The sequence below is a fragment of the Facklamia sp. P13055 genome, assembly GCF_050409445.1.
Taxonomy (GTDB): domain Bacteria; phylum Bacillota; class Bacilli; order Lactobacillales; family Aerococcaceae; genus Facklamia.
Genome location: NZ_JBNUPL010000001.1, coordinates 115343 through 173013, shown reverse-complemented (window position 1 = coordinate 173013; position 57671 = coordinate 115343). Strand labels below are relative to the sequence as shown.

Sequence of the window (57671 nt, the reverse complement as noted above, 5' to 3'; positions counted from 1 at the left end):
GTCATAAATTTTAATCGCCCCGTCTGATAATCTTGGACCATTTTTGTCCCTTCCATCAAATACAAGAGATGAAGCTTTAAGCCTTGAATATCAGATTCCTTAACAACTCGCTTCAAACTCTCCATCATCATGGCGTAGTCTTCACCAGGCAAGCCATTAATTAAATGGGTACACACAGGAATATGATGTTTTCTCAACTTGGCAACACCATCTAAGTAGCATTGGTAATCGTGTCCCCTATTTATATGGACGCTGGTCTGGTCATGAACAGTTTGCAGTCCTAATTCTACCCACATATAATACTTTTGATTCAATTCTGCCAAGTATTCAACCACATCATCAGGCAAGCAATCTGGACGCGTCGCTATCATTATGCCTACCACACCCTCTTCATGAATGACTTGTTCAAACCGCGCTTTTAAAACATGTAGGGGAGCATGCGTATTGGTAAAGTTTTGAAAATAAGCGATGTATTTTTGAACTTTAGGCCATTTTTTGTGCATTTGCTGGATCCCTTTTCCTAATTGAATAGGTAGCGGATCCAACCGACTTTGAGCAAAGTCGCCCGAACCAGATTCCGAACAAAAAGTACAACCGCCAAAGGCAACTGTACCATCACGATTAGGACAAGTAAAGCCACCGTCCAGTGAGACTTTAAAGACCTTTTCGCCAAAATGATCCTTTAAATGCTTATTCCACGTTTGATAACGTTTTTTATTTCCATTCATCTTTTTCATTCCTAACTTTTCATTTAAAAAAGACTGTCATGATGAATTCATGATCAGTCTAAGTATTTTATTTCGATTTGACATAAGTAATTCCGTTAGCTGCAGGCCCTCTGGACTGACCAACCACTCCGACCAGGACAATAATTGTCACTAAGTAAGGTGCAATCTGTAAGTAAACAGATGGAATACTCTCAATATAAGGAATACGTGACCCTAAAACTGCTAGGGATTGGGCAAAGCCGAAGAAAATAGCCGCTCCCATTGCGCCAAGCGGATTATATTTACCGAAAATCATGGCCGCCATCGCCATAAACCCTTGCCCGGCAACCGTCGAAAGTGAGAAGTTCAAGGTAATGGTATTCGCTAGAACACCCCCACCTAAACCACCAAAAAAGCCTGAAAGTAAAACTCCGGCATACTTCATGCCATAAACATTGACACCTAGTGTGTCCGCTGCTTGAGGGTGTTCGCCGACTGAGCGTAACCTTAAGCCAAAAGGTGTTTTGAATAAAACGAACCAAGCGATACCCGCTAGTAAAATACCAGCATAAGCGGGGGCTGAAGTAGCTTTAAAGAAAATCGGTCCAATAAAAGGAATATCCGATAAAATGGGGAAAGTCGCATAACCAAAGGACTCTCTAATGGAAGGTGTTTCACCTTTACCATCAAATAATACTCTAACTAGAAAGACACCCAAAGCTGGCGCGATCAAGTTGATAACGGTTCCTGAAATGATATGGTCAGATCTTAAATGGACAGTGGCCAATGCATGGATAGCTGAAAGGAGGATACCTGCCAGACCTCCTGCTATCAAGGCCAACCAAGGGGTCAGATCGCCAAATTGATCCGCAAAATTTAAGTTAAAAACAACTGAAGCTAAGGCACCAATAACCATGATTCCTTCTAGCCCCACGTTAACAACCCCAGAACGTTCTGAAAAAACACCACCAATGGCTGTAAAAATTAGAGGAGCTGAATAAACAAGGGTTGAAGAAACGATAAGTGTTAGCAGATTAACTGACATTAGACTTCGCCTCCTTCTGAATTAGCTTTAGTGGCTATACTTTGTTTTTGTGGGAATAATTTATCTTTAAAATAAGTAATAATAAAGTTCGCTCCAATAAAGAAGATGATAATACCCATGACAATATCTACGATTTCGGAAGGAATTTTAGCAAATAACGCCATGGTCGATGCCCCTGTTTCTAAAGCACCAAAGAGAATAGCTGAGAAGATAATACCGATTGGATTATTAATTCCTAGTAAAGCGACAGCCATTCCGTTAAAACCAATAGCCGGTGCCACACCATTTTGAAGGTTAATGAATCCAAATTCACCCAAGCCATTCATTACGCCCCCTAAACCAGCTAAGGCACCAGAGATGAGCATGGCAAGCACAATGTTTTTCTTGTCAGACATTCCGGCATATTTAGAAGCATAACGGTTGAGACCCACTGAGGTTAATTCAAAACCAGTCGTCGTGCGTGACATTAAGATGCCAATGATTACCGCAGCAATCACTGCTAGGAAAATCCCACCATGTAGGGTGGAGTTTTTAGTTAATTGACTGAGCCATTCCATTCTTAGGCTGGCATTTTGACCAATTGAAGGCGTTCTATCTGCTCGATCGGTTAAGACATAGCGAATTAAATAATCGACAAAATAAATAGAGATATAATTTAACATGATGGTTACGATGACTTCGCTGGTGCCAAAATAGGCTTTTAAAACGCCGGCGATAGCTGCCCACAAGGCTCCGGCTAATGCTCCAGCGATAATAGCCAAAGGAATGACTAGCCAAGCAGGTGATTCGGGCATCATCAAGGCCACCCCTACGGATACAAACCAACCCCATAGGGCTTGACCCGAAAGACCAATATTAAACGATCCAGCCGTATAAGCCACCGCAAAACCCAGTCCAGTAAAAATTAAAGGAGCTGCTGCTCGGAAGGTTTGACCGATGGAAAACGGATTACCAAAAGCTCCTGTAATTAAAAATTTGTAACCTGTCACTGGATCATAACCAAAGGCCAACATTAAAAGGGCTCCAAAAACCAAACCAATAATGACCGAGGCTACGGAAGTAAATATTTTAGTTAATCTTGACATTAGTTACCTTCACTCCCTTCTTTCTTATTACGATTAGCCATTACTTCTTCAAAAGGCGTCCCGGCCATTAATAACCCTAATTCTTCTTCATTAGTTTCAGCAGCCGGGATATCGGCTACAATCTTACCATCAAACATAACTAATATACGGTCAGATAAGTTCATTATTTCATCCAACTCAAAACTCATTAGCAGAACTGCCTTGTTTTTATCACGTTCATTGATTAATGCTTGGTGAACAAATTCAATAGCCCCTACATCCAACCCACGTGTAGGATTCGCTGCAATTAAAATATCGGGATGCATCTCCAATTCACGCGCAATAATCGCTTTTTGTTGATTTCCTCCTGAAAGCGAACGGGCATTGACCTTTTCGGAGACCGTTCGGACATCATATTTTTTAATTAGTTCTTTTGCCCGCTTTTCTATTTCTTTAAAGTTCAAGAAATTAGACTTTGAAAAGGGCGAATGATAATAATCTTTCAATACAATATTGTCTTCTAATTTTCGATCGAGAATTAAACCGTATTTGTGACGGTCTTCAGGAATATGAGCCAGACCTTTTTGCGCAATTTGACGCGTTGTATAGTGGGTAATATTCTCACCATTTAAGTAAATCTCACCTGAGTTAGGTGGGATTAAACCAGTGATGGACAGAACTAATTCAGATTGCCCATTACCATCTATCCCTGCAATCCCAACAATTTCACCGTGTTTCACTTCAAATGAGAGCTTGTCTACAGCTACGATGCCTCGATGATCTTCAATATGGATATTTTGAACTGACAAAGCTACATCGGTCGGGTGTGCTAATTTCTTTTCGGTTTTAAAGTTAACGTTTCTTCCTACCATCATATTCGCTAAATCCACCGTTGAAGTTTCAGCCACATCAACGGTTTGAATTGACTCTCCTCGGCGAATAACAGTACAACGGTCAGCCACTTGCTTAATCTCTTTTAACTTGTGCGTAATAATAATTATAGACTTGCCTTCATTAGACAATTTATGCATTGTTTCCATTAGCTCGTCAATCTCTTGCGGTGTTAAAGAAGCCGTCGGCTCATCAAAAATTAAAATATCTGCACCACGGTAAAGGGTCTTTAGAATTTCCACTCGTTGTTGCATACCCACTGAAATATCTTCAATCTTAGCATCAGGGTCTACTGACAAACCATATTTTTTAGAAAGCTCAACAATTTTTTCGCGTGCTTGAGCCTTATCCACCACCAGTCCCTTGGTCGGTTCTTCACCTAGAATAATGTTTTCAACTACGGTGAAGGCTTGAATCAACATAAAATGCTGGTGCACCATGCCGATTCCTAACTCGACTGCTCTTTTTGGAGATCCGATTGTCACAGCCTTACCGTTCATATAAATCTGACCGGAGCTAGGTTCTAGTAAACCGGATAAGATATTCATTAAAGTTGATTTACCTGCCCCGTTCTCACCAAGTAAGGCATGAATTTCTCCTTTTTTAAGTTCTAAATTAATCTTTTTATTTGCAAAAAAATTGCCAAACTTCTTGGAAATATCTCGCATTTCGATAACAGCATGATCCATGTTGATCGAAACTCCTTTCTCCATTGCTAATGTTCATAGTCCCTCATATTATATCGGATAATAGCATAAATTTCAGTAACAAATTTATTTTAATAGACCATGTTTTTTTAAAACTATTTTAATCATCCTTGGTCTAAAAATTAATCTTCATTTGATTCAATTAAGACTTGCCTTGGCTTACTCCCATCTTGTGCGGAAACTAAACCTTGTGCTTCTAGGTCATCAATCATACGGGCTGCACGATTATAACCAATTCTAAATTTGCGTTGGAGTTGTGAAATAGAGATAGTATCCTGTTCCTTAATCAACTCCACTGCTTCAAGATAATATTCATCATCAGAGGCTTCTGAGTTTAAGACACTCTCTTCACTGACGACAATATTTTCATCATAATCGGCTTGTCTTTGTTGCTTGATGAAGTCAGTAATGCGCTCTACCTCTTCATCAGATATATAAGCTCCTTGAACTCGGATCGGTTTGTTTTTGCCCATAGGTTGGAAGAGCATGTCACCACGACCCAGTAATTTCTCAGCACCGACCGAATCTAGAATTGTGCGTGAATCTGTTCCAGAAGAAACAGCAAAGGCTAAACGAGAAGGAATATTGGCCTTAATAATTCCAGTAATAACATCAACCGAAGGTCTTTGCGTCGCTATAATCATATGGATACCGGCTGCCCTCGCCATTTGAGCTAAACGGATAATGGCATTTTCAACATCATTAGAGGCCACCATCATGAGGTCTGCTAACTCATCAATGATAACGACTATCTTCGGTAATTTCTCGTAGCCAGTTCCTTCTTCTTTGTTCCAACTCTCCACTTGTTCGTTATAGCCATCAATATTTCTCACCCCGCTTGTAGCAAATAGTTCATAGCGTCTTTCCATTTCTTCTACCACATTATTTAAAGCTCTAGCTGCCTTGCGTGGATTGGTAACCACCGGTGATAACTGGTGGGGTAAGTCGTTGTAGAGGGTTAATTCGACCTTTTTCGGGTCAATCATTAAAAATTTAATGTCTTCAGGTTTTGCCTTCATTAAAATAGAACAAATAATTACATTCACACCAACCGACTTACCTGAACCTGTTGCTCCAGCAATTAATAAATGGGGCATCTTGGTTAAGTCAGCCAGACAAACTGAACCTGAAATATCTCGTCCTAAAGGCACTTCTAAGAGTTTATCAGATTCCAAGCCCGCATCGACAATTTCACTAAAGGCGACTGGGCTGACTTGGGTATTTGGAACTTCAATTCCTATTAGCGATTTGCCGGGTATAGGGGCTTCCATTCGAATATCACGTGCTGCTAGTGCCAAAGCAATGTCATCAGATAAGGACACAATCTTACTTACCTTAACTCCCACAGCAGGTTCAATTTCATATTTAGTGACTGAAGGACCCAAATTGGCCTTCACTATCTTGGCATCGACCCCAAAACTTTCAAAAGTCAATTCTAATTTTTTTATATTGTCATTAATACGTTGATATTCTTCCGACTGGTCGACTACTGGTAATTTTTTTAGTAGCTTTTTCCCAGGGAATTGATAGGTTTTAGATTTCTTTTGTTTGGTTTTGGTTTGCTTTTGTAGTTCTTCCTTACTTAAAACCTGATCTAAGTCATCGTCAGTTAGAGCTTGCCTTTGATTACTAGCGTCTTGCCAATGACTAGCAGTAGCTAAGACATCTGCTTTATTAGGCGTTTGTTTAGAAAGTGCCTCATCAGCCATTTCGTCTTGTGCTATGGCTGTTTCAATTTCTTCTAGGCTTTCTACTTCCTTCGTTGGTAAAGGATTCAGCTGCTCTTTTGTCATTGAATCAATCGATTGACTATCAGCTTGAGAATGCGCTATTTCTTGATCGTGCATCTGATCAAAGAAGTCTAAATCCAAGACACGTCCTTCTTCTTGGGATAAACGTTTGGAGTTTAAAGATTTTTGCTGATAATCTTCTTGACGATAAGGCTTAAATTCATATTCTGTGGTGGGGTTAAAAGCGGGTTGGTCTTCTCTTTCGAAGGTTGGCATATAAGCTGTTCGATTGTTAAATGAAACATCCTTTGGAGGAAGACTTTGTGTTTCTTCTGTTTTCATAAAGAAGGAATAGAAACGACTAAATAGTGTTGTAAATACATTTTGCTTTTCTTGCTTTGATTCATTAAGTTCGTTGCCTTCAATATTCATAACCTCATCAGGATTTTCTTCCAATGGACTAGCAGCGATGATGCTTCGTTCATCGTTAAGATCATCACCTTTATCTTGGTAAACCTCTTTAAGTTCTGAAAAATCAGGAAAAAGTTCTTTAAAAAGATTAGTCATTTGGCTAAATAATTGCTGAATGGCTTGCCAACCGTTAATTAAAGGGCGATCTAAAAGAAAAATTAAGCCGATAAAGAAACTAACAAAGAAGAAGAGATAAGATCCCCATTTACCAAATAAATATCCGATACTGACATAAAGACCTGCTCCGACCAATCCACCCCCTAAGCTAGAAATACTTTGTTGAGATAATAATTCCTTACGGTAGATTCGAAATGCATGCTCAAACGCCGACTGCTGAGTATTATTTTGTAAGTAATCGTAATACTCAATAAAGTGTAAAGACCCTGCTAATGCGATTATAATTAAAAAACCACCTAAGAGTGGTCTCAAAGGTACATTAATTACTCTTCCTTTTAGCATCATCATGGAACCTAAGAATAAACTGGTATATAAGAGAAGTCCGTAACTTTCACCTACCATTAAACGAAAACCATTAGTTAGCATTAAACCCATAATGCCCCAATTGAAAATAGCGACTAAACTTAAGAAAGTAATTAATATACCTAAAAATAAGTAGATTGATTGGTACTTCATTTGATTGGGTGATTGACTCTGACGCTTGGATTGTTTTTTCTTTTGAGCCATTCACATCACATCCTTTCAGAACTCTCGTGCATGGGTTATTATATCATTTATGATAAATGATATCGAACAAATTATCGTATTTCTAAGTTTATTAAAGGCTTATACCAATTAAAATTCAACTTCTAGAAATACTCTTTTATATGATTACTAACTTGATAAACCACAAATTTTAGCTTAGAATGTATCAAGTCATTGTATTTGTTGTAAAATAACACAAAATAATATATCGTTAATTATATCAATTAGATGGAGCGTGAAAAATGAAATTTATAAAAAAATATTGGAAGTTAATTTTTCTTATCTCGATGGTTTCATTGATAGCAACAGGCTGTATTCGCTATGATGCATCGGGTAACCCAACTGGACCTATCTATGAATATTTAGGAGTACCAACTGCTAACTTCTTAGACTTTTTAGCAGATATTTTTGGCGGTTCTTATGGGATTGCAATCATGATAGTTACCCTAATCACTCGTTTGTTTATGCTTCCATCGACTTATAAGATGACTAAATCATCAATGGAAAGCTCAGCTAAAATGAAATATGCCCAACCTGAAATTGCAGAAATTCAAGAAGAAATGAAAGGAACAGATAATCCACAAGAAAAAGCTGCTCTGCAACAAGAGTTAATGCAAGTTTACGGAAAATATGACATTAACATGTTATCGAACGTTTCTGGCTGTTTACCATTATTAATTCAAATGCCAATTATTTCAGCTGTTTATACAGCGGTTCGTACATCCGATAAAATTGCAGAGTCCTCTTTCTTAGGTATTCACTTGGGTGGAAAGAGTTTACTATTAGTTGGTTTAGTTGCAGCAACTACCTTCTTATCTAGTTGGTTAATGCAAAAAGGAACAGCTACACCCGTTTCCGATAATCCTCAAGCCAATCAAATGCAACAATCAATGATGTATATGAACCCAATTATGTTAGGTTATTTCACTTATATTTCTAACGCGGGAATCGGACTATATTTCTTCACTGGTTCTCTTTTCACTTTAGCTCAACAATTCTATATGAATCAGGTTGCACGACCAAAAATTCAAAAAGATATTGATGAAAAAGTCAAAAAGTATCAAAATATGCCGCGAGTAAAGCGACAGAAAAAAGCGAGACAAACGAAAAAACAATTAGAAAAAGTAAATGCTGACCGTATTGTGCCGGTTAAAAATCCAAAAGCTAGAAATGCTGGAAAGCAAAGAAAGAATAAATAAATCTACATAAAATGAGCCTCACCACATTATTGTGCTGAGGCTCGTTTTATTTTTCTTCTTTAGCAAGTTCTTTGGCAATCCTTTCACTTTTATAAATTAAGTGTTGGTCCGTTAAAATCGGAAACTCAACATAGAAGATCGATCCTCTTTGATAGACAGACTCCACCCGAATTTTTCCGTGGTAGCCTTCTACTAATTGTTTAGCGATACTTAACCCTAAGCCATTACCACCTTTGGCACGCGCTCGTGCTTTATCCACTCGGTAAAACCTTGAAAAAACACGCTCTTTATCTTCTGCTGTCATTCCTTCTCCAAAATCTTGGACAGCAATTTCAACCTTATTCATGGTTTGACTGACTGAAATATGTATCTCCGGACGATCTGTCGAATATTTCACAGCGTTATCAAGTAATATTACTAAGATCTGTTCAAAGTGATGATGATAAATATTGACATAAACTTTTTTACTTTTCTCATTATCTAAATAAAAATGAAAGTTTGGATATAAAATTTCAAAATTATGGTGGACTAGAGAAGCTGCGGTGGTGATTTCGGTTACTTCGTCTTTGTAATCCACGTCTACATGGTCTGCTCTTGAAAGGTCTAACATTTCTTGGACTAATTCCTTCATTCGTGTAATTTCTTGCAGCGAAGCAGAAATAGATTCATCTAAAACCTGCTGATCTTCTTTACCCCAGCGATTTAACATCTTTAAATGTCCTTCAACAATCGCTACCGGCGTTCTTAATTCGTGCGAAACATCTTCCACAAACTGTTTTTGACCCTTTACATAAAGCTCAATCTTATCGAGCAGTTTATTAACATGTAAACTTAAATCGCTCCACTCATCATTGGTTCGCGGTCGAACAACACGAACCTGAGAGAGAGTATCTCCTTCTAATAAATCTAAAGTGTTAATAACATAAGTTAAGGGCCTTAAAAAATAATGAGCGATTAAAAAGCCACATAATATTGAAATCAAAGTCGTTATTAGAAAACAACGAATCAAAAAATAATTTAACTTTTGAACATACGCTACTTTTGCCTCAGGTAGAACAATATATTGAACAATGCCTAATAATTCTTGATTAATACGACTCGAAATCCGACTAGAGCCGATTAGATAATTCTTTCCTTTTATATTTTGCCTTTCAAGCTCTTTACTAGATGATCCAATAGGATATTGAAAATGCTGACTTTCATTTAATAACTTTTGTTCGGGACTATATAGGCGAATGATAGTTTGGTCGTTAGAATAGTGATCTATTAAAAACTTAACTTTTGTCTCACTATCTTGTTCTTTTTGGTCAAGGAATTGTTGAGCTTGGAAAGGCTGATCTTGGTCGGATAGCCCCTTAATTAAAAATTCAAATTGCATCTGATGACTTTCCTTTGATTGTTCATCGTACATTTGAATCGTTAACTGGCGATAGATTAAAAGTGAAATAAATGACAGCATAATCATTGCTAAGGATAAGAAAATACCCCATTTCCATTTAAGCGAAAGGGGTTGGTCTTTCTTAAAAGTAAAGACAGAAGATGATTTAGTTTCTGATGACATAGCCTGTACCACGAACCGTTTGAATATAAGATTCTTCTCCTGGAATATCGATTTTATTTCTCAAATAACGGATATAAACATCCACCACATTAGTTTCAACCTCGGATTTATAGCCCCATACTTGTTCTAATAAGACATCTCGTGGCATAACCATATTGATATTTTCCATTAAAAAGACTAATAATTCGTATTCTCTTTTAGTTAAATCAATTAACTCACCTTGTCTTTTCACCATACGGCTTGATTTTTCAACCACTAAGTCCCTAAATTTTAGATAAGGTTGATTTTGAGTTCTTGATTCATCTTCAGTCTCGATTCGACGGAAAAGTGCTCTGAGTCTGGCTAATAATTCTTCAATGGCAAATGGTTTAACGATGTAGTCGTCTGCTCCTTGGTCAAGACCTGAAACACGATCAATAACAGAATCTCTAGCCGTCATAATAATAATAGGTACATCTTTAACTGGACGAATACGGCGTACAACTTCCAACCCATTTAATTCAGGTAACATTAGGTCAAGTAAAATAACATCCCACTTTTCTTCTAAGGCCTTTTCCAAACCACTGCGCCCATCATAACAGATAGCTGTTTCATAGCCTTCATGTTGAAGCTCAAGCTCAACAAAGCGAGCTAAGTTCTTCTCATCTTCAACAATTAAGACACGTTGATTTACATTTTTTACCATGCGAACTTCCTCCTATAGACTTAACTTACTAACCAATTAACGTTTATTAAGGTCTTAGACTATTGGTCTACTCTTTCTTCACGCGATTCATCCCAAATGAAATGGTAGCTGCCAACTTTATCCACACGTTCATAAGTATGCGCTCCGAAATAATCACGCTGTGCTTGAATTAAATTAGCTGGAAGTACTTCACTACGATACGAGTCATAATAAGCAATTGCGCTTGAAAATCCAGGAACAGCAACACCCGCTTGAACTGATAAAGAAACAATTTCGCGAACACTTGATTGATACTGATTAGTGATTTGAGTGAAGAAATTATCTAATAAAAGGTTATCTAATTCTCTATTACGATCAAAAGCATCAGAAATATCTTGCAAAAAGCGCGCACGAATAATACACCCTGCACGGAAGACACGGGCAATTTGGCTATAATTTAAATCCCATTGATATTCTTCGGAAGCGCTGCGATATTCTGCAAACCCTTGAGCATAGGACATAATTTTTGAAAAATAAAGTGCCTGACGAATTTTCTCTATCCACTGTTTACGATCCTTTTGGAAGCTAGAAGTATCATGCGAAGGTCCTTGAATAATTTGAGAAGCCTTAACACGTTCTTCTTTTAAAGCAGAGATAAAGCGCGCATAAACCGATTCTGTAATTGTAGGTAAGGGAACGCCTAAGTCTAAAGCTGATTGCGAGGTCCATTTTCCAGTCCCTTTATTACCAGCTTTATCAATAATCATTTCAACCATTGGTCGCTTGCTTTCAGGGTCTTTTTCCTTAAGAATCTTGGCGGTGATCTCGATTAGATAGGAATTTAATTCTCCTTGGTTCCATTCCTCAAAGACTTGAGCAATCTCATCTGCAGACATTCCTAATAATTTATCCATGATTGCATAGGATTCGGCAATTAATTGCATATCACCATACTCAATACCATTATGAACCATTTTAACATAATGACCGGCACCATTTGCTCCCATATAAGCTACACAGGGTTCTTGATCAGCTGGTGCTTTTGCCGCAATTTCTTTTAAGATAGGCTCAACTAATTCATAGGCTTCTTTTGGTCCACCAGGCATTAAGGCAGGACCATGTAAGGCACCTTCTTCCCCACCAGAAACTCCCATCCCAATAAAATGTATGCCAGAGTCAGCTAAAGTTTCTGCTCTTCTCATAGTATCTTTAAAGAAGGTATTCCCTCCATCGATTAAAATATCTCCTTGGTCTAAAAGAGGTAAAAGTGATTGGATTGTAGAATCAGTCGCTTGACCTGCTTTTACCATTAACAAGATACGACGAGGCTTTTCAATTGATTGAACAAAGGATTCCAAGTCATAGCTAGCTACTAAATTTTTATCTTTATTTTCGTTTATGGCTGCTTCTGTTTTAGACTGTGAGCGATTATAAATTGCTACACGATAACCTCTACTTTCAATATTTAACGCTAAATTCTTTCCCATTACAGCCATTCCAACTACACCAATTTGAGCTAATGTCATCTAATTATCTCCTTCACTTTCATGATTATCTCATTCTAACAAACTTTTAACTTGAATTAAAGTTAACTTAATAAAGACAAATTGCATTTTATAGGCGTTTGCGTTACACTATTTTTATCAATGGATAGGAGGTTCCAGCCAATGAAAGCCAACAAAAAAAAGAAAAGTAAATACGATCGACGTATAAAAATCTTTTCGATTATTATGGTGATTACCATGTTAGCTGGTGTCATTTTTAGTCTCGTAATTTCTTTTTTTCATTATAAAGGATAATAGGAATGAAGTGGATTCTGCCACTTCATTTTTTATTGATTCGATTTGGTTTTCCCAAACCATTTTTCCATTCCACCCTTTAGAATAAAGACTTGGTCATATCCATTCTTTCTTAATATATTAGCAGCTCTTGAACTTAAAAAATAATTATCATCCACTAAATAAACAGGAATATCTTTTCGAATTTCACTAAAACGCATTTTAAATTGCGACATTGGAATACTTCTAGCTCCTAAAATATGACGTGCATCAAATTCTCCCGCTTCACGAACATCAACCACTTGGACTTTGCGAATAATTTCATTTAATTCTCCACTAGCGACCAATTGGGCTGATCGTTTGCGCATTATCCAAAGGCTTACCCAGAAAATACCATAAACTAAAAGAACAGTTACAATTATCCACAAAAACAGTTCAAATATACTCATCATTATTTCCTACTTTCTTTTACTAAAATTAAATAAGCTGCTCCTAAAATTCCGGCGTCATTGCCTAATTCAGCTAAGCTTATTTGTGTTTGATCTTTGATAGGTTGAAAAACAAATTTTTGATATTGTTTTTCAATGGATTCCTTAAGGGAGTCTCCAGCCTTGGAGATACCCCCTCCGATAACAATCTGTTGCGGATTGAGAATGTTTGCTAAGTATGAACAAGCTAAGCCTATGTATTTTGAAAAGTTTTCAAAAATTTCCAGAGCAAAGTCATCATTAGCTTTTACTGCTACCATTAAATCCTCAGCTTCAACCACTTGGCTAGCTTGGAACATTTGGTACAAAGAAGATTGGCCTTGATAATCTTTAGCAAGAAGTTGACCCAAGTTATTGAGACCTTTGGCTGAAGCAATCGCTTCTAAGCATCCCTTTTTACCACATGAACAAGGAAAACGATCGGTAAAGTCCACTGTTATATGGCCAATTTCTCCCGCTGAACCCGAAGCTCCTTTAATCAAACGATTTTGGCAGATAATTCCTCCTCCAACTCCTGTTCCTAAAGTTAACATTGCTAAATCACTGCAACCCTTGCCTGCTCCTTGCCAGAGTTCACCAAGAGCAGCTGAATTAGCATCATTAATGATCATAAAGGGAAGGTTGATTGCTCTTTCAAATTGGCTTTTAACGGGATGAGGGTGTACCCAATTTAAATTATAGGCTCCCTTAACTGAACCATCTTCTAAAATAGTGCCCGGACTACCCATTCCAATGCCTAGGTAATCTTCTGCTACTTCTTGTCTTTCTTCTAATTTGTTTTGAATAGATTCGATAATCGAAGGAACAATTTTTTGACCTTTATTTTGAGTCATGGTTGGTATTGACCATTTTTCAATAATTTGACCTTTTTGTGAAATAATGGCCATTTTAACACTCGTTCCACCCAAATCGATGCCGATAATCTTTTTCATATACAGCCTCCTAGCGATAGTTAAAAATTTTACCCATAATTAAGAAAGCAGTCAAAATAAATATTCCCCAAAAAACCCCTGATCTTATCTTCTTATCAACACTGGCATGCAATCGGTGACCTAGACCTAAGACTAAGGTCGTCATACCACCGTATACCGCTCCACCAAAATGTCCCCACTGATCAATCCCTTGAGAAGAAAAACCAGTAATGACATTCAAAATAATTAACAGTGAAAAATTAATGGCTCTTTGCCTTAAAACAATCATATTGGGATACATTTTCGCTAAGACAATATAAGCTAGAAACAAGCCGAAAATACCTGTCGAAGCACCTGCTGAAACATTGTCATTAAAGGCAAAAGAAAATACATTGCCCCCAAAACTAGCAAGTAAATAAATTATTAAAAAGCGTCCGTGTCCAAGAATTTTTTCTAAGTCTTGCCCTATAAAATAAAGAGAAAGGTTATTAAAAAGCAAGTGTTCAAAACCAATATGTATAAAGCTTGGTGTAATTAATCGCCACCATTCTCCACCATAAAGAATTAATTCATTGGACTTCGCTCCCGTTTTTATTAAAGCCTCTAAGGATGTTGTTGTTTGAAATCTTATTAACATATAAATGAAGACCATTAAGTTGATCGCTACTAAGGAATAAGTAACGAAGGGTAAGGCTAAAATACGTCTCTTTTTCATATTTGAAACTCCTTTAATAATTTGAAGTCCATTATACACTAAGTAGCTATTTTTTCCTATTGAGCCTAATTCAGTTAAAAATAAAAAGTCTAGGTCATTAATGGCCCAGACTTTCATAAAAATTATTTTTTAACTTCACGGTGTAATGTTACCTTACGATCTCTTGGGCAGTACTTTTTAACTTCCAGACGATCAGGATTGTTACGTTTGTTTTTATTAGTTAAGTAATTACGTTCACCGCATTCAGTACATTCTAAATTGATGTTTACGCGCATGATTTTCCCTCCAAACTAAAAAATATTTACTCTTCCAAGAACAGCACTATAAGATTATACCATTGTTTCTAAAATTTAGCTATGGTTTTTTATTGATAATAATAAGCTCCATGAGTTAACTGGCTAGCAATTTCATGAATGGTCATATCAGAGTTCAATTGATATTCGCCTGTTTGAATTAATGAAGATAATTGCCATTGTTCGATAAGGTTTTGAAACTCTTGAGCGGAGGTAATATATCCTTCTGTTTCTAATCGCTGAGAAATCTGACTAGCATTCTCTCCTTGACGAATTACAAAGGCTCCTTCAGCAGAAGCTTGGTTATTATCTTCACTTGCAGTTTCATCATTAGAATCTATGGATTCATCTTGTTCTTCAGTATTATCACTCTCATCTCTCAGTGACTCTAAATAATCAATTGATTCTCTTTGTTTAGCAACCTTTTCTGTTAAGGATTCGTTATCGGTGGTCACTTTTTCTAATTGTTTTTTTAAGTTTTCATTATCGCCTGTTAGTTTTTCTAAACTGGCTTCACTTTCTTTAACCTTGTCTTTTAATTGCCTGGTTTCTTGCCCATCAAGTAAGCTAGGTAAGGTCACTCCCTCGATTGGCACATACCCTTGAACAAAGGTAGCATAAACAGCCGTTAGTAAACTGGCAATTAGAAGCCCCACCCCTAATGATCTTAATTTTTCTTTTTTCATATTAAACCTCCTAACTAGCGGTTTTCAATATATTCATCGATCACGTATTGAATGGTTACGAGCTCTTCATCAACCTCATCTTCAATTTCTTTTAAGGTATAACCTTGTGAATAGTAACGAATGATGTCTTCGCGATTGCGATCATTGACATCATAATTGACACGCGGTTGAACCACTTCTTCTGCAACTTCAAGAGCTTCATGCTCTTCAACTGCTTCAATTGCTTCAAATTCTTCAGCATCTTCTTTGGGTGCAAAATAAACATCTTGAGCTGTTAAAGGCTGCATAAATTCTTCCTCAACACTTTCAATGGAAGTATCTTCCACCTTGAGTTGATTAATCGAATGTTGTAACTGTCTGATTTTTTCTGCGTGATCTTCAAGCTTTTTATTTAAGCTTGCATTACCTGTAGAGTCTTTGGTAAACAAAGACATCACCAAGACAATAATTGCCAGCACCAATAGAGCCAGTACTAAAATCCAAATATCCATTATTTCACCTCATCTATTTTTTCTCAGTTTAGCAAACCTTTGTGAAGATTTAAATAAATCTTTCTGAAAATTTAACCCTAATTAAGGCGAAGTTAAATTTTTCTTATTCTTATAATCAATAATAGTCTCTCTAGTGGCTGATTTCAATTCAAAGTAAGCATTATACACGTCCCGTGCTATTCGAGTGGCTTCACCACCGTATGAAGACTGGTTAAGGTAAGGGACAATCACGCTAATAGCTATCTCAGGATCATCAAAGGGTGCATAACCAATGTAAGTACCATTTATAACAGGATCATTTTTTGCATATTGAATAGGTCCTGCATAGAAGGCTTCTGTCGTTCCCGTTTTCGACCCTACTTGAAAAGGATAATCCTGCAAATAAAATGAAGCAGTTCCTTCTTGGGTATGGGAAACCATTCGCATTCCTTCTTGAATTCTTTGCATTTGGGCAGGTTCATTTTGAATGACATTCATTAACTTTGGTGGAATAGTGGTAACAATCCCACCTAATTGACCGTTTTTATCAGTTCCGCGAACTTCTTTAACCAATCTAGGTGAATAACGTTTGCCGTTATTAGCTATTGTAGAGACATATTGAGCCATCTGTAACGGTGTGTATAAGTCGAATTGACCATACGATAAATCAAGTGCTGAAACTAACATATTACTAGCAGGTGTATATCCCGTTGATTCATTGGGGAGGTCGATACCAGTCTTAGTTCCCAAGCCAAATTCAGCAAAGTTCCTTCTCAAAATATCGATGGTCCGAGGATTAATATTCAATCGTCCCTCTTCTTCATAATTGTATTGCCCACCGATACGCATGGCTAACTTAATCATGTAAATATTTGAAGAACGTTGCAATGCAATCATATCATCAATAGGAATTTGCCCTGTTCGATTGAATAGGGATGTTTTCTCTTGAGAAGCTTGGAATTTTAATGGTTCATCAACAATTACATTATCTGTTAAAGAAATAACGCCTTCTTTATAACCCATTGAGATCATGGCAGGCTTGACACTAGACCCCATACCGTAGGATGTGTTAATGGCTCCTAAAGCGTCATCAACAATTTGCTCACGATTATAGGTATCATTTTTTTTATCATAAGCATATCTCTTACCGGAAATGCCTAATACTTCACCATTTTTTGGATTTAAGGCTACCACATAAACTCGATCATTTAATCCCTGTTCGGCTCCCATATTAACTAAACTGCTTTCAACAATCTCATCTAACTTAGCTTGAAAATCTGTATTGATAGTTAATACCAGATTGTTTCCTTTTGAACCTTCGTAGACTTTATCATTTTTTAGAATATCATCTTTAGCATCTGTCACAATATTAAAAACTGATTTAGAGCCTTTTAAAATCGATTCATATTGCTTTTCTAAATAAGAAATTCCGATTCGATCATTCATAGCATAACCTTTAAGCAATAATTCCTTAGCGTCTTCTCTTGGAATACCGCGCTCTTCAGTCGAAACTTGTCCTAGGATAGAACGAAGCATATCCTTTTTAGGATAAACTCTTTGCCAATCAGTCCCAATTTGAATGCCGGGTAAGTTTCTTAAGTTTTCACTCACCCTAGCTATTTCTTCTTGGGTAACATTTTTATTTTTTATCGTAACGGTCGATAACTCGTAAGCAGCTGCCATACGTTTATAGATGGCAATAATTTTTAATTCGGCTTCCGAAAATTCTAAATCTTCGTCTTCAACTTTTGATAATTGAGCTTCATAAGCCTGACTGCCTGATAAAAGCAGTTCCTCATCATTTAAACGTTTACGAATTTCGTCGATATTATTTACGATAAAATAATCTTTCTTATCTCTTTCGGTAACTCCTTGAGTTGGTAATTCAATTAAAGAGGCTAACTGAGTAGCAATTTTAATAAGATCTCCATTATCTACCCTCGAGGCACGATCTCTGGTAAAGAGAATAGCTCGTTCCGGTTGATTACCGACAATCACATCACCTTGGCTATCATAGATCATTCCACGAGGCACAGCCCCCGTTGAAATGGTTGATTCGGTTCGTTGAACCATTTTAGTAAGACTTTCTCCTTTATATAGTTGCAAATAGCCCAGACGAATAAAAAGGGCTGTAAAAGCTAAAAAGGCTGTAAAAAATAAAAGATTTAATCGCCTAGGTATATGTGAACGCTTCTTTTTTTTATTTTTATTTAATTTTTTAGGCATCTTCATCATACTTTCTGTAATCTATTTCTAAAGTCTAAGTTATTATAGCAAACTATACCTCAAGTTGAAACTTTATCCGTTAAGTCATAAATTAACATTTATTATTTTGTGATTTTATCACTATTTTTTGCTAAGATAGATAAGCAATGTTTCAAGAAAAAGGAGTTTTTTCGTGAAAATTAAAAGTAGAAAATATTTTATTTTAGTGAATATATTTATTAGCTTCTTAATAGCAAGTATGTTAGCCTATTTGATGAAATTTATTCCCATAGGAGATCAACAAGAACGTACCCTGCTCACCGTTGATTTAAGCCAGCAATACATCGATTTTTTCAGTTTGTATCAACGAGCACTCACAGAAAATCCTAGACTCTTCCTTTATTCTTTTGAAAAAGGAATTGGTGGTGAGATGATTGGCTTATGGGCGTATTATTTAATGAGTCCCTTTAATCTGATTTTACTATTTTTTAAAACTGAAAATTTAGATTTCGCCATTCTATTTTTAACCCTCATAAAACTGCTAGCCATTTCGGCCAGTTTTTATTATTTTGTTGAAAAAAAATACACCATCCAGCCAGTCATGAATATAGCTTTTAGTCAAGCCTATACCTTCATGTCTTATACCATGGCCTACCAACTGAATATCATGTGGTTAGATGGATTATTCTGGTTACCACTAATTGCACTAGGTCTAGATTATCTACTCAAAGAGAACAAACCGCTTCTTTATGTTTTTAGTTTAGCGATTGCAATGATCAGTCATTATTACATAGCTTATATGATTTCGATCTTTTTAATGGGTTATAGTCTTTTTGTCATTTTCGAAGATGAGAAACACCTTTCAATCAGAAAAGTTTTTTCGCAATACTTTTCTTTTATAAAATATTCACTGCTTTCAACCGGATTGTCAGGACTCTTTTTACTCCCTACTTTTATTTCAACTCTGAGCAGCAAAAATGCTCATAAGAAAGGATCCTTCGATTTTATTTTTGATTGTTCAAGTGAACACTCCTTGATGGATTTACTGGCCAAAAACTTTATCGGTGCTTTTAATTTTAATCAGTTATCCAACGGTTCAGCCAATTTTTATGTGGGCATGACTGTGGTAGTTCTTCTTATCTTATACTTTCTCTCAGCTAAGATAAGAATGAAAGAAAAACTAATCAGCTTTATGTTATTAGTCTTTTACTTTGCCTCCTTTACTTTCACTAATTTAGATAAGGCATGGCACCTTGGTCAATTTCCGATTTGGTATCCTTCTCGTTTTTCATTCTTAGTTTCATTCTTTTTATTAATTTTAGCGATTCGCTCTTATAAATACGTTCATAAGATCAGACTCTATCAAATACTCACCATAGTTTTTTCTTTAACAGTCTTTTGTTTATTTTATTTTTTGAATGATAATTATAGCTTTTTAAGTGATGCAAAAATCTTTTATAGCCTCATCTTCATGCTCTTAATTAGTTTTATTTTCTATCTTAATCGCAAGCCCAATAAGGGTTTGCTTTTCCTAATACTCCTTCTAACATGTGGAGATATGACTCTAAACGGTTACTTCATTTTGTCATCTAATGATCATTATGTGCAACCTTCTCGATTTAAAGATTATATTGCCTTATTGGATGAGATGATTGCCCCTGTTCAACCTAAAGAAAATGAATTCTATCGCATCCATAAGACCTTTAATCGAACAAAAAATGAATCCTTTTTCGCTAATTATCCTAGCGTCAATCATTTTGGATCAACCTTAGAGGCTTCTACTAGCCAACTGTATGGTTATTTGGGAATTCCACACACTAGTAATTCCATTTATTACACCAGTGGGACCCTGTTTACCGATGATTTTTTGAATATTCGCTACCTCATCGATATCACCTCCAATACAAATATGTATGCCACGGTTGAAAGTTACGCTTTATATCGAGAAGTCAGCGATTTTGATATTCGAGCGCATCAAAAACTCAAAAAAGAAAAGCGCTATGTCTACTATAAAAATCCGAATGTTTTGGGACTAGGAATGGAAGTATCTCCTGTGGTTATAAAAGCTAAGTTTAAAAAATATAAGCCCATTGAAAATCAAGAAATCTTATTAGACTTGCTGAACTTTGACGGTGAAAAGCTACAATTCTTTGAACAAAAAAAATTCAAAAAAATTGATTATCTAAATCTGAATGTGACCAATAAAGGAGATGGGGACTTCTATACCTATAAAAAAGAAAATCCCAAAAGGGATGCTTCTTTTGCCCTATCCTTTGATACTGAATCAAACAATCCCTTTTATTTTACTTTTCCCAATCATTTTTCTAACAACAGAGTTGAACTTATACTAGATAGTAAGCCTTATGAGTTTTATTCGCCTACTAACAGCCGCCAAATTATGGATGCGGCTTTTAAAAAATCAGGTAAAGAACATTCACTTAGAGTTAAGTTAAAGAAAAACACTTTTAAAGCCAACCTTATAAATCTCTATGAATTCAACCTTAAAAACTATCAGCAGTTAATCACAAAAAGAAAAAACAAGTCTCTAAAAATTACTTCTTTTGAAGAAAATACTTTGGAAGGCCAAATTAATATTGAGCAAGAAGAAGGATATTTGCTGATGACATTGCCTTATGATCCTTATTGGCATGTTAAAGTGGACAATCAGTCTGTAGAAGCCCTTCCAGTTTTAAATGATACTTTAATGGCTATTCCAATGACCAAAGGTAAACATACAATTAAGATGACTTATTTCCCCGACTCTATCTATTATGGTGGCTTGGTTAGCTTTCTAGCTATTGCTTTATTAATAGTAGATCAAAACAAATTTCGCCATAAAAATAAATAATTCATGTTATAATAAATATAGGCGTCCAACTTGCATAATGCTGAATAGTTGGATAAGATAGCTCTATTAAATTATAGAATAAAGGATGTTTTATTTGAAAAAATTATTTTTTATCCTTAAAAATGGCTTGAATAATCCACGCTTTTATATCGAGAGCCTCAATGTCAAATGGAAGCAAGTATTAGTCCTTCCTTTAATTATCACCATTTTAATGGCTTTGAATTTTGGAAAAGCCCTTTTTCCAACACTGCGATCCATTCAAACAGATATTAATGAAAGCATTAATTATCTACCTGATTTCCACATTAATGCGGGTGAACTCCAGCTTAATGAAGGCGAGAAAGCTCTATATTATGAATCACGACAATTTCAATTAATTATAGACGATCAGTTGACCAATCTTTCTGAAGGAGAAGGTTTAATTTTAAAGTCAGTAGATAATAGAGACCCTCAATTGACGAGCACCTTCAACTTGTTACTAGTTAAAAACCAAATACTGGTCTATACACCCGAAAATGGTCAGGTTTTTGCCTTTAATCATGATATGGTCACTAATAAAGAAAATCTAGCGGCCGTTTTGACTTATGCTAGTCAATTTAGTTTAACTCAACTCTTCTTTACTATAATAATGACTTGGATAGCCGCGGTCCTCGCTCACTTTTATTTTCTAGTTATTACCTCTTTATTAACCGGTATCTTGAACATGCGTTTAAACTTTCCTTTACCTTTTATGGTGCGAATGAAGTTAGTTATGGTTTGTTCTTTTGTGCCAATCTTAATGATAGAAATCATTAAATTATTATGGTCAGGCTTTTATGTTCCTTTCTATCTCTTTGTGGGCCTAACACTCTTTATTATCTACCATACTTTTAAACAACATACTCTCTTCATGCATCAATTGTTATCTCATATGGATATCAACATTATCAAAGAAGAAGATATTAAAACAGATGAAGACAAAAAGGACTCCTAATTCAGGAGTCCCTTAATTTGTCTTATTTTTTCGTTCTTGTCTAGCTCTCAATTTATTTTTACGTCGGCCAACTGAGCGTTTATGCTCTTTTATTTCTTGCTTCAGTTTATTTTTATAGCCTGGCTTGACTTTAGTCTTCTTAGCGCGATTAATTAATTGTTTTACCTTAGGATCTTGTGTTTTTTCTTGTGTATTTTTGCGAACGGAGCGTCGACTCCGATGATCAACTTCTTTTAACTCACCCTTACTATATTTGACTTCAGTAAATTTAATACCCTTGGCTTCTAAGCTCTCAATAGCCGCTTCATCGTCAGGCCCCATAAAGGTATAGGCTGTGCCGGTTAAGTCATTTCGCGCTGTTCGACCGACACGATGGACAAAGAATTCTAAGTCCTTTGGCAATTCGGTATTAATAACGTGCGAAATACCTGGAATATCAATTCCTCTGGCCGCAAGATCAGAAGCCACCACATATTGAAACTCTAGATTTCGAATTTGTTTCATTAAACGATTTCTTTCTCTTGGTTGCATGCCACCATGAATGGTGGCTATCTTTAAGCCCTTGCTTTTTAAAAATTCACTTAAGTCATCGGCATAATTTCTAGTATTACAAAAAACAATTGCTAAATAGGGCTGACCCATTGTTAATAGATTATAGACCATTTCCTCTCGTTTGATCCCTTTGATATCAATTAAGTAATTTTCCACTTGGTCAGTTAGCACTTGCTTCGGTTTAATCGTAATCTCTTTGGGTCCGGTCATGTATTTATTTAAGAACACTGCTACCTGCTGAGGAATCGTAGCAGAAAAAACCATCATTTGCAGATTCTCTGCCATTCTAGAAGCAATTTCATCGACAATTGATAAAAAACCCAAATCAAAAGTCATATCCGCTTCGTCCACAACCATCGTCTTAGCTGTTTGTACCCATAAAGCATTGGCTTGCATCAGATCAAAAATTCGCCCTGGCGTTCCAATTACTAGATGCGGTTGTTGGTTGGCTAATTTATCTATCTGTCTTTCCTTATCCGTTCCACCTATAAAACGTGAAATTCTGATACTCTCACTTTGATCACCTACTAATTCCGTCGCAAATTCATAAATTTGATTGGCTAATTCACGACTAGGAGCTGTAATAACTGCTTGAACTTTTTGATCGCTAGGATCTAATTGCTCCAATAACGGAATAAGAAAGGCATGTGTTTTTCCTGACCCAGTTTGAGACTTTACAATAAGGCTCTCGCCTTTTAAGGCAAGAGGGATCACTTCTTCTTGCACCGGGGTCAACTTTTTAAATGATATTCTATCCAGTGCTTGCTTAATAAATGCTTTTATATTTAATTCATTAAAATTCATATATTTCTCCTCTATATATTCTTTTGCTTATAATAACGTCATTCGTAAAAAAGTATACCATAAAGCTATCTGATAAAATATGACGGATTCTTAATCTTGAATCCAAGATCTAATTTGATATAATAAAAACTATGTAAAAATGGAGGCATCATAAAGATGAAAGAATATCGCTTAATTATGACTATTTTTGGGGCTAGTGGTGACTTAGCCCACCGTAAATTATACCCTGCCCTTTATCAATTATATAATAAAGGCTTTTTAGCTGACCATTTTGCAATAATTGGGACCGCTAGACGAGCATGGGACGATGAATTCTTTCGTCAAGTGGTTAAAGAAAGTCTTTCACAAGCTAAACAAGCGAATGAGAACATTGAAGATTTTCTCTCGCATTTTTATTATCAAGCTAATGATGTAAAGGAAAGTCGACAGTATAACCAACTTAAAAAGCTATCTCTTTCTCTCTCAGAAAAATATCAAACTCAAGGAAATCAGATTTTTTATATTTCTTTATCTCCTAAGTTATTCCCAGTTATTACCAGTCAATTAAAAAATCAAGGCTTACTCACTGACCAGGGATATAATCGACTAATTATTGAAAAACCTTTTGGATATGATGAAAAAACAGCTGAAGAATTACAGACTCAGTTAACTCAGTCCTTTGATGAAAATCAAATTTATCGAATTGATCATTATCTAGGTAAGAGTATTGTCAATCAAATTCTACCCATTCGGATGAACAACTTTCTCAGCCAATTCCTATGGGATCCAGCCAATATCGACCACATTCAAATCACTTTAGATGAAGAAATTGGAGTCGAAGATCGTGGAGCCTATTATGAAACTAGTGGGGTCAGTCGCGATATGATCCAAAATCATGCCCTGCAATTATTAACCTTGATCACTATGGACCTACCTGCTAATAGGAGTAATGAGGCTTTAAGGCAGAAAAAAATTGATCGATTGAAACAATTGAAACACTATGCTGACTTAGAAGTTTTAAAAAAACATGTGGTACGTGGGCAATACATACAAAGTGAAGACCAAAGTCACGTAGCTTACCGTCAAGAAAAAGACGTTGCCAGTGACTCGACAACCGAAACCTATATGGCTTTAAAAATAGCTATTGAGCAAGATAAATGGGCAAACACCCCCATCTATTTGCGCTCAGGTAAGCATCTTAATAATAAACAGACCGATATTAAAATAATCTATAAGAAGCAAGCTGAAAATGTTCCAGCTAACTATTTACAAATTGAATTAGCTCCTCATGCTGGCATTCGTTTGTGCTTATCCCAGTCTGATTCTACCCATCGTAACGAAATTAAAGAGCTCAATTTATGCTATCATCTTCCACGAGAACTTACCAAGGTTATACCAGGTGACTATGAAAAATTACTTTTTGACTGTATGAACGGCGACCTGAGTAATTTCGCTCACTACCTAGAAGTCAAGTATGCTTGGCAATTTATCGATTCCATTCATGCTCTATGGCAAGAAGAAAAAGATCCCGATTTGGCTTTCTACCCTGCCCAGTCTAACGGACCAGAAGCAGGTGACTATCTGATCGAAAAGGACAATCGCTCATGGTTTAATGAATAACAAAACAAAATAAAGATCCTTTCACTTTAACCTGTACTAGGCACTGCCCCCAAATAGTGAGGCAAACATAAAAACACCTCCGTTGAATTCGTGTGAAATGAATTTAATGGAGGTGTTTGATTAGGGTTAATCACCTAGCTTACTCTGCAGAAACAAAATCGAAATGTATTGAAATGAAAAATGAAGGCCGGACTAATAAACAAATAATAGATGAATGAAACATTAAGAACACATCTCAAGTAAAAACTTGCTGGCCTTGGGATCGTTAAAGTCAAACCTAGCGCTTCAATCAAGCTGGAGGTAAAGAATAGACTTATGGCAAAGGATTCGAAGAACTTAGCGAGATAGATCCACTCAAAATCAAATTAAAACGTCAACAAGCAGCCTAACAAAGGTATTTTTTATTCTGTCCCATTTATGGGGTGCAGTGCCACGTTAAAGGGAAAGAACTTTTTATCGATTAGATTATTAAATGTTTTGATCTTTTAAAAACTGAGCATTAACTTTAATCATTTGATCAATTAGCTCTTTTTTCTCTTCATCATCATAAACATTGGCTCCCGAAGCCATTTCATGACCACCGCCATTAAACTGGATCGCTACTTGATGAATATTTGGGCCTTTTGAGCGAATACGTGCACGATACTCTCCATGTGAGTCTTCTTTTTCAATAAAAATAACCCATGTTAATACTTCTTTTAAACGTCCTGGTAAATTGGTAACCGCATTGGTTCCATCAACCGTCATTCCTCTTTGAATTAAATCTGCTTGTTTCAAGGTCATTGTTGCTACTCCCTTTTCATACAATTCAATTTGATCAATGGCAAATGATTGGAAATTTAATTCATTGAGTGATAACTCATTCATCTTGCGGTTAATTTGAGTATTTTCAGCTTGATGAGCCATCAAATAAGCTACCGCCTCAAAGGTTGCTTGAGTGGTATTTGAATGGAGGAACCGTCCTGTATCACCGACAATGCCCGCATATAGGAATGTAGCAGCTTGTGGTGAAAGGGTCAATTGACCTTGAGAATGCATGATCATTTTAGTAATGAGTTCTGCAGTTGAAGAACTTAGAATTTCAACAATTTCCAAGTCAGCAAAGTGCTCAACTACCAGATGATGATCTATTTTGATTAAAGTATTATTTTGAATGTGATCATTTCCGTCAATCCGTTCAAAAACTGGTGTATCTAAAATAATTACCAAAGCATCTTCATAATCCTGTCTGTCAACATTATCCATACGGCCCAACCACTCAATTCCCTTGCCCATCTTGCCAGCAGCTAGGACAGTCTTATCTGGAAAATTATGTTTGATTGTGGCCTTCAGCCCTAATTGTGAACCAATCGCATCTGGATCTGGATTGATGTGTCGATGAATAATAATACGATCATATTGATCAATTAGACTTATTAACTTTTCGATTAAGCTTTGCTTAACTGTCATTAGTTAGACTCCTTCTGTCTTTTATTTACCATTTGTGAACCAACTGTTGCTTGAGCGACCAGAATATTTTCAACAAAAACTTTCACTTGAGAAATTGCCGAACGTCGATTGTAGTTAGAAATTTCAACTTGAAATTCAATCAAGTTTCCTAATTGAATAAATGTGAAATAATTAAGATTAAGTGATTCAAGAATATTATTATGACCTGTTAAATCCTTTACCTTGATAATTGCAACTTGGGCAATCAACTCACAAAGCCCTCCATAGGATAAAGTCCCCAAAGTATTAACCATCTGGGGTTGGACCTCAAACTGATAATCATAACGATTTTTAAAATCATTACGGTTAACTTCAACCAAGTGTTTTAACAGATCGTGTTCGAAGGTATTAGCTGTTTGTGGTTGCTGTTGAATATTTTGTAAGGCCTTCATAACATCTTGGCGAGAAACGACACCCAAAAGTTGCAAGTTGTCAGCAACAACGGGAATCATTTCAATATCTTCCCAAATCATCTTATATGAAACAGATGCTAAACTCATATGCGGCTTAACAGTAATGACATTTTTACTCATCGCCCGTTCAATTGAAACACTGTTACCTCTTCCCATTAAATCATTAGCAGTTACGACTCCTACTAAACGCTTATTGGTCACCACTGGGAATCTTGATAAACCAGTTTCACTCGATTTCTTCTTAAAATTCTCAATAGTATCTGAAGGCTCCAATGATACCGTTCTTTCAATAGGAGTATAGACTTCTTCAACTGTTACAATTTCTTGCTTAATCATTTGCTCGTTGATTGATTGATTGATTAATGAGGCAACAGTATAAGTATCATAACTAGTCGTAATAATGGGTAGCTCTTCTTGGTTTGCTAGTCTTATAATATCGTGGTCTGTTTTAAAGCCACCTGTTATTAATACAGCGATACCATTCTTTAGGGAGTGTCGGTGAACTTCAGACCGATTACCAACAATAATCAGGGTCTGACTTTCAAAATATCGCTCCATAGCTTGCAAGGTCATCGCTCCAATAATGAATTTGGTCAGGGGTTTATCCAGTCCTTTTTCCCCCCCTAAGACCTCGCCATCAATTAGAGGGATTATATCACCAAAGGTTAAATGGCCGACTGATAAGTGATTTTTCTGTTCAATACGTATAGTCCCTACCCGTTCAATAGTCGAAACAAGTCCCTTTTCTTCAGCATCTTTGATAGCACGATAAGCAGTTCCCTCACTCACTTGCAATTGCTTAGCTATGCCTCTGACAGAAATTTTGTTTCCTATGGGCAAGGATTGAATGTATTGGATAATGCGTTCATGCTTAGTTCCCAAAGAATCACCTCAAAATCTTATTTATTAATAATATATCTTAAAGCCACATCTAAAATCATTTTAATCACAAAACCTACCATAAAACTCATGGTTGCTAAGTCTGTATTGCCTTCTGTTTGTGATTCTGGAATTAATTCTTCCACTTGAACGAAAATCATAGTCTTCAGCATAATGCAAGTGCGAAACAAACTGATCCATTAAGCGTAAGAAGACACCACCAACTAAAAAGCCAACTGCTGCTGGAAACCGTTCAGGAATTTTAAAACCAACACTGGCAAGTTATTCTAAAGCAGGAGCTAAAAGTAACCAGAAAGAAGCTGCCACCTTAATTTCACCTGCTAATCCCTGCATCATGGCTAGTAATTTATTGTCTACTTTCTTTACTAAAAAACAAAAGATGCAGCAAATACAGTACATAAACATGTTCCTATGCCGACTATACCCGACTGAAAGATGGGGTTCAGCTGAAGAAACCCTTCCATTTTATATCCTTCTATTAAATATCTAATTGAATGGGTAAGGGTTCACTTTGAGGGTCTAATAACTTGGATACTGAAATTCCTAATAAACGAATCTCTCTATTTGCCTCACCGTGATCTTCCCACAATTCTATAGCTTTATTCATTAATTGATAACGATCATTAGTTGGATAGGCAAAGCTGTCTTGCCTGGTCACTGTTTCAAAATTACTGTAACGTATCTTAAGAGTGAGCGTTTGACAATATAAATCTTTAGCATTTAGATCTTGCGATATTTTCACTACTAGTTGGCGTACTTTTTCCTTAATAACCTCCTCATCTAAAAGGAAAGTTTGAAAGGTTTGTTCAGTTCCCATCGATTTTCTTTGCCGATTTTGACTGACAGGCACATTGTGAATACCTCGAACCTTAAAATAAAGTGAGTGTCCCATTTTTCCAAATTTAGCAATTAATTCTTCGAGTGAAAACTTTGCTAGGTCTGAGCCAGTTTTAATGTTATGGCTTTCAAAAATACTTAAAGACTTAGCGCCTACCCCATAGAAATCTTTAATTGGGAGCGCATGAAGAAAAGGTATGGCTTCATCCGGAGAAACCAAGGTAATACCATTCGGTTTATGAAAATCTGAAGCCAATTTAGCAATAAATTTATTATAAGAAACTCCTACTGAACAACTTAGATGAATTTCTTCATAAATTTGAGCCTGGATAAGACGAGCGATTTTTAAAGCTGATTCTTCCTTTATATGATTTTTCGATACATCCAAATAGGCTTCATCTAGGGATAGAGGCTCCACTTGGTCAGTGTATTGATAAAAAATTTTGCGAATTTCTTGCGAAACCGAGCGGTAATAAGCCATATTGCCTTTGATAAAAACAGCTTGAGGACAGCGCTTATAAGCTTCCAAAGAAGACATTGCAGAATGAATACCGTATTGACGCGCTATGTAATTACAAGTGGTCACAATCCCCCGTCCATTAGTTAATTTTGGATGTTTAGCAATAACTACAGGTTGATTGCTTAAGGACGGATTATCACGAATTTCAATGGAAGCATAAAAGGCATCCATATCCACATGTAATATTTTGCGACTTGTATCCGGTTTAGGATCATCGAAAGTAAGTAAGCCATATCTCATATTTAGCCTCCTAAAGGCTTCATATCCTAATAATAATACTATAAAGCTAGATAGAATAAGTGAAAAAACATTTATTAATAAGTAATAATTACCTACTAATAAATGTTTCAATTATTCATTTAAGATGCTAAGACTTACACATTAGCATCCGTTTCTAACTTCCCTTCAACAGTGGTTTTATTTTCAGAAGAGTAGACGGTTTCATCATTTGTACCCGCACTCTTAAGAACATTTGCTACCGCACTGATTTCAAAGGTTAAATATATACCTTCACAGTCAATTACAACAAGGCCTTCTTGCTGTTTTACTTCATCTACTATTCCATGCAATCCCCCAATTGTAACTACTCCATCACCTGCTTGCATTGCCTCAATCATTTGGCGCTTTGCATCGGCCGCTTTTTTTTGGGGACGAATCAACATAAAGTAAAATAAAGCGAACATAATAAGCATTGGTAAAAAAGCAAAATAACTATTTCCCATTAAAAATTCCTCCTCTAAATATCTCTTATATTATAACAGTTTTTTAAGACTTTCTCCATTAAAATTCTGGAGCATTTGGTTTGTTATAACCATATTCTTCACGAAAAGCTTGACGAAACTCTAATAAATTATCTTCTCGAATGGCTTGACGAACATCACGCATCAATTGCAATAAGAAATGGGTATTATGTATCGAAGTTAAACGTAACCCAAAGGTTTCTTGACTCTTCATTAAATGGCGAATATAAGCGCGACTATAATTACGACAGGTATAACAGTCACATTTAGGATCAATGGGGCTATAATCACGTGCATATTTAGCGTTTTTCACCACTAATCTTCCTTGCGAAGTCATGCAGCTACCGTTTCGAGCAATGCGAGTAGCTAAGACACAATCAAACATATCCACACCACGAATGGAACCATCAATTAAGGCATCAGGAGAACCAACCCCCATTAAATAGCGTGGTTTGTTTTTAGGAAAAACTGGCATTAAGTAATCTAGGACTTCATTCATTTCCTCTTTAGTCTCGCCCACTGATAAGCCGCCAATGGAATAGCCTGGGAAATCTAAAGCAATCATGTCTTTAGCGTGTTGTAAGCGCAAGTCTTTATAACCTGCCCCTTGGCAAATGCCAAAGAGTGCTTGTTTTTCAGGATTTTGATGTGCTTTTAATCCTCTTTCTGCCCAACGACTAGTTCTAGCAATCGACTTTTTAACGTAATCATAAGGCTGATGATAGTCTGGGCATTCATCAAAGGACATGATAATATCTGATCCCAAAGCATTCTGAATTTGAATGGCTTTCTCAGGAGATAAGAATAATTTTTCTCCTGAAATATGATTACGAAAATGAACGCCTTCTTCTTCTATATCACGAATCTCACTCAGAGAAAAGACTTGAAACCCTCCTGAATCGGTTAGAATCCCTTGATCCCAGTTCATAAACTTGTGAAGCCCGCCTGCTTGCTCAATAATCTCTTCACCAGGCCTTAACCATAAATGATAGGTATTACTTAATATCACACCCGCTCCCATATCTTTTAACTCTTCAGGTGATAATGATTTGACGGTAGCTAATGTTCCTACCGGCATATACATGGGGGTTTCAAATGAGCCATGTGGAGTATGAAGTATCCCTAATCGAGCTCCCGTATGTTTTTCTTCTTTGATTAATTCATAAGTTATAGCAGCCACTATTTACCTTCCTTTCTATTATTTCAATTCCACTTTAAAAATTAATGGATAATTTTTTCCAGTTAAATAAAATTGATCCGCTTCAATATGAGCAATCCCATTTAAGACATCCATTGTTTCTCTTTGTTCTGCTGTAAGATCCAACTGATCGAGCATAGGAGTCAAATCATATGTTTTAAGTATTTGACCACTTTGGGGATCAATTTTAACAATGCGATTATCATACCAAATATTAGCGTAAATTGCATCATTGGCATATTCCAACTCATTTAACTGATCTAATGGCTCTCCTTCTAAATTCACTTCCACTTGATCAACTAATTTAAAGTTGTCAGGATTATAAGTATAGATAGTTGATGACCCATCAGACAAGTAGAACAGATCTTTTTCCTCATTATAAGCTAATCCCCATCCTTCACCTTTTATTTCATAAGTGTTGACTAGTTCTTTGGTCTTTACATCCCATTTGAAAACTTTGCCCTCTTTCCAAGTTAACTGCCAAAGTTCATTGTCACGCAAAGAAATCCCTTCTCCAAAGTATTGGTTATCTAATCCAATGGAGCGGTCTAACAAGCCTTTTTCCCAATTAAAATAACCCCAAGCTGATTCTCCGTATAAACCTGTGCCGATTAAGAGTTGGGCCTCTTGATCAAGCTCAAATCCTTGTATAAATAAATTTTCCTTGATAGGGTATGTCTCAATTAAATAGACCCCTCCTAAGCTACCATTAGCTATAACGTTTCTTGTAAAAGTAAGACTAACTAACAATAAAATAGTGAAATTCAATATTTTAAACATCATTCATTCCTCCTATAAAAAAACTTGATAAATCCTTAAGAATATGCTGACTTGAATCTTGATTGAATCTTGGTAAAATAATAACAAACATTGTAACTGAAAGGAAATTGAATATGACTTTTTATCAGTTTGCCGTAGCCATTTTACGCTGTCTCTTTCGTCTTTTTAATGGGAAATCCTATATAATTGGCAAAGAAAACATTCCCGATCCCAATCAATCAACTTTTATTCTAGCAGCCACTCACCGCTCTTTTTGGGATCCATTATACTTGGCCATTGCACTTTATCCACTTGAAATTTCTTTTATGTCAAAAGAATCAATTTTTCATAATTCTTTGTTAGCTAGCATTTTACGAAAGGCACATGTTTTTCCAGTTAATCGAGAAAAACCTAGTCCTAAAACGATCAAAATAGCCGTCAAACAATTAACTGAAAAAAATTTGAATTTAGGTATCTTTCCTTCTGGTAGTCGGTACACAACTGAAATTAAAGGTGGAACTGCTTTCATTCAACGTCTTTCAAAAAAAGACATCATCCCAATTGCTATTCAACCACCTTTAGACTTTAAATCATTCTTTAAGAGACAAGGAGCTAAAATAGCTTTTGGACCTGCCATTAAATATAATCCTGAATTAGATTATAATAAAGATCAACTAGCTAAAATAGACCAGGAATTGGCCAAGGCTTTTGATAATTTGGATCATCAATTAGACCCAAGCTTTAGCTATGTTCCTGCTAAAAAGAAATAATTATTACGCTTTATAAAAAAACTCCTACCCTTGAAGCTGTCGTTAAGCTGCTCTAGGGAGGAGGTTTTTAATCTTAAAAATAATTTATTGTATACTTGATTAAAGAAAACCTAATTTTCTGCGCCTTTTCTGCTCCTTAAGGACAGAAAACAGTAACAAAAATTGTGAAAGAAAAAACATATTTTCAAACAAAGCTATTTCGATTGCATCTTCATAGACTGCATGATTTGCTGAACTTTTTTCTTGGAAGGCTTTTGCCCCATTTGCGCCATCATAGTCGTAATCATGCGCTCATCAATAGGTGGATTTTCTTTAAAATAATTCATCATATACTTCCGAGCAATAAAGAAACCTAACACTGCTCCTGCTACCAATGCTAAAATAACAATTAAAACCCATGAAAATGTTGACATACCATCTCTCCTTTTAAAAATTTAACCGATTAAATACTCTAACCTATTAATCTTTACGATTATGTATTCCTTTAGCTTTTTGAATTCTTTTAACTTTTTCAGGTGTTAAATCATTTCCATCTGAATCGACAATTTTAACTCCCTCAACCTGTCTTACCATGTGCTGTCTGAAGACTTTTAAGTACTCTTGTCTTAATTGATTCTGTTCTTCTTTTTCTGAATCCGTAAGGCCTTTAGTTTTTTGAAGTTTAGCTAACTCATTAATTCTTGCTAGTTTTGAAGATGAAAGCATAGCGATCCTCCTTTGCTACGAACATTTGTTTGATTTATAATTCTACTTCTGCTACAATTAAATTATCCTATAGAAAGAGTGAGTGAAATGATTAAGATAACGACCAAGCAATTAAACGTGCTACAATCTATTTATGAATTACTCAATGAAAATGGTTATCCACCCACTGTTCGCGAAATTGGAGCGCGTGTTGGACTTTCTTCTCCATCCACTGTCCACGGTCATCTTGACCGATTAGAAGAAAGTGGACTGATTGAAAGATCTGCCAGTAAAACAAGGACGATTGAAATAACGGCCTTGGGAATTAAAAAATTGGGCATCAAATCCGATAAAGTACCTTTACTCGGCTATGTTGCCGCAGGTGCTCCGATTCTTGCTGAAGAAGAAGCTATGGAATATTATCCTAAGCCTACCGATCTTCAATATGATTCAAGCGAATTATTTATGCTGATCATTAAAGGTGAATCCATGGTTAATATTGGCATTTTGGATGGCGATATCATCACCGTCCGCAGACAAGCAACTGCCAATAATGGTGAAGTCGTTGTTGCTATGACTGAAGATAATGAAGCAACATGTAAAACTTTTTATAAGAAAAAAGATCATATCGTACTTCGCCCTGAAAATGATACCATGGACGATATTATCTTGCCCGACGTTTCAATTTTAGGCAAAGTAGTTAGTCTTAATCGCTATTTCTAATCAACTCAATTAAAGATTAGCCTAACCAGAGATTAAAACTGGTTAGGCTCTTTTTATTTCTAATAGTGCATTAGTGTGAAATACTTGTGATCTCCCAACTTCTCTTTTCCTTTTAAGTCATCTAACTCAATAAGAAAAGCACACCCTGCGACAATTCCTCCAAGATTTTCCACTAATTGGATAGTTGCTTGAATGGTTCCACCTGTTGCTAATAAATCATCGGTTATTAAGACTCTTTGGCCCGGTTGAATAGCATCTTTGTGGATTTGTAAGACATTTGATCCGTATTCTAAACTATAGTCTACTTCAATTGTTTCTCTAGGAAGTTTACCTTTTTTACGGACAGGGGCAAAGCCCACTCCAAGCGCATAAGCAACTGGGCATCCAATAATAAAACCACGCGCTTCAGGCCCTACGACCATGTCCACCTTTAATTCTCTAGCATAGTCTACTATCTCTTGAGTCGCTGCTTCAAAAGCGGGACCATTTCCCATGAGAGGTGTGATATCACGGAAAATAATACCTTCTTCTGGGTAATTATCAACACGAGCGATATAGTTTGTATAATCCATTTTAAGTCTCCTTATTTATCCAGCTTTTCACTTGATCAAGTGTTTGAAAATTCAATAATTTTTCTGCTTCCATGGCTTCTTGATACTTGCTCATGGCAGGCAACTCCATTAAATCAAGTTTGTTGGCTTGCTTAAGCTGGTTCATGATTACAAGTCCATCTTTTATTGTAACAAAACCCGCCTCAAAAAACACCACAATCATTGTTTTTATTTTTATTAATGGAATTGATAAATAGCTAGAAAGAACTTGTAAATCTTTTAGTTGAAGACTACCTTCTTGCTTAAGCAGTTGGAACAATTTTGCAAAGTCTTGACGCTGGGGCAAGCCTGCTAAATATCTGGATTCTACAACAACACTGGCTAAATAAATTTTTTCCCATCCGTGACTCTTTAAAAGTTTTTTTAGTTTATTAAGATTTTGGGGGGGCTCAATCAACACTAGATTTTCATATTTAAAATTAATGGGTAATGCTTCATAATTAATCAATTGATAGTCGTTTTTCAACTGTTCAGAAAAGAGTGCCGCATTTTTTTTATCTTGAAAACAATAAACCACCTCAGACAGCTGTTTTAATTTATCAAAATGTGTTTTCCCTCGGTAATCAATCCACAATTGCCCTTCCAAATTAAAATCTTTGACAATTAATTGACATTCTTTTTGTTGTTTCCATTCGTTAATTGACAGTTCTCCAACCATATCCAACTGAATACCCAATTGACAATCTTCAAAGTCATCCGCCATACTAAACGCTATGGCAGCTAGTGAGTTTGCAGTGCCTGATTGATTAAATTTCATTTTAACATGTTGTTTATTCGCTCCAATTACTCTTTTTTCAATCATCTTTAAGTCCTTAAATAAAACAATAGGCTTAGGATTATGCATACCGAAAGGTCCTAATTTTTGAATCTCTTCGATTAATTTTAAATTAATATCTGTCAAACTTAGTCTAGCATCAACCGACAAGGAAGTTTTGGCTAAAATTTGATCTTTGTGTTTATCAGCTAACTGGCTTAATTCAGTCTGAAATTTTTGCCAATTATCTTCTTCAATTGTCATACCAGCCGCTTGGCTATGACCACCAAAATGCTTTAATAGTCCTTTTAGCTGACTAAGATTTTTGAAAAGATTAAAGTTTTCTTTTGATCTAGCTGAACCTTTATACTGATGATTTTTCTTGTCAAAGTTGAAAAGTAGGCATGGGCGCTGGTATTTATCACAAATGCGACTAGCTACAATTCCTAAAACTCCGGGATGCCAATTTGGAGAAGTCTGGCAAATAATTCGAGGCAACTCCTTTAAAACATCTAATTTTGATGTAACTTCTTGATAAATTTGAGTGACTAATTGCTGTCTTTTATAATTTTCCTGTTCAATAAACTCAAGCCACTGACTAGCCTCTTGCTCGGTAAAAGCTGCCAACCAATCGAATCCCGGTCGAGGATCTCCCAACCGTCCCACAGCATTGAGTCGAGGACCAATAATAAAACCAATCGTTTCGGCAGATATATCATCTTTTGACTGTAATTGTTGGTTTAATAGAAGCTGTAGTCCGGGCCGCTGAGTAACTTCTAACTGATGGATTCCTCCAATAACAATTGTTCGATTTTCATCTAAGAGAGAGACCATATCAGCAACCGTACCAATAGCTGCTAAATCTAACATTTCTATTGGTATTTCACCAAGGATGGCTGTTGCTACTTTAAATGCGACACCTGCTCCAGATAAATCTCCAAAAGGATAACTTCCCTGAGGGTGACGAGGATGTATGATGGCATATGCAGCTGGCAGCGTTTCCTGTAACTCGTGATGGTCAGTTACAATAACGTCGACCTTCTTTTCTTGAGCAAATTCAATTGCTTCATGACCTGCCACTCCATTATCAACCGTGATGATTAATTGAACCCCTTCTTCAATAAACTCTTGATAACGATCGATATTGGGACCGTAGCCATCTTTAAAACGATTGGGTAGATAGACTCGACTGTCAGCTCCTAAAGCATCTAAAGCCTCTTTTAAAATTAAAGAAGAAGTGATTCCATCTGCATCATAATCACCATAAATCAAAATTTTTTCTCCCTTTTCAATGGCTAAATGGATGCGTTTTACTGCTATATCCATTTGATATAAGGCAAAGGGGTCATGATATAAAGTTGGCTCTTGTTCGGTGGCTTTTTTTATTGCCGATAGATCATGAAGACCACGATTAAAACAGATTGCTAAAAAAGCGGGCGAATAGTCTTCTCCCGCTATTAATAATTTTTGATAGTTTTGATTTCCATTTAAATTTTCTGGCAATTGCCATTGGTATTTAGACAACATCGTTATTCTCCTTACACATCATAAACTCATTAATTAAGTGGGATTTCATATTCATCAAAGTCATTAACAAGATGACTGTTAGGAAAAATAGAACAAGCTTCTTTTTCAAGTTGCTTGAGAGCCTTGCCTAAGTAGCGAGCTGAAATATGATTGAGATAAAGAGCCTCTACTTGACTATCTTTAGCCACTTGGGCTGCTTGATGACTGGTCGAATGGTAATAAGCTCTTGCCATTTTTTCTTCCGCTGCTTCATGAGTAGCCTCATGGACTAAAGCATTCGCTTTTCTGGCTAAGACTTTAGAATTCTGACAATAACGGGTATCCCCCAAAATGGTAACGATTCTACCAGGTCGATCCGGAGCAAGAAAATTCTGGCCATCTATCCATCTGCCATCTTCTAATTGAACACGTTCTCCGCGTTTGAGTTGACCATAAATTGGACCATTAGGTATCTCAAATTTTTTCAACTCTTCAACTAAAAGTTGACCAGGTAAATCTGGTTCTTCTACTCGGTAGCCAAAAGAAAGAATCCCATGTTCTAAAGGTAAATAATTAACCTTCCAGCCATTATCAAAGATTAACTCGCCACCTCGGTCTACCAACTCTGTTATTTTTAAACTGTATGCAAGTTTGGATTTTGAATATTTTAAGGAAATCTTAATAAAATCTTTTATCCCCTTAGGTCCATAAACTTCTAAACAGTCTTCTCCACCTTGAAAAGATCTTGAACTTAGAAGTCCTGGCAAGCCAAAAATATGGTCTCCATGAAGATGAGTAATAAAAATTTTAGTTATTTTTCTAGGTCGAATGGTTGTTTCCAAGATTTGATGCTGGGTTGCTTCTCCACAATCAAATAACCAGATTTCATTCAACTCATCTAATAACTTTAAAGCCAGCGAAGAAACATTTCTTTGTCTGGATGGAATCCCAGCACCTGTGCCTAAAAAATGTAATTTCATATTTCCATCAACCTCTTTCTATGACTAGCGCTGACGGTATATCTCCTTAGCGATAAATTTAGATAACTCCAATGACCCCTCATCATTTAGATGAACGCCATCTTCAGCAAACCATTCAGCGTGTCCACGGGCATAATTCGCCCAGTCTATAATTCTAACATTTCCATATTCTTGAGCCGCTCTTACCAATTGACGGTTAGCATCATCTGTCCAAATGCGATCAACCAAAACGTTGACATAATACTGATCACGGTCTAGACCGACTGCTTGAATATAATCATCCATTTGACCAACTGTAAATGTTCCATTAGAGCCTAACATGGTTACCACAGTAGGCTTTAATCCGCCTGTTTGATTGAGACCATATACCGTATCATAAGATTCATAAAGTTGTCGACCGACTTTCGGATCAAAAACAGCCTTAGGAAATACATCATTCAAGCGCTCGGTGGCTGCAGCTAAAGTTGAATCCCCTATGAAAGTTATCTCCAATGCATTAGCATAGAGTAAGACTTCTTGATCTAAGCCTTCGATATTATTAACAACTACTTGTCTTTCTTCAGTTTTTCTTGACTCTTCAGCAATATTCATATTGTTTTCAATAATGGCTTGAATTTCCTTACTTGATTCTACACCCTTAGCTGGTGAAGAAATAGCCAGAGCGATGACCCCCATCACGACATTAAAAATATAACACGCTGTGATAAATTTCACTACTCTTAATGATTGAGGGTGAGAGCTTAAATAATCAAATTGATGCTTCATTTTGCGCCAATTAAAGTCTTGTCCAATTGGAAGACTAATTCTGCGCTTTTCAAATAATTGGTAAGTAATTTCAGCTAAAATAATGATCAAAAGCAACTGAAAACCATAATTTAACCATGGAGACCTATTCATAAAGCTAATGTTTTGAGGCATTAAAAGATAGACAGGATAGTACCATAGATAGTAAGAAAAAGATCGTTGGCCTATCCAGGTAAATAGTTTAAAACGAAAGATTTTGTTCCAAATAGTTGCTGGATGAATACTTGAAACAACAATTACAGCAGAAATCAAAGAAAACAAAGTTAAACCAAAACGATAAGCAAAAGGTTTGGTTGCAAACATGAATTTAATCATGAAGAAAGCAAAAATGACTGCAAGTAAACCCATAAGATTCATGGTCATAATTTTCTTTGATGAAATCTTTTTAGGTGATAAATTAACTGGAAGAGCTAATCCTAAAGAACCCCCAAGAGTAAAAGCAGATAATCTTGTTAAAAGGTCATAGTAAATTCGGGTAGGATCTTGGTTATCTTTATAAAGATAGCCCATTAAAAAAGCGGATAAGGCTGAAATAATCAATAACATACGAATAGTTACTTGAGGTTTTTTATGCCAACTGTAAAGTAAAAATATTAAAATAGGTGTTAAAATAACCAATTGTCCATATAAAGAGACGTACCACAAATGTGTAAAGGGACTTGGATTAGCCGCTTGAACAAAGTAAGACTGTTGATTAAAAATCTGATAATAATTGTTAATAAATGTGAGTGAACTTAATCCCATCCACCGAATATTAGATAAAAAATCACGGTTAAAAAGTAAAATATAGGTAGACGTAGTTAAAACTACGAATAAAGTAGGGAAAAAAAGTCTTTCAAAACGCTTATATATAAATTGCCAAAAGGACTCTTTTCTAGCTTGTATATCTTTTAAATAAAAATGTCTAAAGTTAAAAAAACCAGCTATGAAAAGAAATAGATTAACTGCAAGGAAACCACCTGGAACAATATGTTCAAAGTAGTAATAAGCAATGATTAGCAGTATTGCGATTCCCTTAAGACCGTCAAAAATTGGGATACGCCCTTGTTTAACTTTATTTTGCATATTAAAACCACCTAATCAATAAACTCAAATTGATAATCCTCTAAGTAAACTGTATCGCCATTTTTCGCGCCAGCTTCTCTCAAGGCTTGATCGACACCCATTGATCGCAGTTGACGTGCAAAGCGTTGTAAACTTTCATCATGAGCTGTATTGGTCATTTTATAAAGCTTGATAATCTTTTCACCTTCTAATTCCCAATAACCTTCTTCAAGTTTACGAACAGTAAAATCAGGGCTTTCGTCGATCGTATAATTTTTATGATCACTTTCTTTTTCCTCCAAAGGTATAAAGTCACTGGAGGCAACTAATTGAGCTGTTGCTCGCATCAATGAATCAATTCCCTGGGCTTGCCAAGCTGAAATTTGATAAATTTTTGGAATAGAAAGATTTAAATTCTGATAATAATCAGATATTTTTTCTTCAAATACTTTTAAATTATCTTTAGCTTGATCTAAATCCATTTTATTAGCCACAATCAACATGGGTCTTTCTAAAAGACGAGGATGATAATTAGCTAACTCTTGCATAATAGAAGAAAAATCTTCAAAGGGATCGCGTTCATGTACCGCTGCCATATCCACAATATGTAATAACGTTTTAGTTCTTTCAATGTGGCGTAAGAAATCAATACCTAAACCAACACCATCAGAAGCACCATCAATAAGGCCCGGCATGTCTGCAACGACAAATTCCTGACCATCAGCAATTTTAACCACTCCCAAGTTGGGTACTAAGGTAGTAAATTGATAATCTGCTACTTTGGGTTTAGCATTAGAAATAATGGACAATAGGGTTGATTTGCCCACGCTTGGATAACCAACCAAGCCCACATCTGCTAGAACTTTAAGTTCCAATTGTAACTCCAAGGCTTGACCTGGTTCTCCATTTTCAGCAATTGAAGGAGCAGGGTTTTTATGCGTGGCAAAGCGTATGTTTCCACGCCCCCCTCTCCCTCCTTTAGCAACAATTACTTCTTGTCCATGGTCCACTAAATCGGCAATGAGTCTACCGCTTGCTTCGTCATAAACAGAGGTTCCTGGTGGAACTTTTACATAAAGGTCTTCTGCATTCGCTCCATATTTACTCTTACTCATTCCATTATCCCCGTTATGCGCTTTGAATTGACGATTGTATCTAAAATCCATCAAAGTATGAAGGCCTTCATCCACTCGAAAAATGACATCGCCACCGCGGCCGCCATCTCCTCCTGCAGGTCCACCATCTGGTCGATATTTTTCTCTTAGGAAAGCGACCATTCCGTCGCCACCTTTACCAGCAATTACCTTCACTTTTGCGCGATCTAAAAAGGTAGACATTATTATCGCTCCTTTACTCTTATTTATGGACCACTTTTCTAGGATCCATGAGACTGAGAATTGTTTGTGTTAATTGGTACATCATTTGATAGCGATTATGGCGAAGAGCTTCTTGGTCAGCGTTAACCATATGTAGTTCTAAATATGAAGCAATCATTGGACTAATGCTTTCAAAATATTCCATTAATCTTGAGGTGTCTTGTAAGTCCTCTATTGCCACTATCTTTTCAATTAAGTCCTTTTCTAGTTGACTTTCAGCTAGGTTATCAGTGATTTTAACTTGCTCGCTAACCTTTTCACCTAAATTAACTACTCGTGCCAAGTTTTCAATCATTTTTGAAAACTCAACCGGTTTGGCAGCTTTGAAGTCTTGTAAACTTTTAGCCGTTTCTTTTATTTTTACAGGATTTAGTTGTTTTTGTGCGAGTGCTGCTTGAATAATATCGTAATCCATTCCTAGATTACCTAATCTAACTTGAATCCGAGCTTCTATAAAACTAAGCAAATCATTTAAGTAATCGGCTGCTGAATCAGCATCTTCATGGTTAATCTTCACTAACAAGCTCTTTAAATCGATATTCCAAGATTGGTCTAAAAGAATGTCAATTAATCCCATGGCTTGTCTTCTTAATGCATAAGGATCATTAGACCCTGTTGGTATCATATCCGCTTTGAAGTAAGCAATTAGACTGTCTAATTTATCTGCAATCGATAAGGCGGCAGCCGCAGGTTTATCAGGTAATTTCCCTCCAGCCGAAGTTGGTAGGTATTGCTGAGCAATTGCTTGCGCTACACTATCTTCTTCACCATAATGTTTGGCATAAATCCCACCAATGACACCTTGTAATTCGGCAAACTCATTTACCGCTTGAGTCACAAGATCAAACTTGTAAATCTCACTAGCACGCAAAATGGTCTTTTGATCTTGAGCAGATAAATCGATAAAATCCATCAATTCTTCAAGCAGGTGTTTAACACGTTCTTGTTTTTGACTATAAGTACCTAACTTAAAATGCTCTTTCAAGCTTGATAATTTAGCTAAGTCTTCTTTTAAAGATAATTTTAAATCTTCTTGGTAAAAGAATAAACCATCTGCTAAACGAGCTCTTAATACCTTTTGATTACCTTTAATGACTTGATCAATGTGCTGATCATTACCATTTCGTACTGAAATAAAATAAGGCAACAATTCTTTGCTTTTAGGATCTAAAACATAAAAATAACGTTGATGATCACGCATTGCTGTGATGACCATTTCTTGGGGAATTTCTAAATATTTTTCCTCAAAACTGCCGTAAAAAGCAGTTGGCCACTCGACAATGGCTGTTACCTCTTCTAGTAATTCATCATTTTCCGGTATAACCCAGCCCCTTTCATCTTCAATCGCTTGAATTTGCTGGTAAATCTTCTCTTGTCGTTTTTCAAAACTGGCAATCACATACATCTTTTCTAGTGCGTTTTCATAGTCACGACTATTTTTAATTACAACTTTGTCATTTTTAGTTAGAAAACGATGACCATGTGAAAAATTATTCGCCTGAATACCAGCAAATTCAAAGTTAATCACCTGATCTTCTAGTAATGAAAGTATCCAATGAATCGGACGAATATATTCTAAATTTAAATCTGACCACCGCATGGTAACTGGGAAATGCATACTGGCAAGAACAGTTGGGATAGCTTTTAACACTTCTTCTACTTTCTTCTGCTCAGCCACCTTATTCACAAAGAGGTAGTCAGTTCCTTTAACTTCTTTAACAAATAAGTCTTCCTCTTGACAGGCTTGACCTTTTAAGAAGCCCAATGCAGCTTTCGTCAGATTCCCTTCGTTATCTTGTCCAACTTTTACGGACGGTCCTCTTACTTCTTCTTCTAAAGCTGATTGCTGATCAGATAAACCTTCTACTCTTAGAGCTAATCTTCTAGGAGTTGCGTAAGTTTCAATGGATTGAAAGCTGATTCTTTCTTCTGCAAGAAATGCTGCAAGTTTTTCGGCTAATTGATCACGCAATTTCAATAAAAATCTAGCTGGAATTTCTTCCATTCCTACTTCTAATAAATAATCTCTCATAGCAATCCTCCTAGTTCTTATTTTCTTTTAATAATGGAAATCCAAGTTTTTCTCTTTCTTGTACGAAGGTCTTAGCAATACCGCGAGCTAATTTACGAACACGTCCTAAATAAGCAGGGCGATCTGATGCCGAAATCATCCCTCTAGCATCCATTAAATTGAAGGTATGACTGGTCTTTAAAATATAATCATAGGCTGGATGAACTAAGTTTTCCTCAAGTAAACGGTTGGCTTCTTTTTCATAAGCTTCATACTGCTTCATTAATAAGTCAGTATCAGCTAATTCAAAAGAATATTTAGACTGCTCATATTCTTGTTGGAAAAAGATTTCGCCATACTTCACGCCTTTGGCCCACTCTAAATCATAGACATTTTCCACATCAAAAATATACATAGCAAGACGCTCCAAGCCATAAGTAATCTCTGACATTACCGGATCACACTTTAATCCCCCCACTTGTTGGAAGTAGGTAAATTGAGTCACTTCCATACCATCAATCCATACTTCCCATCCCAGTCCCGCACAACCCAAGGAAGGGTTTTCCCAATTATCTTCTACAAACCGTATATCATGCTCTAGGGGATCAATGCCTAATTCAATCAATGAATCCAGGTAATATTCTTGTATAGCAAGAGGAGAAGGCTTCATAACCACTTGAAACTGATGGTGTTGGTATAAGCGGTTAGGATTTTCACCGTATCTTCCATCAGCAGGTCGTCTTGACGGTTCGACATAAGCGGCATTCCAAGGTTCTGGTCCATTAGCCCTTAAAAAGGTATAGGGGCTCATGGTTCCGGCTCCTTTTTCAGTATCATAGGATTGAAGGATCAAACATCCTTTCTTTGACCAAAAGTTTTGCAAGGTTAAAATCATATCTTGTAACGATTCAACTGCCATTTTGACACCTCTTTCTTAAAATAAAAGTCCCTATGACCCCCTTTGGAGGTCATAGGGACGAAATAAATTCGCGGTTCCACCCTAATTCTAGTTAGACTAGCACTCTTAAAATTCATTTGTTAACCCAAAGGACCATTCGATTTGCTCTAGCTTTCACCTGCCTAGAGTCGCTTTACTATCTTCTTTTAATTGCTTTGGCTTGTTAAAATTCTACTAATTATAAAGCTTTTTGTCAATTATCTTCCTTGATTTTTACTGATTTTCAATTGGTCGGCTACTTTATATAATTGATTGAGATAAGATTCTCCTTTTAATTTAATCCCTACTTGTTCATGGTAGATGGTGAAGATCAATTCATCAATTTTTTTGTAAGAAAGGTCTGAAATTGAGACTTGTCCTAATTGATTCAGTTTAATTTCATTAAAGAGTTGTAAAATTTTGACTTGCTTAGAACTAAGATGCATTCGGTTGGGATCTTTATCTAAATGGTTATGACACAAAACACCCAAATGGACCATCGAAAAGTCCTCAATCCTCTGGCTCGATCCGCAGACTACACAATTTTTCATATTTAATTGAAGCCCGAAGCGTTGCAAAAGTTTAAGTTGCAAAAGTAATTGAATAGGCCGGGCATCTTCACGCTCATTGAGACTGCTTAGAGTAGCTTGGAAAAAATCAAATAGCTGTTGATCTTTGCTATTATCATCCACACTGGCATCCACTAGTTGACTTATATAAGCAGCATGCGCTTGCTTAAAGGGATCAGATTGAATGGATCGAAAGAGGTTAAGGGTTTGACCTTCTTTCAAAAAGGACAAACCCTGTTGGTTAATAGTTCCCCAATATTGATGTTCTGTCAATGGGATTAAATGCTTTTTAAGGGGATGATTGAGTGACTGTAAACCTCTTACAAAAAACATTTTAGTACCAAATTCACGTGTAAAAATTTTAACTAGACTATCTTTTTCGCGGTACGGCCGAATAAACAAAACAATTCCGGTAAATTTTTCGTTCATTGGCACTCTCCTTATTAATAATTCTCACTCTGATAGCCCAATTCATTTAAATTACTTTGACGATCCCGCCAATCTTTTTGCACCTTGACCCATAAGTCTAAATAGACTTTGGTTGCTAAAAGCTTTTCAATATCACGTCGTGCCAGATGACCTATCTTTTTAATCATTGATCCTTGAGCACCAATAATTATTCCCTTTTGGCTTTTACGTTCCACGATTATTGTAGCTAGTACTTCTACCTTGTCATCAGCATTTTTTTGCATGGATTGGACTTGGACGGCTACTGAATGAGGAATTTCTTCGCGTGTTAACATTAAAATCTTTTCACGAATTAACTCCGCAACGAGGAAATACTCAGGATGATCCATTACCTGGTCAGCCGGGTAATATTGGGGGCCATCTGGCAAGCTGAGTGTCAGTTGGTCTAATAAAGCTTCGACATTTTCACCTGTAAGTGCAGATAAAGGGATAATCTGATCAAAATCATAAGCATCTTGATATTTAGTGATAATATCAAAAAGCAAATTTTTTTCAATCAGATCTACTTTATTAATAACTAAAAAGACTGGTTGCTGGACATCTTTTAAACGATTGATAATAAATTGATCGCCAGGTCCTATTTTTTCTGTCGCATTGACTACCATAATCACTGCATCCACCCCACTCAAAGAGGAATAGGCTGTTTTTATCATGAAGTCTCCTAAAGCATGCTTGGGTTTATGGATTCCGGGGGTATCAATAAAAATGATTTGTGAGTCTTCACGGGTATAGACACCCTGAATTTTATTGCGGGTTGTTTGGGCTTTATCAGACATAATCGCTATTTTTTGGCCAATAATTTGATTTAATAAAGTTGATTTCCCAACATTGGGACGGCCAAGAATAGCTACAAAACCCGATTTAAAATCTTTTTTCATTTAAACTCCTTTAGTATGATTAATTGTCACCTTTTAAAATAAATAGGGGAGAAATAGTATAGCCCCGATTATAATGGAAATGATTGCTGTCATTAAAACAGAAGCAGCAGCGATATCTTTTGCCTTTTTCGCTAAGGGATGCCATTGGTCTGCTACAATTAAATCAATAACCGCTTCTATTGCTGTATTGATTAATTCGGAAAAGATAACAAGGCCAATAGTTAATAGTAAAATCGTCCATTTCAGTGGTTCAAATTTAAAATAAAAGGCTAAAAGGACTGCCACTAAAGCAAAAAATAAGTGGATTTTTAGATTTCTTTCACTTTTAATTGCTTGAAAAAATCCTTGGCTGGCACAAATAAAAGACTGGAAAAAATTTGAATTCTTAAAAGGATTATCTTGTGAGTCCATATTCACTCAGCACCTCTTCTTGAATTGCAAACATCTCTTTCTCAGTTTCAATGGTTTGGTGATCATAACCATTTAAGTGTAAGAAACCGTGGACAGCTAGAAATCCCAACTCTCTTTCTAGAGAGTGGTTGTATTCACTGGCTTGTTCAAGCGCTCGTTCGATTGAAATAATAATATCTCCCAAGTGAAGATTGATTGGCTCTTGAACTTCATTTGAGTTGATAACTGACCAATCTATTGGTTCTTCCCCCTCCATTAAAGCAAAAGATAGCACATCCGTTGCTCGGTCAATACCACGGTAGTCGCGATTCAATTGGCGAATGGTGTGATTATCGACGATGGTTATGTCTAATTCTGCTTGAGTAGGAGCAGCGATTTTTAAGCCTGCTTGATCAATTAAGTCTAAGATAATCTGTTTTTGTTTTTCAGTCAGCCTCTGACCTTCATCAATTAATTCAACTTGCATTTTCTTCTCCTTATTTAGGATATTCCACACGTGTGTGATACATACTAGCTATCCCTAAAATTAGTGACTTTCTTACTGTTTTTAGTTCATCAACCGTCAACCCACAATCGGCAAATTGGCCATCGTTAATCTTACTCGCAATTATGGAATCCAGTAATTCTTCAATACTCTTTTGAGTATGTTCTTTCATTGTTCGAGAGGCTGCTTCCATTGAATCTGCAATCATCACTATAGCGGATTCTTTTGATTGTGGAATCGGGCCAGGATATCTAAAGGTCTCTGGATTAATAGGCATTTTTTGCTCTTTAGCTTGGTAATAAAAATAGCTAGTCATGGTTGTGCCATGGTGTTCTTTACATAAATCAATAACAGACTGAGGCATACGGTACTCTTCTAATAATTTTACACCTTGAGCAACATGATCAATAATAATTTTAGCAGACTCATCTGGCCCTACCATGCGGTGAGGTGATTCAATGCCTCCAGATAAGTTTTCAACGAAGAATAGGGGATGGACTGTCTTTCCAACATCATGATAGTAAGAGGCTACCCGGGTGGTCAAGGAATCCCCGCCTATGGCTTCCACGGCATTCGCTGCTAAATTAGCCACCATAATTGAATGATGATAGGTTCCCGGTGCTTTTTCAATCAACAATTTTAATAAGGGATGATTTAAATTAGCTAACTGATTCATCGTCATGGCTGAACGACTGGATAAAAGTTGCTCCCAGTAGGGTTCAAAAACAGCGATTAATAACAAGCCAAGTAAATTAGCTGCAATTGTCATTATTAGGATGATAAAAGCCTGACGAGATAATATAGGAATTGTAAGAACAGCCATTAGAGGCAAAGCAATTATGAACTGCCAAATGATATTTAAGGCCACTCTTTTTTCTACTTTCATCGCCTGACGATCAGAAAAAGTAGTCAGTAAAACGGAAACAATGGTAGTAAATAGGTAAAATAAACTGATGAAGGTTACAACAGTTTGATTGTCTAAATCACTAACTATAAAAATAGCAAAGATATTAATAAATAGAAATGCTAACAATGTTACTTTATAGGAAGATTTTTCTTTTAAATATCCTGGTAAAATCATCAAAGGTAGAAGCAACATACCATACTCTAGACCTGCCTGTTGGAAGAAATGTCCCATCTTGGCCATGATCAACGACCCAAAAACAATAATCATATAAGCAGTAGCCTGCATATTCGCACGGCTTAAATCTGTCCAATTTAATTTATCAGAAAAGATATAAACGAATAGAAAAGCATGGACAAAAATTAATAGAACAAAGACTGGCATAAGATATTGCTTAGTCGATGCATCCAAGTAACCAAACATCTCAAGTTGTCGCATATTATTTTGATTAATAATATGACCTTCTTGAACAATAACTTGTCCTTGTAGAATATAAGATGTTTGAACTTTGGAAGCTGCTTCTTCCTTTAAGCGATTTGTTTCTGACTCCGAATATACCATCGTTGGTTTTATCAAGGCGCCTAAAAAGTTTAAAGTCGTTTGCTGAGCAAGCTCTGACATATCGGAAGATGTGATTTGTAAACGATATTTGTCCAACTCTTTATCAACTTGATCAGGACCTAATTCTTGAGCAAGACTCTCGGATATAAAATCAGTTAAATTCGATTGTAATTCAGATAGTTCTAAGGGACTGATTTTAAAAACTTGATCAATTGAGCGGTTAGAAAGCTGATCAAACAAATTAAAAACATTTTCATCTACCATTTGTAATTGTGCTTGAATCACTGTTCGCTTTTGCTCCTCGGATAAATTATCGAAGTTGGTTTTTTTAGTTGGTAAATTATTGACCTTTTCATTAAAAGATTGATCCAGTGGCTTTTCTTTAGATGCATTCTTTAAAGAATCAATTACACCGTCTCGTGAGTACTTACCATTACGAGCCTCACGAACAAAGCCAAAAAACTGCTCAATCCGCGTAATTTCCTGAATCCTGATATCTTCTTGATATAAATAGATATCATTAATAGCATCCTTAGCTCTTTGTTGATTGGCTTTTGTCTGCTCAACATCTTCCATCGTCACAGGCGCTAAAATTGTTTCATCTGCTACTTGATTCAATTCAAAGTGATAAACTTCTGGTTTGACGTGTTGATAGCCAATTAAAAAAATTGCTAAGGATAGTATGAATGTTATAAGAGGTATAAAGACTTTACCTAAACGCTCATGAAGTAACTGTAGTCGACGATTCATTTTCTTCTCTCCTTAGAAGGTTTTCAATCATGGGTTCTTTGCTATAAGCTCTAATAATATCCGCAACTACTGGATGACGAACCACATCGAACTCATCAAAAGATACAAATTCAATGCGTTTAACCTTTCTTAATTTATGATAGGCGTCAATCAATCCAGATTTTACCCCTTTAGGTAGGTCAATTTGTGACTGATCGCCATTTATAATCATTTTTGAGCCAAAGCCTAATCGAGTTAAGAACATTTTCATTTGTGCAATTGTTGTATTTTGAGCCTCATCTAAAATAACAAAAGCATCGTCTAGGGTTCGACCTCTCATATAAGCCAATGGCGCAATTTCGATAATGCCTCTTTCCATTAGACGGTTGGTTTGTTCCGTTCCGTAAATGTTATATAAGGCATCGTATATTGGTCTTAAGTAAGGATCTACTTTTTCTTTCAAATCACCTGGTAAGAAACCAAGGTTTTCTCCAGCTTCGACTGCTGGGCGTGTCAGTATTATTTTTTTCACTTTACCTTCTCGCATAGCCTGGACAGCCATCAAAACAGCCAAGTAGGTCTTTCCAGTTCCAGCAGGTCCCATACCAAAGACAACGTCTTGTCGGTTAACAGCTCTAACGTATTGTAACTGTCCAAAGTTTTTGGCACGAATAGCTGTTCCATCTGCAGAACGACCCACCACTTCTTCGTAAAGGTTGAGAAAAAAATCTAATTTATTACTTTTTGCCATTTTAATGGCTGTCATGACATCCATGGATCGAGGGGTGATTCGCCTTTCCAAAAGTTGAATAAGGTTTAGGAGGATTTGACGAACAGACTCCACTGTCTCTTCACGCTCACCAATAATGTTAATTATTTCACCGCGGTTGGTTATTTCTACTTCGAAACTATCTTCAATCATACGTATGTATTTATCATGATTGCCCAACAAGGAAATTAGCCAATCTGTGTTTGTGACGGTGACTTGTTTTGAGAATTTTTCGTTGTTATTCAAATAGTCGTCTCCTTTATTAATAAACTAAGTTAAGATTACCATAAAATGCTTATAAAATGGAATAAAAGACCGATATATTAATACTTATTATGATATTTTTTAAAAATAAAAAAGAACCAGAAAACTGATTCTTTTTAAACAGAATATTTTATTCTATATTGTTGCTTAGGCGATACGCTTAAAACTTGCGTTTACGAGCTGCTTCTGATTTCTTTTTACGTCGAACACTTGGCTTTTCGTAAAATTCACGCTTACGAGCCTCTCTCAAAGTACCGGTTTTAGAAACGTTACGCTTAAAGCGACGAAGAGCGTCATCCAATGATTCGTTATCACGAACTACTGTTTTTGACATCTGGTTCCCCTCCCCCCGAGCTTATAGTAACCTTTCCTTAGAAATAATAATCTAAACAAAGTCCTCTCTATATTATAGCATGAATCTAAAGCTTTTCAAGAACAAAGAAAAACTTTTGTGAAGTTTATGCGGGATTATCTTGTAATACTTCTTTACATTCAGCACACAGGCCAAAGACTTCAAAGCGGTGACTCCTTATTTCAACTGAAGATAAATCGGTTGTAATATGTTGCATGGGACAAGCATCAAGTAGAATTGTTTTACCACAATTGGTGCAAATAAAATGATGGTGATGGTGATGGTCTGTGCCGTGAGTTAAATGGCAATTATATCGAAATAGTTGTTCTTGTTGGTATTCTGTCGTTTCAAGAATACCCACTTCAACGAAATCATAGAGGTTACGATAAGTAGTATTATAAGACATGGTCGGATACTTCTCTTCCAATGCTTTATGAATGCCCAAAGCAGATAGGTAGCGTTGGTTTTCAGCAAAAAGGGAAAGTATTTCTCGGCGCTTCTTGGTCATTTTAAATCCTTCTTTTTTTAGAGTCTTTAAACCTTGATCAATAAGTTGTTGAACTTCTGGAGCTAACTGACCTTCATTTAATCTAACTTCTTTCAATTCTGTCACCTCTTTCAAGAAATATGGTAAACTTAAATTAATTCATTAACTGGATAGCCATTAGGAATCAAGCAAATCCGTTACCACTTCATTTTTTATCATATCGGATTCAATTGGTGAGACCACCTTAAGAGTTGCTAAAGCAGTAGCCTATCAATTCCCATATGTTCATATATTATTGCACAAATATGTCTTCATTTCAACAAGCTCGCGCTTGCAAGGGGTTCTACAAGAGGCTAAAAATCATCAAGCTAAAGAGGCCGAATCTTTTTGCATAATGAATAATTTACATTTCTTTAATTTATCACCACCCTTTACTCAAGTGGTATCACAACTTACCGGAAAAACAAGTCAAACTATCGGTGCTCAAAACGAGTTAAACCATGAATATTTTGACCGTATTAATGCCGTGGAATTTGCCATGCGCTATGCTGATGGAAAAGAGCCCAAAATTTTTATCGAAGCAGATATTATCTTATTAGCTGTCTCACACCCTTCAAAAACACCCCTAAATGTTGACGTAAAAACATTTAGGGGTTATTATCATTGCCATTGTTGATATTTTTCTTTTAAATAACTCGTAATATCCATTTGATAACTGCTATTTAATTTTTCTGAAGACAAAGCCTTAGACACATCATTAAAAACTACTTGATGTCCCTCTTTTAACAATAGAGCCCGATTTCCATATTTTTTAGCAAGACTCAAATCGTGCATAACTGTAATAATGGATCGTCCTGGCTGCTGCAACCACTCTTTAAGTATTCTAAAAAGGTTTTGCTCATATATTAAGTCTAAATGATTACTTGGTTCATCTAATATTAATAACTTAGGATCCTGTAAAAAAAGTTGAGCTAAGTATGCTCGCTGCCTTTCTCCTCCTGATAAGCTTTGAACTGATCGCTTACGCTTTTGATATAGATTGGTTTGAAGCAGGACTCTTTCAAGCGCCTCTTGATCTATGTCTGTCCAGCTCTTAAACCAGCCTTTAAGATGTGGGTAGCGTCCCATACGCACTAATTCTTCTACAGTAAAATCAAAGTCTGAACCAGGATGTTGATCTAAAACACCAAAAATCATTGCCTTTTGATTGCTTTTTAAAAGCCGAAGGTTGCTGCCATAGATCTCAATTTCTCCAGTGTAGGGATTTTGACCAGATAGAGCTTTTATTAATGAGGTTTTTCCTGATCCGTTTGGTCCACAAATCATCAACCAATCACCCTCGGCTACTTCAAAATTAATGTCATGTAAAATTATTTTTTTATCTAATTCCATTTTGAGTTTATTAACTTTAAGCATTACGCTTCCCCCTAGCAAAGATAAGAATAAAAATACAGCTGCCAAATAAGGAAGTGATTGCCCCTATTGGTATTTCAAGGGGGGAGGCAATGGTGCGAGCTAATAAATCGGTTACCACCATAAAGTTACCACCAATAAATAGAGTCCAAGGAATCAAACGTCTATGATTGGAGCCTACAATTAAACGACTAATATGGGGGGTTATTAAACCTACAAAAGGTATCGAACCGCCTATTGAAACAGCAACACCAATCAAGATGGAAGTGGCAATAAACAATTTAATTCGAACAGAGACTATGTTTATCCCAATATTTCTTGCGATGTTTTCCCCCATTGAAAAAGCGTTCAATTCTTGCCATTTCATAACAATATAGCCACCCATTATTATGACGCAAACACCCATTACCCAAACATCGGTATACCTGGAGCCTGAAAGCGACCCTAAAGTCCAAAAAACTAAAGAAGGCAGCTTTTCTTTGCTGATAATCATTAAAATATTCATTAATGAAGAGACCAGCATGGTAAAGACGATTCCAGTTAAGATAACAGTCATATTCTTTAACTGTTTATCCAAATAATAAGAAAAAGATAAAATCAATACTAGTGATCCAAAAGCAAAGATCACCGCCATCAAAAAGATTCCTTGCCTTTGGATAAAGGAAGGAATCCCAATGACGATAGCAATGCCAGCACCCAAGCTTGCTCCAGCTGAAACTCCCAAGGTAGAGCCATCAGCCAAGGGGTTCATTAACAAGCTTTGCATGGTCATTCCACTCAAAGAAAGGGCCATGCCGATTAAAAAAGCAGTGAGTAAACGAGGTAGTCTAACAGCAAGTAAGATGGTTGCCTGTTGTTCCAAGTCGGTCATTGATTGATTTAAGACTTGATTTTCTAGCACTTGATACAAGTCAGTAAAAGAAATTTTCACACTTCCTATAATCAAAGCCATAGCTAGTATTAAGAGAGTTGTCGACACCATCAGGACTAACTTTACGACACTTTTTTTAGCTGATTGTGAAAGCTGCCAGCTCTTATTCTGTGCCATAAACTAGATCATATAATTCTTTGACAGCATCCATCAAGCGCGGTCCAGGTCTAGTGAAAGCAGAATTGTCTACTGCAAAAACTTTATCATTTTTTACAGCTGAAAGGTCATCCCATTCTTTGCGTTGCATAATTTCTTCTTCAGGAGAAGGAGCCTCTTCATCCATAGGAAGAGAAGTAGTAATGATTACTTGTGGATTGGCTAATAAAACTTGTTCTTCTGAGACTTCAACAAAGGATTTTTGATCTGCAAAAACATTTTCTAAATTCAACATCTGTCCAATTTCATCCATGAAGGTTTCAGAACCAGCAGTCCATAAGCCAAACTCTAGCGGAGAAACTTCATAATAAACACTCTTAGATTCTTCTTCTTGGTCAGCTTTTTCTTCAAACTCTTTAAAGACTGTTTCCATTTCTTCAATTAATTGGTCTGCTTCTTCTTCTTTACCAACTAATTGACCGAGCAAATCGATTGCTTCATAGACTTCCTCAATTGTCTGGGCATCTGTCACCAAGACGGTAATTCCTGCGTCTTCAATAGCAGTCATTTGATCTTCAGTTAAGGACATAGCAGTCATCACAACCACTTCTGGGTCTAGGGCAATAATTTCTTCAATATTTAAATTTTCACCAGTAGCGATAGCTGGAATCTCTTCCACTTCATCTGCCGGGAAGTCTACATAAGTTCCTCGACCCACAATAGTGTCTCCCGCTCCTATTTCAAAGAGTATCTCAGCATCTGCTGGCATTAAAGTAACAATTTCATCAACGGGTCCCTCTTCAAGCACAACTTCTCTACCAACCATATCGGTCAATGTGAGAACCGTCGTTTCTTCACTAGATACCATTTGTCCGGTAAACAGAGTCATCACAAACATCATTAAAACAGCAATTTTTTTATTCATTTAATTTTCTCCTTTATTTCTTTAATTTTTTTTACTTTATATTCACTGCAATTCCTGAAACCACCCAATAAACTAAGTTCGCTTGTCTGGCAATTTCTTGATTCATTAAACCATGAATATTTCTGAAAATGCGCCCGAGTTTATACTCTGGAACTAATCCTAGACCTAGCTCATTTGACACAATGATAAAATCCGTTGATGAAGCTTTTATTTCTTTTAAAAAAGCATTAAGCTCTTCCATAACAAAATCTTCTAGCTTTTGGATTTGCTCACCCTTTAGTTCATTGACATACTCATCAAAAGATAGTTCTTGATTGTTAGCTAAGAATTGCCATTTATCAAAAAGAATATTGGTTAGCCAAACCGTCATACAATCGACTAAAGCAATTTGATAATTATTTGAAAGTTGCTTAACCAATTGATCCAAATCATGAGCCTGTTCATAAGTATCCCAATCTTTGGGTCTTGATAAACGATGTTTTTCAATACTCCTTTTTACTTCTGAATCAGAAAACTTATTGGCTTGGGTTGCTATATAAGCAATATTTTGAAGCTTTCGTCTATAAATTTCTTCTTGAGCTAATCTAGATTTACCAGATTTAGCTCCTCCAGTATAATAAATAATTTCCCCCATTCACTCACTTCCTAAACATCGATATATTTATTTTTGTTAGACCTTCAAAAAGTCGCAAAGCTAACAATATATTAGCAAGAGTAGCTAGCTTTAAGGGCCAAAAGAAACTTACCAGCATTGCAGCCCCTAAAATCGGTTGAAAACATAGAAGTGGTAATAAAACATTAAACAAGCAGGCGCCTAGAGTTGGAAGAATAACCGGCCATATTTCAAAGATTTATATTTACGATAAATCATAACAAAATTAATCTGAGCTAGTATCATAAGTGCCATTAATAAAAGATAAGTGGAATACTTAAGGGAAAAGCTGAGCTCATTGCCGTTGTTAAATGTCCTATAGCACCAACTATCGCGCCAGCAGATCTTCTCATAGCTAGCAAGAGTATAAAAGCTGAACTTGAATCAAAAGCTACTGTCAAGAATAGCTTGAACTGTGCTAAGATGATTGACAATGACATCATATGAGCAAGGGTTACTAAATCTTTTGCCTTCATCTTACCTCCTTAAAAAAACCAGACTAGCTACTTGTCTGGTTAATAAACGTATTTGTTAACGAACCTTGTTACGAGACCTTGAGAAATAACAATCATCCTTGATAAAATAGGTAATCTGACTTAGATTTTCATCCATACAGTAGCAAGGGACTGCGCACGATTCTCACGTGCTTCCCCTATTCTATCTTAATTATCAAAGAGCTTAGCATCATTATAGCATAATTATTAAAGAAAATAACAATCCTAATTCTTATTAAAAAGAAGTAAAACAAACAGCATATAAATGATTTGACCAATTAAAGCAGCAGCTCCCATGGTATCTCCTGTCATACCTGAAATTTTATGATACACGAAATAGCGATAAAAATACATGGTAAGCAAAAGACTTATATAACTAAGTAGATACGGCCACCCTAATAGGAAAAAGAAGGCCATTGTTAAAATCTGACTGGCCACAATTTTCCAAGTAGAAACGCCTAGGAAAAGACTACCTAAGCCATTGGGGTTATCACCAACATACACTAACTGATAAAACATTAAGGGTAAACAGCTACGACCACTGGCAGCCCAAGCAATAACAAAGACTATTTCATTTTCAAAATAATTAATTAAAAACTCTCTTCCTAAAACAAAGGTAAGTAAAATAGTCGAAATTAAGATCAAAGCACCATTGGCTCCAATTGCTGAATCTTTCATAATTCGAACCATCTCATCAGCTTTTTTAGAGGATAATAGTCCGTCAGCAGTATCAGCCAAAGCATCATAATGAAAGCCTCTAGTTAGTAAAATATCCAAGATAATTAATAGAGACCATGCGATGGTGGATGAGAAAAAGTTACGAAATAAAAAAAAGAACAAAGCAAAGATTCCGGCATATATAAAAGCAAAAGCTGGGAAATAGATTACCCCTTTTTTTAATTTAGTAGCTGCTTGATCGACTGATTGATTAATTGGGATTGCTGTAAAAAATTGAAAATATAAAATAATAGACTCAATCAATATAGCTCACCCACCCATTTAATATCTTTAAAAATTGTCAATAAATTAGCTTTAAAAGCTGGTTTTATTACAATTAAGAGAGATGTTGCAGGCCCTGCTGATTGATAAAATTGAGGTAAGTCTTGACCTAATCTAAAATCAAGTTGGTTAAATTTAGCCACTTGCTGTGCTTCAGCAATCGCACCTTGAGACCCAATTGGAACTATTTCATGAATGACATCTTTAAGATTTAATAAGTGGTAAAGCTCTTGATAACTAACTATTTGATCGACCTGGTCAATTAAATCCTGACCCATTAAAGGTTTTCCTATTTGATAGACTTGATCCCCTGGTTGGACTTTTTTTATTTTTAAATCAGCAATTTTGGCCTTTGCAAGCAAGGTGAGTCCAAGGGATGTCATCTTAGTTGGCATATTTTCCTCAGTTGAGCCATTCATTGCTAAATCAAAAAGACCTGCTAATGCCAGTTCTTTTTTTATACCATCAAGCATTAAATCTCCAGTTGGATTCATTTCATTGCCAAACATATTTATTAATAATTGTGGCTGGGCGTTTACAGAAAGAACCTCCATAAGTACCACGCGAACAGCAAAAGCTGCAGTAATTTGGGGTGAAACGCTTAAAACATCAGCTTCTTTTTGGCCGATTGAAGCTGAAGTGTCACAAGCAATAACTAAGGACTCATCATTACTTAATGGCATAATATGTATATCACGATATTTTTCCATTTCTACTCTCCTATCTCAATAACCTTCAAAGCTTCCTTTAGATTGTCCAACAAAGTCGATCCCTCTTCCCACTCTCTAGGTGTTCCTAAACTTGTTAAATAATAATTACATCCTTGCTTAGTCAGTTTCTGTCTGCGGTGGACATGTCCCATAAAACTATGACGGATGGGATATTTATCATAAAGAGGCTTAAGATCATCAGTAGAAATAAAAGCATTAAAATAATCTATGTCTTCTTGAAATTTAGGATCTGGTAAGATTTGCAAATCAAAATCTGTTACAAAATGAGTGACTAGAATATAATTAGCTTTGTTTAGGTAGATCATATCTTTTTCTATTGTTCTGGCAAATTCTCTTGAGACTTGGCGATCAGATTGCTGCCAATTAATATGTAGTTTATCCTCCCATTTATAACCTTGGTATCTACCTGCTTGAAGAAATTTTTCATCATGACGTC

56 protein-coding genes, 1 pseudogene and 1 riboswitch (2 of these 58 running past the window's edge) are annotated in these 57671 nt (G+C 36.1%); of the genes and pseudogenes, 8 read left to right on the top strand and 49 right to left on the bottom strand.

The genetic code is table 11. The features are described from left to right. From ACQV2O_RS00815 to ACQV2O_RS00795, 5 genes are all read right to left on the bottom strand, one after another. A protein-coding gene (locus tag ACQV2O_RS00815) for a TIGR01212 family radical SAM protein (protein WP_428874695.1) crosses the window boundary here: on the bottom strand, positions 1 to 728 show its 5' portion. It extends 196 nt beyond the left edge of the window; only the first 728 of its 924 coding nucleotides appear in the window; its start codon is at positions 726 to 728; the stop codon falls past the left edge of the window. 67 nt (positions 729 to 795) lie between these two features. Beyond that, entirely contained in the window at positions 796 to 1752 is a 957-nt protein-coding gene (locus ACQV2O_RS00810) for an ABC transporter permease (protein ID WP_428873775.1), read from the bottom strand. Continuing rightward, on the bottom strand, positions 1752 to 2837 hold the full coding sequence (locus ACQV2O_RS00805) for an ABC transporter permease (RefSeq protein ID WP_428873777.1): 1086 nt from the start codon (positions 2835 to 2837) through the stop codon (positions 1752 to 1754). Before ACQV2O_RS00805 ends, ACQV2O_RS00810 begins: the two co-directional genes overlap by 1 nt. Further along, a complete protein-coding gene (locus ACQV2O_RS00800) occupies positions 2837 to 4396 on the bottom strand; it encodes an ABC transporter ATP-binding protein (protein ID WP_428873778.1) in 1560 nt (519 codons plus the stop codon). Before ACQV2O_RS00800 ends, ACQV2O_RS00805 begins: the two co-directional genes overlap by 1 nt. Positions 4397 to 4536: 140 nt before the next feature. After that, positions 4537 to 7299: a DNA translocase FtsK gene (locus tag ACQV2O_RS00795; protein WP_428874694.1), complete on the bottom strand. Its 2763-nt coding sequence runs from the start codon at positions 7297 to 7299 to the stop codon at positions 4537 to 4539. A 260-nt stretch (positions 7300 to 7559) separates the two neighbouring features. On the opposite strand from ACQV2O_RS00795, the gene yidC reads away from it, so the two are divergent. Next, positions 7560 to 8516, top strand: coding sequence for a membrane protein insertase YidC (gene yidC / locus ACQV2O_RS00790; protein ID WP_428873780.1), 957 nt, complete (start codon positions 7560 to 7562; stop codon positions 8514 to 8516). Positions 8517 to 8562: 46 nt separating this feature from the next. On the opposite strand, the gene ACQV2O_RS00785 is transcribed toward yidC, so the two are convergent. Genes ACQV2O_RS00785 through gndA form a run of 3 tightly spaced genes read right to left on the bottom strand, consistent with a single transcriptional unit; the run spans position 8563 to position 12267 of the window. Then, complete coding sequence (locus tag ACQV2O_RS00785) at positions 8563 to 10077, bottom strand: ATP-binding protein (RefSeq protein ID WP_428874693.1); 1515 nt, start codon at positions 10075 to 10077, stop codon at positions 8563 to 8565. Continuing rightward, positions 10061 to 10762: a response regulator transcription factor gene (locus ACQV2O_RS00780; protein WP_428873782.1), complete on the bottom strand. Its 702-nt coding sequence runs from the start codon at positions 10760 to 10762 to the stop codon at positions 10061 to 10063. Before ACQV2O_RS00780 ends, ACQV2O_RS00785 begins: the two co-directional genes overlap by 17 nt. Before the next feature lie 59 nt (positions 10763 to 10821). Further along, the gene (gene gndA / locus ACQV2O_RS00775; RefSeq protein ID WP_428874692.1) at positions 10822 to 12267 is read right to left on the bottom strand and encodes an NADP-dependent phosphogluconate dehydrogenase; all 1446 of its coding nucleotides are present in this window, start codon (positions 12265 to 12267) and stop codon (positions 10822 to 10824) included. 141 nt (positions 12268 to 12408) lie between these two features. Here gndA and ACQV2O_RS00770 point away from each other — a divergent pair, with 141 nt between their 5' ends. Next, a complete protein-coding gene (locus ACQV2O_RS00770; protein ID WP_428873784.1) occupies positions 12409 to 12540 on the top strand; it encodes a hypothetical protein in 132 nt (43 codons plus the stop codon). A gap of 32 nt (positions 12541 to 12572) precedes the next feature. Here the strand turns inward: ACQV2O_RS00770 and ACQV2O_RS00765 are convergent, their stop codons facing one another. The 7 genes from ACQV2O_RS00765 to ACQV2O_RS00735 form a co-directional block, all read right to left on the bottom strand. Next, positions 12573 to 12971 carry a rhodanese-like domain-containing protein gene (locus ACQV2O_RS00765; RefSeq protein WP_428873785.1) on the bottom strand — a complete coding sequence of 133 codons (399 nt, stop codon included), beginning with the start codon at positions 12969 to 12971 and terminating at the stop codon, positions 12573 to 12575. Beyond that, positions 12971 to 13939 (bottom strand): ROK family glucokinase, encoded by a 969-nt coding sequence (locus ACQV2O_RS00760; RefSeq protein WP_428874691.1) that lies wholly within the window; start codon positions 13937 to 13939, stop codon positions 12971 to 12973. The genes ACQV2O_RS00765 and ACQV2O_RS00760 overlap by 1 nt, the downstream gene beginning before the upstream one ends. 10 nt (positions 13940 to 13949) lie before the next feature. After that, a complete protein-coding gene (locus ACQV2O_RS00755) occupies positions 13950 to 14633 on the bottom strand; it encodes a rhomboid family intramembrane serine protease (protein ID WP_428873787.1) in 684 nt (227 codons plus the stop codon). 122 nt (positions 14634 to 14755) lie between these two features. Next, entirely contained in the window at positions 14756 to 14908 is a 153-nt protein-coding gene (gene rpmG, locus ACQV2O_RS00750) for a 50S ribosomal protein L33 (protein ID WP_090290502.1), read from the bottom strand. An 89-nt stretch (positions 14909 to 14997) separates the two neighbouring features. After that, entirely contained in the window at positions 14998 to 15612 is a 615-nt protein-coding gene (locus tag ACQV2O_RS00745; protein WP_428873788.1) for an endolytic transglycosylase MltG, read from the bottom strand. 14 nt (positions 15613 to 15626) lie between these two features. Next, positions 15627 to 16103 (bottom strand): terminase gpP N-terminus-related DNA-binding protein, encoded by a 477-nt coding sequence (locus ACQV2O_RS00740; protein ID WP_428873789.1) that lies wholly within the window; start codon positions 16101 to 16103, stop codon positions 15627 to 15629. An 81-nt stretch (positions 16104 to 16184) separates the two neighbouring features. Continuing rightward, positions 16185 to 18308: a peptidoglycan D,D-transpeptidase FtsI family protein gene (locus ACQV2O_RS00735; protein WP_428874690.1), complete on the bottom strand. Its 2124-nt coding sequence runs from the start codon at positions 18306 to 18308 to the stop codon at positions 16185 to 16187. A 172-nt stretch (positions 18309 to 18480) separates the two neighbouring features. On the opposite strand from ACQV2O_RS00735, the gene ACQV2O_RS00730 reads away from it, so the two are divergent. Together ACQV2O_RS00730 and ACQV2O_RS00725 are read left to right on the top strand one after the other, a co-directional pair. Beyond that, entirely contained in the window at positions 18481 to 21135 is a 2655-nt protein-coding gene (locus ACQV2O_RS00730; RefSeq protein ID WP_428874689.1) for a YfhO family protein, read from the top strand. Between the two features lie 94 nt (positions 21136 to 21229). After that, on the top strand, positions 21230 to 22108 hold the full coding sequence (locus ACQV2O_RS00725) for a DUF1189 family protein (RefSeq protein ID WP_428874688.1): 879 nt from the start codon (positions 21230 to 21232) through the stop codon (positions 22106 to 22108). A gap of 12 nt (positions 22109 to 22120) precedes the next feature. Here ACQV2O_RS00725 and ACQV2O_RS00720 read toward each other — a convergent pair whose 3' ends face one another. After that, complete coding sequence (locus ACQV2O_RS00720; protein WP_428873793.1) at positions 22121 to 23464, bottom strand: DEAD/DEAH box helicase; 1344 nt, start codon at positions 23462 to 23464, stop codon at positions 22121 to 22123. A gap of 156 nt (positions 23465 to 23620) precedes the next feature. Here ACQV2O_RS00720 and zwf point away from each other — a divergent pair, with 156 nt between their 5' ends. Continuing rightward, positions 23621 to 25063: a glucose-6-phosphate dehydrogenase gene (gene zwf, locus ACQV2O_RS00715; protein WP_428874687.1), complete on the top strand. Its 1443-nt coding sequence runs from the start codon at positions 23621 to 23623 to the stop codon at positions 25061 to 25063. A gap of 468 nt (positions 25064 to 25531) precedes the next feature. Here the strand turns inward: zwf and ACQV2O_RS00710 are convergent, their stop codons facing one another. The 8 genes and pseudogenes from ACQV2O_RS00710 to ACQV2O_RS00675 form a co-directional block, all read right to left on the bottom strand. Further along, positions 25532 to 26512, bottom strand: a complete 981-nt coding sequence (locus ACQV2O_RS00710) for a DHH family phosphoesterase (RefSeq protein ID WP_428873795.1) — start codon at positions 26510 to 26512, stop codon at positions 25532 to 25534. Further along, positions 26512 to 27846, bottom strand: a complete 1335-nt coding sequence (locus ACQV2O_RS00705) for a DRTGG domain-containing protein (RefSeq protein WP_428873796.1) — start codon at positions 27844 to 27846, stop codon at positions 26512 to 26514. The genes ACQV2O_RS00710 and ACQV2O_RS00705 overlap by 1 nt, the downstream gene beginning before the upstream one ends. 17 nt (positions 27847 to 27863) lie before the next feature. Then, positions 27864 to 28004 (bottom strand): annotated as a pseudogene (locus tag ACQV2O_RS00700) (hypothetical protein); the annotation flags it as partial. 121 nt (positions 28005 to 28125) lie between these two features. Further along, complete coding sequence (locus tag ACQV2O_RS00695) at positions 28126 to 28263, bottom strand: hypothetical protein (RefSeq protein ID WP_428873797.1); 138 nt, start codon at positions 28261 to 28263, stop codon at positions 28126 to 28128. Between the two features lie 79 nt (positions 28264 to 28342). Beyond that, positions 28343 to 29461 (bottom strand): DNA polymerase IV, encoded by a 1119-nt coding sequence (dinB, locus tag ACQV2O_RS00690; RefSeq protein WP_428873798.1) that lies wholly within the window; start codon positions 29459 to 29461, stop codon positions 28343 to 28345. Positions 29462 to 29595: 134 nt separating this feature from the next. Beyond that, entirely contained in the window at positions 29596 to 29943 is a 348-nt protein-coding gene (yajC, locus tag ACQV2O_RS00685; RefSeq protein ID WP_428873799.1) for a preprotein translocase subunit YajC, read from the bottom strand. A 58-nt stretch (positions 29944 to 30001) separates the two neighbouring features. Further along, the gene (gene tgt, locus ACQV2O_RS00680; RefSeq protein WP_428873800.1) at positions 30002 to 31141 is read right to left on the bottom strand and encodes a tRNA guanosine(34) transglycosylase Tgt; all 1140 of its coding nucleotides are present in this window, start codon (positions 31139 to 31141) and stop codon (positions 30002 to 30004) included. An 18-nt stretch (positions 31142 to 31159) separates the two neighbouring features. After that, positions 31160 to 31942: a glutaminyl-peptide cyclotransferase gene (locus tag ACQV2O_RS00675; RefSeq protein WP_428874686.1), complete on the bottom strand. Its 783-nt coding sequence runs from the start codon at positions 31940 to 31942 to the stop codon at positions 31160 to 31162. A gap of 110 nt (positions 31943 to 32052) precedes the next feature. Between ACQV2O_RS00675 and ACQV2O_RS00670 the strand changes: the two genes are divergently transcribed. Further along, positions 32053 to 32688, top strand: coding sequence for a lysophospholipid acyltransferase family protein (locus ACQV2O_RS00670; protein ID WP_428874685.1), 636 nt, complete (start codon positions 32053 to 32055; stop codon positions 32686 to 32688). 194 nt (positions 32689 to 32882) lie between these two features. Here the strand turns inward: ACQV2O_RS00670 and ACQV2O_RS00665 are convergent, their stop codons facing one another. Both ACQV2O_RS00665 and ACQV2O_RS00660 read right to left on the bottom strand, forming a co-directional pair. After that, on the bottom strand, positions 32883 to 33101 hold the full coding sequence (locus ACQV2O_RS00665) for a YneF family protein (protein ID WP_428873803.1): 219 nt from the start codon (positions 33099 to 33101) through the stop codon (positions 32883 to 32885). Positions 33102 to 33147: 46 nt separating this feature from the next. Beyond that, positions 33148 to 33393: a DUF896 domain-containing protein gene (locus ACQV2O_RS00660; RefSeq protein ID WP_428874684.1), complete on the bottom strand. Its 246-nt coding sequence runs from the start codon at positions 33391 to 33393 to the stop codon at positions 33148 to 33150. 87 nt (positions 33394 to 33480) lie between these two features. On the opposite strand from ACQV2O_RS00660, the gene lexA reads away from it, so the two are divergent. Beyond that, on the top strand, positions 33481 to 34095 hold the full coding sequence (lexA, locus tag ACQV2O_RS00655; RefSeq protein ID WP_428873805.1) for a transcriptional repressor LexA: 615 nt from the start codon (positions 33481 to 33483) through the stop codon (positions 34093 to 34095). A 59-nt stretch (positions 34096 to 34154) separates the two neighbouring features. On the opposite strand, the gene ACQV2O_RS00650 is transcribed toward lexA, so the two are convergent. The 15 genes from ACQV2O_RS00650 to ACQV2O_RS00580 form a co-directional block, all read right to left on the bottom strand. Next, positions 34155 to 34667 carry an adenine phosphoribosyltransferase gene (locus ACQV2O_RS00650; protein ID WP_428873806.1) on the bottom strand — a complete coding sequence of 171 codons (513 nt, stop codon included), beginning with the start codon at positions 34665 to 34667 and terminating at the stop codon, positions 34155 to 34157. A 1-nt stretch (position 34668) separates the two neighbouring features. Next, the gene (gene recJ, locus ACQV2O_RS00645) at positions 34669 to 36987 is read right to left on the bottom strand and encodes a single-stranded-DNA-specific exonuclease RecJ (protein ID WP_428874682.1); all 2319 of its coding nucleotides are present in this window, start codon (positions 36985 to 36987) and stop codon (positions 34669 to 34671) included. 29 nt (positions 36988 to 37016) lie between these two features. After that, positions 37017 to 37946, bottom strand: a complete 930-nt coding sequence (gene rnz, locus ACQV2O_RS00640) for a ribonuclease Z (protein ID WP_428873808.1) — start codon at positions 37944 to 37946, stop codon at positions 37017 to 37019. A gap of 24 nt (positions 37947 to 37970) precedes the next feature. Continuing rightward, a complete protein-coding gene (locus ACQV2O_RS00635; RefSeq protein ID WP_428873809.1) occupies positions 37971 to 39815 on the bottom strand; it encodes an acyltransferase family protein in 1845 nt (614 codons plus the stop codon). An 11-nt stretch (positions 39816 to 39826) separates the two neighbouring features. Then, on the bottom strand, positions 39827 to 41131 hold the full coding sequence (gene obgE / locus ACQV2O_RS00630; protein ID WP_428874681.1) for a GTPase ObgE: 1305 nt from the start codon (positions 41129 to 41131) through the stop codon (positions 39827 to 39829). 19 nt (positions 41132 to 41150) lie between these two features. Then, a complete protein-coding gene (glyS, locus tag ACQV2O_RS00625) occupies positions 41151 to 43202 on the bottom strand; it encodes a glycine--tRNA ligase subunit beta (RefSeq protein WP_428874680.1) in 2052 nt (683 codons plus the stop codon). 10 nt (positions 43203 to 43212) lie between these two features. Next, positions 43213 to 44100 (bottom strand): glycine--tRNA ligase subunit alpha, encoded by an 888-nt coding sequence (gene glyQ / locus ACQV2O_RS00620; RefSeq protein ID WP_428874679.1) that lies wholly within the window; start codon positions 44098 to 44100, stop codon positions 43213 to 43215. A 236-nt stretch (positions 44101 to 44336) separates the two neighbouring features. Further along, positions 44337 to 45116, bottom strand: coding sequence for a DNA repair protein RecO (gene recO, locus ACQV2O_RS00615; RefSeq protein ID WP_428874678.1), 780 nt, complete (start codon positions 45114 to 45116; stop codon positions 44337 to 44339). A gap of 14 nt (positions 45117 to 45130) precedes the next feature. Beyond that, positions 45131 to 46033, bottom strand: a complete 903-nt coding sequence (gene era, locus ACQV2O_RS00610) for a GTPase Era (protein WP_428873814.1) — start codon at positions 46031 to 46033, stop codon at positions 45131 to 45133. 33 nt (positions 46034 to 46066) lie between these two features. After that, complete coding sequence (locus ACQV2O_RS00605; RefSeq protein WP_428873815.1) at positions 46067 to 46444, bottom strand: diacylglycerol kinase family protein; 378 nt, start codon at positions 46442 to 46444, stop codon at positions 46067 to 46069. Next, entirely contained in the window at positions 46428 to 46910 is a 483-nt protein-coding gene (gene ybeY, locus ACQV2O_RS00600) for an rRNA maturation RNase YbeY (protein WP_428874677.1), read from the bottom strand. Before ybeY ends, ACQV2O_RS00605 begins: the two co-directional genes overlap by 17 nt. Positions 46911 to 46920: 10 nt before the next feature. Beyond that, positions 46921 to 49143, bottom strand: a complete 2223-nt coding sequence (locus tag ACQV2O_RS00595; RefSeq protein ID WP_428874676.1) for an HD family phosphohydrolase — start codon at positions 49141 to 49143, stop codon at positions 46921 to 46923. Next, positions 49115 to 50137 (bottom strand): PhoH family protein, encoded by a 1023-nt coding sequence (locus ACQV2O_RS00590; protein WP_428874675.1) that lies wholly within the window; start codon positions 50135 to 50137, stop codon positions 49115 to 49117. Before ACQV2O_RS00590 ends, ACQV2O_RS00595 begins: the two co-directional genes overlap by 29 nt. 178 nt (positions 50138 to 50315) lie before the next feature. Next, complete coding sequence (rpsU, locus tag ACQV2O_RS00585) at positions 50316 to 50489, bottom strand: 30S ribosomal protein S21 (RefSeq protein ID WP_066126806.1); 174 nt, start codon at positions 50487 to 50489, stop codon at positions 50316 to 50318. 124 nt (positions 50490 to 50613) lie between these two features. Next, positions 50614 to 51111, bottom strand: a complete 498-nt coding sequence (locus ACQV2O_RS00580) for a Fur family transcriptional regulator (RefSeq protein ID WP_428873819.1) — start codon at positions 51109 to 51111, stop codon at positions 50614 to 50616. A 97-nt stretch (positions 51112 to 51208) separates the two neighbouring features. On the opposite strand from ACQV2O_RS00580, the gene ACQV2O_RS00575 reads away from it, so the two are divergent. Continuing rightward, the gene (locus ACQV2O_RS00575) at positions 51209 to 51670 is read left to right on the top strand and encodes a kinase/pyrophosphorylase (RefSeq protein ID WP_428874740.1); all 462 of its coding nucleotides are present in this window, start codon (positions 51209 to 51211) and stop codon (positions 51668 to 51670) included. Here the strand turns inward: ACQV2O_RS00575 and ACQV2O_RS00570 are convergent. From ACQV2O_RS00570 to ACQV2O_RS00535, 8 genes are all read right to left on the bottom strand, one after another. Then, a complete protein-coding gene (locus ACQV2O_RS00570) occupies positions 51655 to 52410 on the bottom strand; it encodes an ABC transporter ATP-binding protein (protein ID WP_428873820.1) in 756 nt (251 codons plus the stop codon). The two genes, ACQV2O_RS00575 and ACQV2O_RS00570, sit on opposite strands and share 16 nt — an antisense overlap. Next, positions 52403 to 53455 (bottom strand): FecCD family ABC transporter permease, encoded by a 1053-nt coding sequence (locus ACQV2O_RS00565; protein ID WP_428874674.1) that lies wholly within the window; start codon positions 53453 to 53455, stop codon positions 52403 to 52405. The genes ACQV2O_RS00570 and ACQV2O_RS00565 overlap by 8 nt, the downstream gene beginning before the upstream one ends. Continuing rightward, the gene (locus tag ACQV2O_RS00560) at positions 53442 to 54359 is read right to left on the bottom strand and encodes an ABC transporter substrate-binding protein (RefSeq protein ID WP_428873822.1); all 918 of its coding nucleotides are present in this window, start codon (positions 54357 to 54359) and stop codon (positions 53442 to 53444) included. Before ACQV2O_RS00560 ends, ACQV2O_RS00565 begins: the two co-directional genes overlap by 14 nt. Positions 54360 to 54390: 31 nt before the next feature. Next, positions 54391 to 54993: a bifunctional adenosylcobinamide kinase/adenosylcobinamide-phosphate guanylyltransferase gene (gene cobU, locus ACQV2O_RS00555; protein ID WP_428874672.1), complete on the bottom strand. Its 603-nt coding sequence runs from the start codon at positions 54991 to 54993 to the stop codon at positions 54391 to 54393. A gap of 272 nt (positions 54994 to 55265) precedes the next feature. After that, positions 55266 to 55487, bottom strand: coding sequence for a hypothetical protein (locus tag ACQV2O_RS00550; RefSeq protein WP_428874671.1), 222 nt, complete (start codon positions 55485 to 55487; stop codon positions 55266 to 55268). Between the two features lie 100 nt (positions 55488 to 55587). After that, positions 55588 to 55682, bottom strand: a riboswitch (adenosylcobalamin-variant (AdoCbl-variant) riboswitch). Between the two features lie 48 nt (positions 55683 to 55730). Then, positions 55731 to 56486: an adenosylcobinamide-GDP ribazoletransferase gene (locus tag ACQV2O_RS00545; RefSeq protein WP_428874670.1), complete on the bottom strand. Its 756-nt coding sequence runs from the start codon at positions 56484 to 56486 to the stop codon at positions 55731 to 55733. Then, positions 56483 to 57214, bottom strand: coding sequence for a hypothetical protein (locus ACQV2O_RS00540; RefSeq protein WP_428874669.1), 732 nt, complete (start codon positions 57212 to 57214; stop codon positions 56483 to 56485). The genes ACQV2O_RS00545 and ACQV2O_RS00540 overlap by 4 nt, the downstream gene beginning before the upstream one ends. A 2-nt stretch (positions 57215 to 57216) precedes the next feature. Further along, positions 57217 to 57671 carry the 3' portion of a metallophosphoesterase gene (locus ACQV2O_RS00535; protein WP_428874668.1) on the bottom strand. Its footprint extends 367 nt past the window's final position, so 455 of the gene's 822 nt are visible here — the last part of the coding sequence; the start codon falls outside the window, past its right edge; it ends in the stop codon at positions 57217 to 57219.

Bases quoted from the DNA above. Each gene is read 5' to 3' on its own strand.
- ACQV2O_RS00810 (WP_428873775.1), bottom strand. From the start codon at position 1,752: ATGTCAGTTAATCTGCTAACACTTATCGTTTCTTCAACCCTTGTTTAT.
- ACQV2O_RS00805 (WP_428873777.1), bottom strand. From the start codon at position 2,837: ATGTCAAGATTAACTAAAATATTTACTTCCGTAGCCTCGGTCATTATT.
- ACQV2O_RS00800 (WP_428873778.1), bottom strand. From the start codon at position 4,396: ATGGATCATGCTGTTATCGAAATGCGAGATATTTCCAAGAAGTTTGGC.
- ACQV2O_RS00795 (WP_428874694.1), bottom strand. From the start codon at position 7,299: ATGGCTCAAAAGAAAAAACAATCCAAGCGTCAGAGTCAATCACCCAAT.
- yidC (WP_428873780.1), top strand. From the start codon at position 7,560: ATGAAATTTATAAAAAAATATTGGAAGTTAATTTTTCTTATCTCGATG.
- ACQV2O_RS00785 (WP_428874693.1), bottom strand. From the start codon at position 10,077: ATGTCATCAGAAACTAAATCATCTTCTGTCTTTACTTTTAAGAAAGAC.
- ACQV2O_RS00780 (WP_428873782.1), bottom strand. From the start codon at position 10,762: ATGGTAAAAAATGTAAATCAACGTGTCTTAATTGTTGAAGATGAGAAG.
- gndA (WP_428874692.1), bottom strand. From the start codon at position 12,267: ATGACATTAGCTCAAATTGGTGTAGTTGGAATGGCTGTAATGGGAAAG.
- ACQV2O_RS00770 (WP_428873784.1), top strand. From the start codon at position 12,409: ATGAAAGCCAACAAAAAAAAGAAAAGTAAATACGATCGACGTATAAAA.
- ACQV2O_RS00765 (WP_428873785.1), bottom strand. From the start codon at position 12,971: ATGATGAGTATATTTGAACTGTTTTTGTGGATAATTGTAACTGTTCTT.
- ACQV2O_RS00760 (WP_428874691.1), bottom strand. From the start codon at position 13,939: ATGAAAAAGATTATCGGCATCGATTTGGGTGGAACGAGTGTTAAAATG.
- ACQV2O_RS00755 (WP_428873787.1), bottom strand. From the start codon at position 14,633: ATGAAAAAGAGACGTATTTTAGCCTTACCCTTCGTTACTTATTCCTTA.
- rpmG (WP_090290502.1), bottom strand. From the start codon at position 14,908: ATGCGCGTAAACATCAATTTAGAATGTACTGAATGCGGTGAACGTAAT.
- ACQV2O_RS00745 (WP_428873788.1), bottom strand. From the start codon at position 15,612: ATGAAAAAAGAAAAATTAAGATCATTAGGGGTGGGGCTTCTAATTGCC.
- ACQV2O_RS00740 (WP_428873789.1), bottom strand. From the start codon at position 16,103: ATGGATATTTGGATTTTAGTACTGGCTCTATTGGTGCTGGCAATTATT.
- ACQV2O_RS00735 (WP_428874690.1), bottom strand. From the start codon at position 18,308: ATGCCTAAAAAATTAAATAAAAATAAAAAAAAGAAGCGTTCACATATA.
- ACQV2O_RS00720 (WP_428873793.1), bottom strand. From the start codon at position 23,464: ATGAATTTTAATGAATTAAATATAAAAGCATTTATTAAGCAAGCACTG.
- zwf (WP_428874687.1), top strand. From the start codon at position 23,621: ATGAAAGAATATCGCTTAATTATGACTATTTTTGGGGCTAGTGGTGAC.
- ACQV2O_RS00710 (WP_428873795.1), bottom strand. From the start codon at position 26,512: ATGACAGTTAAGCAAAGCTTAATCGAAAAGTTAATAAGTCTAATTGAT.
- ACQV2O_RS00695 (WP_428873797.1), bottom strand. From the start codon at position 28,263: ATGTACTGTATTTGCTGCATCTTTTGTTTTTTAGTAAAGAAAGTAGAC.
- dinB (WP_428873798.1), bottom strand. From the start codon at position 29,461: ATGAGATATGGCTTACTTACTTTCGATGATCCTAAACCGGATACAAGT.
- yajC (WP_428873799.1), bottom strand. From the start codon at position 29,943: ATGGGAAATAGTTATTTTGCTTTTTTACCAATGCTTATTATGTTCGCT.
- ACQV2O_RS00675 (WP_428874686.1), bottom strand. From the start codon at position 31,942: ATGATGTTTAAAATATTGAATTTCACTATTTTATTGTTAGTTAGTCTT.
- ACQV2O_RS00670 (WP_428874685.1), top strand. From the start codon at position 32,053: ATGACTTTTTATCAGTTTGCCGTAGCCATTTTACGCTGTCTCTTTCGT.
- ACQV2O_RS00665 (WP_428873803.1), bottom strand. From the start codon at position 33,101: ATGTCAACATTTTCATGGGTTTTAATTGTTATTTTAGCATTGGTAGCA.
- ACQV2O_RS00660 (WP_428874684.1), bottom strand. From the start codon at position 33,393: ATGCTTTCATCTTCAAAACTAGCAAGAATTAATGAGTTAGCTAAACTT.
- lexA (WP_428873805.1), top strand. From the start codon at position 33,481: ATGATTAAGATAACGACCAAGCAATTAAACGTGCTACAATCTATTTAT.
- ACQV2O_RS00650 (WP_428873806.1), bottom strand. From the start codon at position 34,667: ATGGATTATACAAACTATATCGCTCGTGTTGATAATTACCCAGAAGAA.
- recJ (WP_428874682.1), bottom strand. From the start codon at position 36,987: ATGTTGTCTAAATACCAATGGCAATTGCCAGAAAATTTAAATGGAAAT.
- rnz (WP_428873808.1), bottom strand. From the start codon at position 37,946: ATGAAATTACATTTTTTAGGCACAGGTGCTGGGATTCCATCCAGACAA.
- ACQV2O_RS00635 (WP_428873809.1), bottom strand. From the start codon at position 39,815: ATGCAAAATAAAGTTAAACAAGGGCGTATCCCAATTTTTGACGGTCTT.
- obgE (WP_428874681.1), bottom strand. From the start codon at position 41,131: ATGTCTACCTTTTTAGATCGCGCAAAAGTGAAGGTAATTGCTGGTAAA.
- glyS (WP_428874680.1), bottom strand. From the start codon at position 43,202: ATGAGAGATTATTTATTAGAAGTAGGAATGGAAGAAATTCCAGCTAGA.
- glyQ (WP_428874679.1), bottom strand. From the start codon at position 44,100: ATGGCAGTTGAATCGTTACAAGATATGATTTTAACCTTGCAAAACTTT.
- recO (WP_428874678.1), bottom strand. From the start codon at position 45,116: ATGAACGAAAAATTTACCGGAATTGTTTTGTTTATTCGGCCGTACCGC.
- era (WP_428873814.1), bottom strand. From the start codon at position 46,033: ATGAAAAAAGATTTTAAATCGGGTTTTGTAGCTATTCTTGGCCGTCCC.
- ACQV2O_RS00605 (WP_428873815.1), bottom strand. From the start codon at position 46,444: ATGGACTCACAAGATAATCCTTTTAAGAATTCAAATTTTTTCCAGTCT.
- ybeY (WP_428874677.1), bottom strand. From the start codon at position 46,910: ATGCAAGTTGAATTAATTGATGAAGGTCAGAGGCTGACTGAAAAACAA.
- ACQV2O_RS00595 (WP_428874676.1), bottom strand. From the start codon at position 49,143: ATGAATCGTCGACTACAGTTACTTCATGAGCGTTTAGGTAAAGTCTTT.
- rpsU (WP_066126806.1), bottom strand. From the start codon at position 50,489: ATGTCAAAAACAGTAGTTCGTGATAACGAATCATTGGATGACGCTCTT.
- ACQV2O_RS00570 (WP_428873820.1), bottom strand. From the start codon at position 52,410: ATGCTTAAAGTTAATAAACTCAAAATGGAATTAGATAAAAAAATAATT.
- ACQV2O_RS00565 (WP_428874674.1), bottom strand. From the start codon at position 53,455: ATGGCACAGAATAAGAGCTGGCAGCTTTCACAATCAGCTAAAAAAAGT.
- ACQV2O_RS00560 (WP_428873822.1), bottom strand. From the start codon at position 54,359: ATGAATAAAAAAATTGCTGTTTTAATGATGTTTGTGATGACTCTGTTT.
- cobU (WP_428874672.1), bottom strand. From the start codon at position 54,993: ATGGGGGAAATTATTTATTATACTGGAGGAGCTAAATCTGGTAAATCT.
- ACQV2O_RS00550 (WP_428874671.1), bottom strand. From the start codon at position 55,487: ATGAAGGCAAAAGATTTAGTAACCCTTGCTCATATGATGTCATTGTCA.
- ACQV2O_RS00540 (WP_428874669.1), bottom strand. From the start codon at position 57,214: ATGGAAAAATATCGTGATATACATATTATGCCATTAAGTAATGATGAG.